This is a genomic window from Leptolyngbya sp. AS-A5 (genome assembly GCF_039962495.1).
GTDB lineage: Bacteria > Cyanobacteriota > Cyanobacteriia > Leptolyngbyales > Leptolyngbyaceae > Leptolyngbya.
In genome coordinates, this window is sequence record NZ_JAMPLL010000009.1 from 57672 (window position 1) to 115342 (window position 57671).

54 protein-coding genes and 1 pseudogene (2 of these 55 cut by a window edge) are annotated in these 57671 nt (G+C 48.2%); 34 read left to right on the top strand and 21 right to left on the bottom strand.

Annotated features, from left to right (window positions below):
- From NC980_RS12845 to NC980_RS12870, 6 genes are all read right to left on the bottom strand, one after another.
- Positions 1-488: the 5' portion of a decaprenyl-phosphate phosphoribosyltransferase gene (locus tag NC980_RS12845; protein WP_190376942.1), read on the bottom strand. It extends 466 nt beyond the left edge of the window; only the first 488 of its 954 coding nucleotides appear in the window; its start codon is at positions 486-488; its stop codon lies off the left edge, out of view.
- A 315-nt stretch (positions 489-803) separates the two neighbouring features.
- Complete coding sequence (locus NC980_RS12850; protein WP_190376943.1) at positions 804-2942, bottom strand: GDSL-type esterase/lipase family protein; 2139 nt, start codon at positions 2940-2942, stop codon at positions 804-806.
- Between the two features lie 220 nt (positions 2943-3162).
- Entirely contained in the window at positions 3163-3993 is an 831-nt protein-coding gene (locus tag NC980_RS12855) for a hypothetical protein (RefSeq protein ID WP_190376944.1), read from the bottom strand.
- Between the two features lie 46 nt (positions 3994-4039).
- Positions 4040-5332 (bottom strand): ABC transporter ATP-binding protein, encoded by a 1293-nt coding sequence (locus NC980_RS12860; protein ID WP_190376945.1) that lies wholly within the window; start codon positions 5330-5332, stop codon positions 4040-4042.
- Positions 5333-5337: 5 nt separating this feature from the next.
- Positions 5338-6147 carry an ABC transporter permease gene (locus tag NC980_RS12865; RefSeq protein ID WP_347272608.1) on the bottom strand — a complete coding sequence of 270 codons (810 nt, stop codon included), beginning with the start codon at positions 6145-6147 and terminating at the stop codon, positions 5338-5340.
- A gap of 234 nt (positions 6148-6381) precedes the next feature.
- On the bottom strand, positions 6382-6810 hold the full coding sequence (locus NC980_RS12870; RefSeq protein WP_190376946.1) for a hypothetical protein: 429 nt from the start codon (positions 6808-6810) through the stop codon (positions 6382-6384).
- A 613-nt stretch (positions 6811-7423) separates the two neighbouring features.
- Between NC980_RS12870 and NC980_RS12875 the strand changes: the two genes are divergently transcribed.
- A complete protein-coding gene (locus tag NC980_RS12875; RefSeq protein WP_190376947.1) occupies positions 7424-8062 on the top strand; it encodes a response regulator transcription factor in 639 nt (212 codons plus the stop codon).
- A 40-nt stretch (positions 8063-8102) separates the two neighbouring features.
- On the opposite strand, the gene NC980_RS12880 is transcribed toward NC980_RS12875, so the two are convergent.
- Positions 8103-9275: a polysialyltransferase family glycosyltransferase gene (locus tag NC980_RS12880; RefSeq protein WP_190376948.1), complete on the bottom strand. Its 1173-nt coding sequence runs from the start codon at positions 9273-9275 to the stop codon at positions 8103-8105.
- A gap of 98 nt (positions 9276-9373) precedes the next feature.
- Here NC980_RS12880 and NC980_RS12885 point away from each other — a divergent pair, with 98 nt between their 5' ends.
- From NC980_RS12885 to NC980_RS13000, 24 genes and pseudogenes are all read left to right on the top strand, one after another.
- Positions 9374-11200, top strand: coding sequence for an ABC transporter ATP-binding protein (locus tag NC980_RS12885; protein WP_190376949.1), 1827 nt, complete (start codon positions 9374-9376; stop codon positions 11198-11200).
- Positions 11201-11217: 17 nt separating this feature from the next.
- Positions 11218-11372 (top strand): annotated as a pseudogene (locus NC980_RS12890) (disulfide bond formation protein DsbA); the annotation flags it as partial.
- A 179-nt stretch (positions 11373-11551) separates the two neighbouring features.
- A complete protein-coding gene (locus NC980_RS12895; RefSeq protein ID WP_190376950.1) occupies positions 11552-12133 on the top strand; it encodes a DUF4255 domain-containing protein in 582 nt (193 codons plus the stop codon).
- A 139-nt stretch (positions 12134-12272) separates the two neighbouring features.
- Entirely contained in the window at positions 12273-12941 is a 669-nt protein-coding gene (locus NC980_RS12900) for a carboxypeptidase regulatory-like domain-containing protein (RefSeq protein ID WP_190376951.1), read from the top strand.
- A gap of 24 nt (positions 12942-12965) precedes the next feature.
- Positions 12966-14444 (top strand): phage tail sheath subtilisin-like domain-containing protein, encoded by a 1479-nt coding sequence (locus tag NC980_RS12905; protein WP_190376952.1) that lies wholly within the window; start codon positions 12966-12968, stop codon positions 14442-14444.
- Positions 14441-15544, top strand: coding sequence for a phage tail sheath subtilisin-like domain-containing protein (locus NC980_RS12910; protein WP_199298529.1), 1104 nt, complete (start codon positions 14441-14443; stop codon positions 15542-15544). The genes NC980_RS12905 and NC980_RS12910 overlap by 4 nt, the downstream gene beginning before the upstream one ends.
- A gap of 25 nt (positions 15545-15569) precedes the next feature.
- On the top strand, positions 15570-16022 hold the full coding sequence (locus NC980_RS12915; protein WP_190376953.1) for a phage tail protein: 453 nt from the start codon (positions 15570-15572) through the stop codon (positions 16020-16022).
- A gap of 15 nt (positions 16023-16037) precedes the next feature.
- A complete protein-coding gene (locus NC980_RS12920) occupies positions 16038-16436 on the top strand; it encodes a phage tail assembly protein (RefSeq protein WP_190376954.1) in 399 nt (132 codons plus the stop codon).
- Between the two features lie 5 nt (positions 16437-16441).
- Positions 16442-16570 (top strand): DUF6760 family protein, encoded by a 129-nt coding sequence (locus NC980_RS12925; protein WP_347272609.1) that lies wholly within the window; start codon positions 16442-16444, stop codon positions 16568-16570.
- Between the two features lie 6 nt (positions 16571-16576).
- A complete protein-coding gene (locus tag NC980_RS12930; protein ID WP_190376955.1) occupies positions 16577-17146 on the top strand; it encodes a phage tail protein in 570 nt (189 codons plus the stop codon).
- A 10-nt stretch (positions 17147-17156) separates the two neighbouring features.
- Positions 17157-18260 carry a hypothetical protein gene (locus tag NC980_RS12935; protein ID WP_190376956.1) on the top strand — a complete coding sequence of 368 codons (1104 nt, stop codon included), beginning with the start codon at positions 17157-17159 and terminating at the stop codon, positions 18258-18260.
- Complete coding sequence (locus NC980_RS12940) at positions 18251-18934, top strand: LysM peptidoglycan-binding domain-containing protein (RefSeq protein WP_190376957.1); 684 nt, start codon at positions 18251-18253, stop codon at positions 18932-18934. Before NC980_RS12935 ends, NC980_RS12940 begins: the two co-directional genes overlap by 10 nt.
- Positions 18935-18957: 23 nt before the next feature.
- On the top strand, positions 18958-20019 hold the full coding sequence (locus NC980_RS12945; RefSeq protein WP_199298530.1) for a contractile injection system protein, VgrG/Pvc8 family: 1062 nt from the start codon (positions 18958-18960) through the stop codon (positions 20017-20019).
- The gene (locus NC980_RS12950) at positions 20016-20705 is read left to right on the top strand and encodes a phage baseplate assembly protein V (protein WP_190376958.1); all 690 of its coding nucleotides are present in this window, start codon (positions 20016-20018) and stop codon (positions 20703-20705) included. Before NC980_RS12945 ends, NC980_RS12950 begins: the two co-directional genes overlap by 4 nt.
- Positions 20705-21028, top strand: a complete 324-nt coding sequence (locus NC980_RS12955) for a hypothetical protein (protein WP_190376959.1) — start codon at positions 20705-20707, stop codon at positions 21026-21028. Before NC980_RS12950 ends, NC980_RS12955 begins: the two co-directional genes overlap by 1 nt.
- A 2-nt stretch (positions 21029-21030) precedes the next feature.
- A complete protein-coding gene (locus tag NC980_RS12960; protein ID WP_190376960.1) occupies positions 21031-21417 on the top strand; it encodes a GPW/gp25 family protein in 387 nt (128 codons plus the stop codon).
- Positions 21418-21422: 5 nt separating this feature from the next.
- The gene (locus NC980_RS12965) at positions 21423-25376 is read left to right on the top strand and encodes a putative baseplate assembly protein (RefSeq protein WP_190376961.1); all 3954 of its coding nucleotides are present in this window, start codon (positions 21423-21425) and stop codon (positions 25374-25376) included.
- A 9-nt stretch (positions 25377-25385) separates the two neighbouring features.
- Positions 25386-26273 (top strand): baseplate J/gp47 family protein, encoded by an 888-nt coding sequence (locus NC980_RS12970; RefSeq protein WP_190376962.1) that lies wholly within the window; start codon positions 25386-25388, stop codon positions 26271-26273.
- Positions 26274-26891, top strand: a complete 618-nt coding sequence (locus NC980_RS12975) for a phage tail protein I (protein ID WP_190376963.1) — start codon at positions 26274-26276, stop codon at positions 26889-26891.
- 15 nt (positions 26892-26906) lie between these two features.
- Positions 26907-28730: a tail fiber protein gene (locus tag NC980_RS12980; protein WP_190376964.1), complete on the top strand. Its 1824-nt coding sequence runs from the start codon at positions 26907-26909 to the stop codon at positions 28728-28730.
- A 12-nt stretch (positions 28731-28742) separates the two neighbouring features.
- Positions 28743-28961: a hypothetical protein gene (locus tag NC980_RS12985; RefSeq protein ID WP_190376965.1), complete on the top strand. Its 219-nt coding sequence runs from the start codon at positions 28743-28745 to the stop codon at positions 28959-28961.
- Between the two features lie 68 nt (positions 28962-29029).
- Positions 29030-31375: a DUF4157 domain-containing protein gene (locus NC980_RS12990; protein ID WP_190376966.1), complete on the top strand. Its 2346-nt coding sequence runs from the start codon at positions 29030-29032 to the stop codon at positions 31373-31375.
- 31 nt (positions 31376-31406) lie between these two features.
- The gene (locus NC980_RS12995) at positions 31407-33473 is read left to right on the top strand and encodes an ATP-binding protein (protein ID WP_347272607.1); all 2067 of its coding nucleotides are present in this window, start codon (positions 31407-31409) and stop codon (positions 33471-33473) included.
- 131 nt (positions 33474-33604) lie between these two features.
- On the top strand, positions 33605-35077 hold the full coding sequence (locus tag NC980_RS13000; protein WP_190376967.1) for a gluconokinase: 1473 nt from the start codon (positions 33605-33607) through the stop codon (positions 35075-35077).
- On the opposite strand, the gene bioF is transcribed toward NC980_RS13000, so the two are convergent.
- The 8 genes from bioF to NC980_RS13040 all read right to left on the bottom strand — a co-directional run bounded on the left by bioF (position 35044) and on the right by NC980_RS13040 (position 41087).
- Entirely contained in the window at positions 35044-36204 is a 1161-nt protein-coding gene (gene bioF / locus NC980_RS13005; protein WP_190376968.1) for an 8-amino-7-oxononanoate synthase, read from the bottom strand. The genes NC980_RS13000 and bioF overlap by 34 nt on opposite strands.
- Entirely contained in the window at positions 36194-36409 is a 216-nt protein-coding gene (locus NC980_RS13010; protein WP_190376969.1) for a hypothetical protein, read from the bottom strand. Before NC980_RS13010 ends, bioF begins: the two co-directional genes overlap by 11 nt.
- A 3-nt stretch (positions 36410-36412) precedes the next feature.
- A complete protein-coding gene (locus NC980_RS13015; protein WP_190376970.1) occupies positions 36413-36760 on the bottom strand; it encodes a DUF1823 family protein in 348 nt (115 codons plus the stop codon).
- Positions 36761-36795: 35 nt separating this feature from the next.
- Complete coding sequence (locus NC980_RS13020) at positions 36796-37644, bottom strand: alpha/beta fold hydrolase (protein ID WP_190376971.1); 849 nt, start codon at positions 37642-37644, stop codon at positions 36796-36798.
- Positions 37641-38069: a putative toxin-antitoxin system toxin component, PIN family gene (locus NC980_RS13025; RefSeq protein ID WP_190376972.1), complete on the bottom strand. Its 429-nt coding sequence runs from the start codon at positions 38067-38069 to the stop codon at positions 37641-37643. Before NC980_RS13025 ends, NC980_RS13020 begins: the two co-directional genes overlap by 4 nt.
- Complete coding sequence (locus NC980_RS13030) at positions 38069-38308, bottom strand: hypothetical protein (protein WP_190376973.1); 240 nt, start codon at positions 38306-38308, stop codon at positions 38069-38071. The genes NC980_RS13025 and NC980_RS13030 overlap by 1 nt, the downstream gene beginning before the upstream one ends.
- A gap of 15 nt (positions 38309-38323) precedes the next feature.
- The gene (locus NC980_RS13035; protein WP_190376974.1) at positions 38324-39496 is read right to left on the bottom strand and encodes a pyridoxal phosphate-dependent aminotransferase; all 1173 of its coding nucleotides are present in this window, start codon (positions 39494-39496) and stop codon (positions 38324-38326) included.
- A 508-nt stretch (positions 39497-40004) separates the two neighbouring features.
- A complete protein-coding gene (locus tag NC980_RS13040) occupies positions 40005-41087 on the bottom strand; it encodes a class I fructose-bisphosphate aldolase (protein ID WP_190376975.1) in 1083 nt (360 codons plus the stop codon).
- A 75-nt stretch (positions 41088-41162) separates the two neighbouring features.
- On the opposite strand from NC980_RS13040, the gene NC980_RS13045 reads away from it, so the two are divergent.
- From NC980_RS13045 to NC980_RS13055, 3 genes are all read left to right on the top strand, one after another.
- Entirely contained in the window at positions 41163-41528 is a 366-nt protein-coding gene (locus NC980_RS13045; RefSeq protein WP_190376976.1) for a VOC family protein, read from the top strand.
- The gene (locus NC980_RS13050; protein ID WP_190376977.1) at positions 41515-41730 is read left to right on the top strand and encodes a hypothetical protein; all 216 of its coding nucleotides are present in this window, start codon (positions 41515-41517) and stop codon (positions 41728-41730) included. Before NC980_RS13045 ends, NC980_RS13050 begins: the two co-directional genes overlap by 14 nt.
- A 426-nt stretch (positions 41731-42156) precedes the next feature.
- Positions 42157-42576 (top strand): hypothetical protein, encoded by a 420-nt coding sequence (locus tag NC980_RS13055; RefSeq protein WP_190376978.1) that lies wholly within the window; start codon positions 42157-42159, stop codon positions 42574-42576.
- A 471-nt stretch (positions 42577-43047) separates the two neighbouring features.
- Here NC980_RS13055 and NC980_RS13060 read toward each other — a convergent pair whose 3' ends face one another.
- The gene (locus tag NC980_RS13060; RefSeq protein ID WP_190376979.1) at positions 43048-43410 is read right to left on the bottom strand and encodes a DUF559 domain-containing protein; all 363 of its coding nucleotides are present in this window, start codon (positions 43408-43410) and stop codon (positions 43048-43050) included.
- Positions 43411-43649: 239 nt separating this feature from the next.
- Positions 43650-44876: an FGGY-family carbohydrate kinase gene (locus tag NC980_RS13065; RefSeq protein ID WP_190376980.1), complete on the bottom strand. Its 1227-nt coding sequence runs from the start codon at positions 44874-44876 to the stop codon at positions 43650-43652.
- Between the two features lie 632 nt (positions 44877-45508).
- On the opposite strand from NC980_RS13065, the gene NC980_RS13070 reads away from it, so the two are divergent.
- The 4 genes from NC980_RS13070 (at position 45509) to NC980_RS13085 (ending at position 51637) form a co-directional block, all read left to right on the top strand.
- A complete protein-coding gene (locus tag NC980_RS13070; protein ID WP_190376981.1) occupies positions 45509-49618 on the top strand; it encodes a chemotaxis protein CheB in 4110 nt (1369 codons plus the stop codon).
- Between the two features lie 405 nt (positions 49619-50023).
- Positions 50024-50359, top strand: a complete 336-nt coding sequence (locus NC980_RS13075; RefSeq protein WP_190376982.1) for a hypothetical protein — start codon at positions 50024-50026, stop codon at positions 50357-50359.
- Between the two features lie 122 nt (positions 50360-50481).
- Positions 50482-51360, top strand: a complete 879-nt coding sequence (locus NC980_RS13080) for an aldo/keto reductase (RefSeq protein ID WP_347272610.1) — start codon at positions 50482-50484, stop codon at positions 51358-51360.
- A gap of 67 nt (positions 51361-51427) precedes the next feature.
- Complete coding sequence (locus NC980_RS13085) at positions 51428-51637, top strand: chlorophyll a/b-binding protein (protein ID WP_190376984.1); 210 nt, start codon at positions 51428-51430, stop codon at positions 51635-51637.
- A gap of 73 nt (positions 51638-51710) precedes the next feature.
- Here NC980_RS13085 and NC980_RS13090 read toward each other — a convergent pair whose 3' ends face one another.
- From NC980_RS13090 to yqeK, 3 genes are all read right to left on the bottom strand, one after another.
- Positions 51711-52202, bottom strand: a complete 492-nt coding sequence (locus tag NC980_RS13090; RefSeq protein WP_190376985.1) for a CGLD27 family protein — start codon at positions 52200-52202, stop codon at positions 51711-51713.
- A 336-nt stretch (positions 52203-52538) separates the two neighbouring features.
- On the bottom strand, positions 52539-52943 hold the full coding sequence (gene rsfS / locus NC980_RS13095; RefSeq protein ID WP_190376986.1) for a ribosome silencing factor: 405 nt from the start codon (positions 52941-52943) through the stop codon (positions 52539-52541).
- A 44-nt stretch (positions 52944-52987) separates the two neighbouring features.
- The gene (yqeK, locus tag NC980_RS13100; RefSeq protein ID WP_190376987.1) at positions 52988-53668 is read right to left on the bottom strand and encodes a bis(5'-nucleosyl)-tetraphosphatase (symmetrical) YqeK; all 681 of its coding nucleotides are present in this window, start codon (positions 53666-53668) and stop codon (positions 52988-52990) included.
- Between the two features lie 223 nt (positions 53669-53891).
- Here yqeK and NC980_RS13105 point away from each other — a divergent pair, with 223 nt between their 5' ends.
- Positions 53892-54578, top strand: a complete 687-nt coding sequence (locus NC980_RS13105; protein ID WP_190376988.1) for a zinc metallopeptidase — start codon at positions 53892-53894, stop codon at positions 54576-54578.
- A gap of 124 nt (positions 54579-54702) precedes the next feature.
- Positions 54703-56097 carry a DUF2079 domain-containing protein gene (locus NC980_RS13110; protein WP_206753825.1) on the top strand — a complete coding sequence of 465 codons (1395 nt, stop codon included), beginning with the start codon at positions 54703-54705 and terminating at the stop codon, positions 56095-56097.
- Here NC980_RS13110 and NC980_RS13115 read toward each other — a convergent pair.
- Positions 56094-57671: the 3' portion of a hypothetical protein gene (locus NC980_RS13115; RefSeq protein WP_190376990.1), read on the bottom strand. 621 nt of this gene lie beyond the right edge of the window; 1578 of the gene's 2199 nt are visible here — the last part of the coding sequence; its start codon lies beyond the right edge, outside the window; it ends in the stop codon at positions 56094-56096. The genes NC980_RS13110 and NC980_RS13115 overlap by 4 nt on opposite strands.

A 57671-nucleotide genomic window follows, 5' to 3' on the forward strand; every position in this document is an offset into this window, starting at 1 on the left:
GCGTAAGCTCGCAGCACAAACCCCATTGCAATCGCGATGATGTCCAAAATCACCATGCGCTTGAGCCGAAGATTATACGCCGTCTGAAGAGCAGCATAGCTGATCATCGTAAAACCTAACGCTATTGAGTGCAGAAACGCAAAAACCAAAGCACTAGTCAAGAGCGTAACTGCCATCCCAACCGCGACGGGAATCTTGACGGCCCCAGACGCGATCGGGCGTTTACATTTAATGGGATGAGCGCGATCGTCTTTGACATCTGCAATGTCGTTAATTAAGTAAAAACTGCTAGAAACACAGCAAAAGAGCGCAAACGCAAATACACTCTCAAGAGCTGTCTCTAGGCCGATTGAAAAGGCAAACAGAGGAGCCGCAAAGACAACTAGGTTCTTTGTCCACTGGTGGGGGCGCAGAGCAATCACATAGGGAAAAAGACTAGCCTTGCGCTGCGTTTTTTCGGCTCTCGGATCGAGTAGAGGGGTTGTCATTGTGTGCCGGAAAAGGAAAGAGCCACAGTTCACGATGATCTAATCAATCTGAGATGTCGCCATGTCAGTTCGACAGAAAGAATTCGCTGCGATACTGAATCTAGGCTGCTGCCTAAATTGTCAGAATAGAGGACTTCGAGCCGACGCTCTCAAAGTTCCCACTAGTAAAGGATTTAGAGGGGCAGAAGTTGTCCAAAACGCAACGAAAGATTCTGTCGAACTGGCATTCTTACCAGTCTTACAGTTCTGAGTGCCGTAACCCGGAGAATTTTCGCGCTAGGTTGAAAGAGATTCAAATCCTGGCGCGACATCGCTCTATGCTACTTTCAGCGTATTTCCATTCACTCCAACTACGTTGGGATCAAGCAAAGCGTTGTACCACAGGGTGCCAATCTTGTCGTAGCTCGCCATTGAGGGATGTAACCCATTATCATCGCTGCGCGGTGCGAGATCAGAAAGCGTCAGCGATCGCATATCGACAAAGTAAACCTTCTTACCCGCTGCACGAGCATTGCTGATCAGTCCGGGGATGCCGTTATTGTAGTCTGTGATCATTTGCATCTGTTGTTGACTTCGTTCAGGAGTCGCGAATCGATCGATATCAGGATAAGCAGGTGGGATCGAACCAACCAGCAGCTTCGTATTCGGTGAGAATGCGGTAATCTTATTAATCAGAGTATTGAGTCTGCTGAGCATTTGCGCTCCCGAAGTATCTGTAAAGAGATTGTTCGTTCCAATCATCAGCGTAATGATGTCTGGCTTCTCTCGCTTGAGATAGTTCTCCACATTGGCAATGATTTTTTCGATTCTCCAACCTGACATGCCTTGATCGTTCTTATCTCCCCCGTTTGTCCATTGATATGCTGGATTTGTAGAAGTTCCATCGGTTTCGCTACCCACGAAATCAACCCTAAGACCTGCTTCGCTGAACTTATTCCACAAGACACGACGATAGCCGCCTGGAATTGCAGTGCGATTGCGATCGTCGGTTCTTGAGGTGACTCCCAGGGTAATCGAATCCCCTAGCGTCAGAAGCCGAGTCACTCCGGACTGAACGGCAGGTGGTGGGGGAGTTGAAGTCGAAAAACTCCAATTCAATACATCCTGAGTGCTAGTCGCTCCACCAGTTGCCCCAGTAAATCCTACAAAGGCTTGTGATCCAACGATATTTGAAAGCTGTATTCTGGCGCTGAATAAAGGATTGGTTGGCTTTGTAGAGGTGTTAGAAACGTACACCCGTAAGTTATCGGTGACTCCGTTGTAGTCAATCCAAGCATTGACGATCGTTCCACTGCCGTTTAAGTCGAAGGGCGATTGCGCTTGAGAAAAATAGGTGACTCTATTTTGATCTGCCCAGTCGTAGGTCTTTGTGGCATTGCCATTCGTTACGACTGCAACATAGTTATTGCTTAACTCACCTGTCCCTTGCCAAGTATCAAATTTAATCGCCAAGCTATCATTAATGCCGCCATACCCTAAGCTGCCGCCTGCAATTCCAACTGCGTTTGCACCTGCACTACTATTTTGCAGTAGGAAGGTCATTCCGTCGCTGCCATTGGTTCCCCGAAGGCCTGAAAATCGTAGTCTAAAGTTTGTGCTAAATGAAGTATCACCGTAGATATCGATCGGGGTTGTTGTAAATGCAGTTCCCGCTTGAAGCTGTTGGTCGGAGGTTAATCGCAGTACGTTCCCTGATTGAAAGGTACTCCCGTTTGTTTTGATTCCGGTGAGCGTAGAGAAATCGCTATAGTTAAACGAACCCGAAGTTCCAGGAGTCGGGTTGGGTACAGTGGGGAGCGAGGTATCTAACTGCCACTGTTTGATGAGATGTGCGTTGGTTGCCCCTCCAGTGCCTGCACTGAAGCCTGTGTAAGCTTGAGTACCGAGCAGACTAAGCAGATCGACTGTGTAGGTAAATAGCGGATTGGTGGGCTTACTAGTCGCTGTGTCGCCTGCAATAAAAACAGCAAGCTTATCAGTCTGCCCATCGTAATCAATCCAAACATTTACAGCTTTGCCACCATTGAGATCGACGGGCGCTTCGGTTCCCACCACTCCGCCAACCGAAGCCCCATTCAGAACAACTCCAACATAATTACGGCTCGTTTCGCCTGTGTTTGCCCAAGTATCAAATTTAATCGCTAAGCTTTTGTCGATCGTTCCGTAACCGAGTTGTCCACCCACCCCTCCGAGCGCAGCGATGCCTTGGCTGCTATTTTGCAGCATAAAGGTCATTCCGTCTGCACCATTTGTGCCCCGACTGCCCGTAATTTGCAATTGGAAATTTGTAGAGAACGATGCGTTTCCACTCAGTGATAAAGGCGTATTCCAAAAAGCGCTACCGCGTTGCAGTGAGGCATCGGGAGTTAATTGTAAAGCGCCACCATTTAAAGACGCATTGCCATTCAGGGCGAGTCCGGTCGCGCCTGAGAAGGTATTATAGTTGATTAACATGAAAGGCGTTTAGAAACAGAATAATGTTTGATACAAACGAACATTGGGTTTAAGGGTGCTAAGACGAAAGCACACCTTTAGTTTGATGCGAGGATGAACCACCCTGATGCTGTTTTCTTCAAATCTGAGCAATCCGTTCTAAGAATGAAAGCTGAACCACTGCTTTTACTCAAGCGACCAAGGCCACGCACAACAAATTACATTAATCTCGGTGCTTTTCCTAGGGTACTAATCCCCGCAGTTTCCGCGTAAACTGACGCACTAAGTTTGTCTGTTCTTCATAAAGGCGGTAGTTAAATAAAGGCTGCTTTACTTCTCCGATTAAGTTGACAAAACAGCGAGGAGAGTTCGTAATTGATCGAGCCGTTACACCGTGTAAAGAATGAATTGAGTTGAGAAAAAGAACTAAGACATTGCGATCGTATTTCACCGTCTTCACGAGTTCAACATAGCGATCGTCGATAAATTGTCCTTGAAAACCGTAGGGTTTGCCGGACTTGAAGCGGTAAATTTCGAGATCCCCGCCCGTTGAACGATCGTCTGGATGTCGCAAGTAGTAAAGCCCAGCAAATAAAACTTGAGGCCGATCAATGTGCGCTTGCTTAATCGGCTTCGGGACTTCAGTAACCGGCGCATTAATGCAAATTTGGGCATCCATCAACACATCAGCACTCGAAAAGTCATCGATTTTTCGCACACCTGCTTCAAGTGCGCGAATCTCACCGATTACCTGCTCAAACTCTGGATGATACTGGCGAATGTGATCCTCAAACAAAGTGCCGAACTGTTTGAGGAAGCGATCGGAGGTATGAAGCTGAATAAAAGACTTCCAAAGGTTGCTGATCTGCGGATTAGCAAACACATCGCGGGCTGGATAGCTATACCGCTCGTTGCTAACAAACTGAGGACTTTGAGTAATGGTGTTGATAGTAGGAAATTCAGCGATTAATTGAGTACAAAGTTCTTCGTCTAACGCATCACGAATCACTACATGCGGAAAAGGTTCAGTAAATACTTCATGCTTTTCTACGGCATCAAATAACGATCTCATCACATCCTCCAAACAACCATCAAGTTTCTCTCTGTCGATCGAACCTTCATTCCGCTTCGGTCTGAACGGCAGTCCAGCATCGAGGCTGATAAAATGAACATTCGCTCATGCTGCCTGTTCCTTCTACTGCAAAGCTAAATTCCTTGACCGAATCAAGCAAAATGTAGTTGCCCTGATAGAGATGTAGATCTAATAGATAAGAGCCAGGTTTTAGCCCAAGGTAAGGAAATTCAACTCGAATCTCATTCACTCCAGCAGTGACACGAATCGGAGTTTTATCATGTAGAGTACTCAGCACTAAAACTTTATCTCCTTCTCCTGCTCGCTCTCGAATGGAGACAACTATATTTGTTTCAGCAATCGAATGCCGTGCTTCAGATTGAATACAAAGATCTAGCTTTTCTCCGCTGATCGGCGTTGTAATTTTAGTGGCATTGCGATCGCGGAAAAAGACTCCGGTAATATCTAATCCAGAACTTTCGTGCGTGGCTCGCTGCGGGCGTTGAAGTTCTCCGGTTGCAGGCGGTGCACCCTCTAGAAATAGTTCATTTTCATACCGTCGCGTCACGACTGCCGCATCCCCCGACAGAATTAGCTGTCCTTTCGATAAATACAGGGCTGTATCGCACTTCGACAGAATTGTGTTGGAACTATGCGACACCAAAATAAACGCAACTCCGCGATCGCGCAGTTCTGCCAGTCGGCGGTAGCACTTGGCTCGAAATCTCAAATCGCCAACCGCTAAGACTTCATCGAGCAGCAGAATGTCCGGTTCAGTATGAATGGCACAGGCAAAGCCTAATCGCGCTGCCATACCCGAACTATAACTTTGTACCGGAGAATCGATCGCATCATTGATTTCAGCAAACTCTAGGACTTGATCAAACACGCGATCGATCTGCGGTTTGCTCAGGCCTAAAATCGACATATTGGCGTAGATATTTTCTCGCCCTGTAAGGATCGGATTAAACCCGGCTCCAAGCGCAATCAAAGGAGCAACGCGACCGCGAACTTCGACCTGTCCTTGATCGGGTCGGATCAAGCCTGAGATAATCCGCAGCAGCGTAGACTTGCCGCTGCCATTTTTGCCGACCAGTCCGAGTGCTTCTCCGCGCCGCAGTTCAAAGCTAATATCGTGTAATGCCCAGAATTCATGAGACCGCAACGAGGTACGGGAGCGTCTGCGACCGGCTAATTCTGAGCTAATGTCATGAATGCCATAAAAGAGCGATCGCTTCAAATCTCGACAGAACTTTTTAGAGACTCCATTTACCGAGAGAATCACCTCTTGCGAAGTCGACGGGATCGATTCAGGAACGATTGAATGGGTGACAGCCATAATTCTCAAGAACTAATTCTCTCAACAACAAACGGAAGCGCTAGCCGATAAAAAATCCAAGCAAACAGTAAGCCAAACAGCGCGATCGCGCTTGCAATCCAGAATCCGGTAGGATTCGACACAATCCCCGTGGTCGCTAACTCTCGAACTGTGACCAAGAGCGGAGTCACCGGATTGAGCGCCACAATCTGTGCAAAAGCGCCAGTCTGAGGAATGGGATACACCACTGGTGTGACAAACAGCCACAGTCCTGTCATCAGCGTGAGTGCCATCGAAACATCCTGGTACAGAGCGCTGATCGGAGCTAGTAGCAAGCCTAAAAATGTGCCAAAGGCGATGAGATGAATCAGCGCGACAGGAGCCAGAATTGCACTCCAGGTTACGGGAATGCGAAACCATAAGAACAATGCAACAATGAAAATTAGCTTAATGCCAAAGTTAAATCCAACTTCACCAAGCTTTGCGAGAATCAATGCCTCACGCGGAAAATTCACGCGACAAAGCATAGATTTCGCGCCTGCAACTGCTTGTACAGGTGCGTTTAATGCTTCAACAAAGGTCTGCCATAGCGTCATACTGAACATAATATAAGCGGGGTAAGGCAAATCCGTTTTGCCGATATTAATGACACCGCTTCCTCTTGCAAGGCTAAAGCCAGCCGCCATAATCAGGGCGGGCAAGAATGCCCAAAATAAACCGAGGACAGATTGGCGGTACTTGGCGCTAATATCACGCCGTATCAGTTGCCATGCAAGAGATCGTGACCCTAAGAGGTCGAACCACATGGCTCTAAATAGTCGGAGGGGATTAAGCATCTGGCTATCAGGGCGATAGACCACCACCTGCTGATCTGCATGGCTGGGGTGCAAGGGTCTGACGGATCTCGATCGTTGCCGTTTTTTTTGCATGACTTCTCAATTAATCTGCGCGACTCAACATGCTGGGTCTTATGGATGATGAAGCATAGAGAATGCGTTTCGCTTCCGCTGTTAAGTTGGCTCTAACGAGCGGAAGCGATCGCAAAGATCACATAAAGCTTCAGTCCAGCGTTATCCAATACAGCTAAAGTCTTTTACACCTTGATAGGTTGTCCTACGAGAACTTTTACGCGTAAATTCGCTGACGGAAGGGTTTCCTTGGGGCTGAATTACGCCTGTCGCTTGCTGCCATAGCTCCGGGGGCGCGATCGACACTTCATATTGATTGTTCTCTAAGCGCCGTACATGATACCACTCCCGCGTTTGGCACTCGTCGCACCAAAAAGCTTCTAGCCATTCACCTTGCAGCATGACTGTTGTTCGGGTCGCAACTGCGAGTAGTGCATGTCGACGAGTGAGTCCTCGCTGCTGTAACTGTTCTGCACGATCGGCATAGATTGGATGCTTCTGACTAACGCTGTGCAGATAACATCTATGCTTCGGGCAGTAAAGACTGCGCCGCTTAGAGCGTTTCCGATTTCGATCACACCGCTTCTGCAATTCGACCTCCTGTCTGAATGAAGGTTACGGGGGAGAGACTGAGATCAAATGACCATCGAAGCCCGCTCCATCAAGCCAAGGTTAAGTTTTAAGTCCGAACTATATAGAACTACGACCGTAATTACCGATATCAGGAAGAAACGATAATTACGTATGCAGCTTAATTTTCATGCTAGTTTTGTAAAATTCTGATGTGGAAGCTGATATCCGCTAGATTGAATGCGGCTTCAAGGTGCGATCGTCCTATCGTTTGCCAATATTGGAGAATCCGTCCTACGGATTTTTTCTGGCGCTGAGTCAGCATTATCCTGGTTTTTACGATTGAGAACAGAGAAGCGCTTGAAGGCGAGATCCCGGTGAACAAATGGCGCGAAGCCTAGCTGGAGTGGTACTTTGATCAGCAGTGAGCCGACAACGATCGAGAGAATCACTTTCTTCTGAAAAGAGAGATTGAGTAATAATACGGAGATTAGGGAAATGTACTTACGTAATTTTTGGGTCGTTAGGGAAATTTGAAGCAGACGTTTATGCGGATGACAATCGGGTCAGTCCTAAACAGGATGGAATACTGAACGCTCATCAAACTCGACTAAAGATACGAATAGCAGAGGGTATGGTTTTGCAAGTAGACAGAAAGAGTTCAATTCTATTGGTCGATGATGATCTAAACTTTGTCACGCTGATGACTGGATATTTAGCACACCACGGTTATGAGGTGACCACCGCCGGAACGGGGAAACAAGCGATCGAGCGGTTAAGCGATGTGAAGCCGGATCTGATTCTCTCAGATGTTGGAATGCCGGAAATGGATGGCTATGAGTTTGCAGAGACTCTCCGTACATCACCAGAAAGTAATTGGATTCCAATTATTTTTCTTTCTGCACGGGATCAAACTCACGATCGCGTGCGTGGATTAAGTGCGGGTGCAATGGCTTACATGACCAAGCCGCTTGATCTTGCAGAGTTGAACGCGCAAATTGAATCAGCGCTGCGATCGTCTCAGTTGATTCAGCAAAGTCGAGCCAAACGAGCAGAGTCTAGAATTGCAGTGCCTGATGGCGTGAGATTGACGAATACAGAATTAACTGTGGCGCGATTGGTAGCGCAGGGATTGTCGAATTTAGAGATTGCTCAGCGACTGAATGCGAGTAAGCGGACGATCGAAAGTCACATTAGTCATATGTTAAAAAAGACGCTGTTGAGCAATCGAACCGAACTATCGCGCTGGATTATCGAAAATAATATGGAATGAGGCGTAGGAGCTTACGAAGTGCTCTAATCATGGGAATATTCTAAAGCTGTGCGATCGCGTTTTGTAGAACTTGCTCATGTTCTAATCGGGCGGCAACAAATTCTGGAGCAAAGTAGCAAGTTGTTAGTGCTGTGCCAAAACCAATAAAGCTAGGAACATCAAATAGAAGTTTTAGAGATAGACAAGCTGAGCTAAATGCGAACACACGAATTTCAAAGGTTTGGAAAGCTTTTAGAAAAAAGACTTCAAACGGCAAAAAGAACAGGTTTGGTTCAGTAAGCACCACAATCTCGCGATATAAATCCGATAAGCTTTCTTTCAAACGGTAAATCTTATTCAGATCATCTCTGGGGTGCGGTTTAATGATTAAAACGCTATTCGGGAAGACTTCATATGAGGTTAAGAATTCTCGATAAGCAAGAATCTCATGTTCTTGAGGCAAGCGATCGCCTTCTGAAAAATTAGAGGTGAGCAGAACTGTAACAGGTGAGTTTTCGATCGCCGCTTGTACTTTCGCTACCTGAGCCGCATCGACAAAAGAGGTAAACCGCTCGAACCAGGTGAGTAAGTTGGAGGGTGCTAATTGAACGATCGGCATTGGCGGCGTTTCACCAAAGATTTTTGGCAGCACAAAATAGCCGACATCAAATGGCATCAAATACAGCTTGGTTTTCAGCTTTAAGCGTTCGCGAATTCGATGATAGAGCGATCGTAGTTTCCACCGCGTCCAAGCGATCACCTGATTCGGCGTGGGCGGGGGTGTGAAAGGACGACGCACTACAGCAGAATGTTCGGAAAAATACAATCCAATGCCATCGCCGTAGCAAATTCGACTTGCAGAAGGATAGGCATTGCTTAATAGTTGATTTGTGAACTGCCAATTGCGACAGAGATACAGTTCGTCTGCATCATCTAAGCCAATCCATTGATGAACTTTGTTGTAAATGCGGTGGGGTGGCGTGGAATCTAACTGATATCCGATCGCGTTTAGTTGTTTTGGGGTGAGATAAACAATCTTTTCCCAATCACACACAGATTCCGCCATGCGCTGAATGAATTCAGCGAACTGATAATGCTGCTGCTCTGGCGCATAAAGCTCGTAGATGACAAGATAGTTTTGAACATTTGCTGTGCCCGATCGATCCCGGTAGAACAGTGCGGATAGTGCCGCGATGAGTTGAATGCTTCCCTGACAAGTAACAATGCGCTTCATGCTTGATTCGGTAGAGTGTGGAACAACTTATCTTTACAAATTGGCGATCGCTGCATTCTCTCTTCCTCAACTGCACAATCAAACGCTATCGTAAAAGAATGCAGAGACGACTTCAACGCTTCTTCAGGAGCACTACTCAATTTCTATCGATTTTTCGCTATTGCGGACGGGCGATCGAGCTAGTTTGGACAACGAATCGACGCTTAACGATCGTTCTGGCACTGTTTACGCTCATTGGAGGGCTTGTGCCTGCAGTGGTTGCGTATGCAGGTAAGCTGATTGTCGATGCGGTGGTATTAGCATCAAGAACGGGACTGGAGAACGATCGCTGGACAGCATTAGGCTATCTGGGCTTTGAAGCGGTGATGGTCGCGATTCAATCAGGCAGTAAGCAAGGCTTAGTTTTGGTGCAATCGCTGCTGAGAGTGCTGCTCGGTCAGAAAGTGAATGAGTTGATTCTGGAAAAGGCGTTAACGCTGAATTTGACACACTTTGAGGATTCAGAGTTCTACGACAAAATGACGCGGGCAAGACGAGAAGCCTCAAGCCGTCCCCTCAGCTTAGTCGGTCGCACGTTTGGCATTGTGCAAGACTCGCTGACTTTGATTACGTATGGCGGTTTGTTAATCGGATTTTCGGTTTGGGCAGTGGTGATGCTGATGGTTGCCGCCGTTCCTGCCTTTATTGCAGAGACGCGATTTGCTGGGGAAGCCTTTCGGTTGTTTCGCTGGCGCACCCCTGAAACCCGCGAACAGAATTATCTTGAATGGCTGATCGCCAACGAGTCGCCTGCAATGGAAATTCGGCTGTATCAGTTGGGCGAATTATTGCTCGATCGCTATCGAACTATCTTCGGGCGATTGTACGCTGAAGACCGGGATTTGACAGTCCGCCGGGGCATCTGGAGCTATTTGCTGGGATTAGTAAGCTCTGCTGCATTTTACGGGGCGTATGTGTGGATTGTGTGGGAAACGATCGCAGGCAACATCTCACTCGGTGAACTCACGATGTACCTGATCGTCTTTCGTCAAGGACAGGGCGCGTTTGCATCAATTCTGACTTCAATTGGTGGAATGTACGAAGACTCGCTTTATCTATCGAATCTCTACGAATTTCTAGGTCAAGACATTCCTCGATCGCAAGGTAGTGCAACGCAGGGAACCTTACCCGGCGACGGTTTACGCTTTGAAGACGTGACTTTCTACTATCCCGAAGCCGATAAGCCTGCACTCGATCGCGTTTCATTTCATCTCAAGCCCGGAGAAAAATTAGCGATCGTTGGTGAAAACGGTTCGGGTAAAACAACGCTGATCAAACTGCTCACAAGACTCTATACGCCAACTTCGGGACGCATTCTGCTCGATGGATTAGATCTGCAAGCCTGGAAGCTCGAAGCATTGCAGCGCCGAATCGGTGTAATTTTCCAGAACTTTATGCGCTATCAATTTAGCGTCGGCGAGAATGTGGGTGTGGGCGATGTGTTGAACTTAGACGATCGCAATCGCTGGAAGATTGCATCCGACAAAGGCAACGCCCTTTCCTTTATCAAAGAACTGCCAGAAGCATTTGATACCCGTTTAGGGCGATGGTTCAAAACGGGACGAGAGCTATCGGGAGGACAATGGCAGCGAATTGCACTATCGCGTGCCTTTATGCGAACTAGCGCCGATATTTTGGTGTTAGATGAACCGACTTCTGCAATGGATGCAGAGTCAGAGGTACAAATCTTCGATCGTTTTCGCGAAATGACCCCGAATCAGATGGCAATTTTGATTTCACATCGATTCTCAACCGTCCGAATGGCGGATCGGATTCTTGTGATGTCAGCAGGTGCGGTTGTGGAACAAGGGAGCCACGAACAATTGGTGAGGTTAGGGGGACGATACGCGCATTTGTTTGCAATTCAAGCGGCAGGTTATCAGTGATACTAGAAAAAGCAATGTTCTGATTGATGAAAGAACACACGGTTTCTGTGAGTCCTATCTTGATTTTTAACGAAGGACGGCAAAGACTGAATGGAAATGTGGGCTACTGCGTGATCGAAGCCAATATCTGCGAATTGTTGCACAATCTCTCAATGAACAATCCTGGTGTTAGTTAAGTTTTTAGACTAATTTATTAATGAACCTTTCGGAGTGATCGCTTAAAGCAATACAAACGAGTCTCGTTCGTATATCACATCCTAACCTTGAAGAATTGTTATGACGAAGGGTGTGTTTTTAGAAACCTGGGCTACTAGTTGAGAGTTACTTTAACCGATTAGGATAGCTGCTGCAATGCTCAATGACTTAGACAGCACCCTAGAAGAACTGCTCAAACGAGAATTACCTCCTAGCCTGGTAGGTTCGGAAGCACGGACACCTGTGACGATTAGTTTTGCTACACCCGATCAAGAGTTCACAAAGAAAATCAGTCTACCTGCGATCGATCTTTTTCTTTACGATGTGCGAGAAAATTTGGAGCTGCGAAACACTGAGTGGACGGTGCAGCGCCAGGGCAATGGGAGCGCGACTCGGCAGCGTCCTCCCGTGCGGATCGATTGCTCTTATTTAGTAACAGTTTGGGCAAAAGACCCAGCAGATTTTCAGACCGAACACCGCTTATTGGGGGAAGTAATGAAAGCCCTGCTACGTCACCCTACAATTCCCAAAGCAGTGCTTCAGGGAAGTTTGAGCGATCAAGACCCCGTTCCTAGAGCGTTGACACTGCGCCCACCCCAATTACAAAGCTTAGGAGAATTCTGGCAGGCAATGGGTGGCAGACCCAAACCAGCCATGAACTATACCGTGACGATCGCGCTTCCGGTTGAGGATGAATCTGAACAATCCGTGCCTTTAGTCATGAGTACGCAAATTTGAATTGCAAGATTGCAACATCAAAGCTGAAGAAATCCTATTGGTTATGGCTAAAGCGAATTCGCTACTTCAGAATTGACCCTAGACCAAAAGAACAAAGGCTACATTGTCCCGAAAGCGAGGTTCTAAAGTGGCAACATGGATGAAGTTGCAACCAACCCAACATCAAGTTGCGATCGCGGGCATCGTCAGTGATGCTGAAACAGGCGAGCTGATTTCAGGTGCTGAGGTCAAACTTGGGCAAGTGTCAACTGCTTTCAACCATTGGCTTGCGCTCAAAGCCTTGCCATTTGAGCATGTGCTCAACCGAGACGGGCGGATTCAACTGAATCCAACTTTGACGTTAGTGCAGGAACAGGATGCTTTGCTTCTAGTGACCTACACCGCATTGGACGGTCACTACTATTTCATCGATCTGCCCGATGGAATCTACAGTTTGCAAGTCGCTTTGCCGCATCTGGGGACTCGCTATGGCACGCGTCAAGTCGAGAATCTCAACGTGACGAGCGAAGCTGCGATCGCCAATCTCAGCTTGCCACCCACGGGAATTAAAGGACGAATCCTAGATTCGGAGCAAAAACCGGTGGCGATGGCGAAAGTGCAAATTGAGGGCAATGCTGTAGCGGTGTTTAGCGATCGCAATGGCGATTATGGATTGACTGGACTAGAAGTGTGGCGGCGCGATCGCGCTTCTCAGTCCGCTAGACCATTGGTAACGGTTTCGGCTCAAGGGTATCAGAGCGCCACGTCAGGCGTTTGGTTGAGCGTGGGCGAAATGAAATCGTTGGATCTGACTTTGACGCGCAAGTAATCGACTAAAGACTAGGGAGTGACTATGGTTTCAGCCTACCAATCTCCGGGTGTGTATGTTAAGGAAGTGCCGTCTGGATCAGCGCCGATCGCAGGAGTCGGAACCAGTACGGCGGGATTTATTGGGGTATTTGGGGCTGCCAGTGCGCCCGCCTCGGCAGTGCCTACAGTAACGACTCGATCGATTGGATCACGAGAACAACCGACTGCCGTTGGAACGGGAACAGGCCGGAAAAAAAGCTTTGATTTGCCGCAGTCTGAAGGCGCAGAAGTAGTGACAACTGCGGGAACGTTTGGATTTTTTGTAGGTACTACTGAACGCCAAGATGTGCAACTGACCCTGCAAGATGGGAAGGCAACCCTTACATTTACTGGAGATGCTCCGGATAACAAGGCTGAAATTACGGGCTTTTTCCAACTCAAAGAAACCGCAACTCCTGCCCCTGCTGCAACGGTAGCGACACCTGTATCTTCAACGCTTGCAACGGCGAATCAAGTTAAGCTCTGTACAAACTTTTCAGAGTTCAAAAAATTCTTTGGTGATTTCTCGGACAATGCAGGGCAGAATTTGCTGGCTCATGGGGTGTTTGGATTTTTCCGAAATGGCGGCACCAGTTGTTATGTGGTGTGGATTAATCAAGAGGGCGAGATTGACAAAGCCCTAGAACAGTTTGAAGCGATCGATGACATTGCGATCGTGGCAGCCCCAGGAATCACCAGTAGAACAGTGCTGACGAGTATTGCGGCACATTGTGAGGGCTTGGGCGATCGAGTTGCAATTTTTGATGCGCCATTAGAAGTCGAAACCAATGGCAGCCTTGATCTCGGCTTACTCAAACCCGACAATCAACAGAAAGTAATCCCGGATAATTCGGACTATGCCGCGTTGTATTTTCCTTGGATTCAAGTGTTTGACCCCGCGAGTCGTCAGACGATTTACGCGCCGCCCAGTGGTCACATAGCGGGTGTGTACGCGCGGGTAGATGCCGAACGGGGTGTGTTTAAAGCGCCCGCCAACGAAACCGTGTTAGGTGCAGTGGGTTTGAAGTATGACATCAGCCGGAGTAAGCAGGACAAGCTCAATCCACATGGCATCAACTGCATTCGGAGTCTGAATGGTAATATCCGCATTTGGGGTGCCCGGACGCTCGGCGGCGACGGAAATACAGAATTTAAGTACATCAACATTCGTCGGCTATTTAACTACCTGCGGGAATCGATCGACGAAGGTACGCAATGGGCAGTCTTTGAACCGAATGCACCCGATCTCTGGGCTAAGATTCGTCGCAATATCAATGCGTTTTTGTTGATTGCTTGGCAAGAAGGGGCGCTGTTTGGCAATACGCCGGAACAGGCGTTTTATGTCAAATGCGATGAGGAAACGAATCCACCAGAAATTCGCGATGCAGGTCAAGTAGTGACAGAGATTGGCGTTGCCGTGGTCAAGCCTGCGGAATTTGTGATCTTCAAGCTGAGTCAATCGAGCGGGGAGCAAGGATCGTGACGAGCTATCTGATCCCAGGCATCTACCGCGAAGATCTATTTCCCAAACCAATTCCAGAGTTTTTAACGGGTGTCCCCGCATTCATTGGGTTTGCGAGCCAAGGAACAATCAATCAGCCAGAGCGCCTAACCTTGTGGACTCAATTTAGTGCACGGTTTGGTGAACCCGTGTCGGAGGGATATCTCTCAGATGCAGTGCAAGGCTTTTTTAGCAATGGCGGACACATTGCTTATGTCATTCGCTTGAACGACACTCTAGAGATCGAAGCTGCATTAGAACAGGCATTGGAAGCATTAGCCACTATCAATGCCCTCGATCTGATTTGTGTTCCCGATCTGGTTCGCTTCGATGTTGAGACGGTTCTCCGAATGCAGACTCAGCTTCTAGAGCATTGTCAGGCATTGAACGATCGCTTTGCAATTCTAGATGCCTTGCCGACTCAAGTTCTGGTTCAGCAGGCGCGGCTTTCTAGCTCCGAATGCGCTGCTTTTGGCGCGTTGTATTTTCCGTGGGTGCAGGTGGGCAGTCGAATGATTCCCCCTTGTGGTCATATTGCGGGTATCTATGCCCAGCGCGATCGCGACCTGGGAATTGGTCAAACGCCTGCTAATATTCGGCTTGAAGAAGTCGTCGATCTGAGTGTAGCGGTATCGGATGCCGACCAAGCGCGACTGAATCCATTGGGGATTAATTGCTTGCGATCGCTGCCTGGACGGGGCATTCGGATCTGGGGTGGGCGGACGCTGAGTCCGGATGCGAATTGGCGCTATATCAATATGCGGCGATTGTTTGTGACGTTAGCGCGATGGTGCGATCGCACGTTTGCAGATGTGGCGTTTGAGCCGAATGAATTCCGGCTTTGGGTCAGGATTGAGCGCGAGTTAACTGCCTTTTGTGAGGCGTTACTTCGTCAAGGGGCGCTTCAGGGCAGTACACCCGCAGAAGCGTTTTACGTCAAGTGTGACGCGGAAACGAATCCTCCTGAAGTGCGAGACGCAGGCACAGTGATTACCGAAATCGGACTAGCTCCGGCGAGTCCGGCGGAGTTTATTGTGGTTCGTTTGATTCACGGCAATGCAGGTGTTGCATTCGCATTTTAGTTTTCTATTCTATTGAGGTCTTTGTATGCCCAGTATTAAACCGCCCCATAAACCTGATCCTTATCAGAGTTATAACTTTTACGTGGAGTGGAACGGCATTCTACACGCTGGATTTCGCCAATGTACCGGACTCACGACATCGCAAAATATGGGGGAGTATCGCGAAGGCACCGATCCACCCACAACGCGCAAACTTCCCGGATTAAACACCTACGGCAACATTACGCTGCAACGTGGCATTACGAACAATGCGGAGCTATGGAGGTGGCGTGAAAATGTGATGAAAGGGAACGTCGATCGTCGCGAAGTGTCGATCGTTTTGCTCGACCAAACTGGAACCGAAAAGATTCGCTGGAATCTGAGCAACTGTTTGCCTGTCACTTGGACCGCTCCGGACATGGATGCAACAACGGATGGGGCTGCGATCGAAACCCTGGAACTCGCCCATGAAGGCATCAGTGTTGATAAATGGACTTAACTTTTAACGAAACCCATGACTTCTACCGAATTTCCCTTTACCCTTCCCCTTGGCTATGTCGATGCCGAGGGCAATACCCATCGCGACGGCATCATGCGGCTCTCTACTGCCTACGATGAAATCGCTCCTCTACGCGATCCGCGTGTCCAGGCAAACCCAGGCTATCTAGTTCTGATTCTGCTGTCGCGGGTGATCACTCAACTCGGCAGCCTCGAACAACTCAACCCCAAACTGATCGAAGGACTCTACTCCGCCGATCTCATCTATCTCCAGGACTTCTACCAACGGATTAACCAAAACGGTCACAGCCGTCTACACGTCACCTGTCCTCATTGTTCTGGAGAATTCGAGGTAGAACCGATTCCCGTGGGGGAGTCACCTGCTACCCCTCAGACCGACTACGCGAGGAGGTAGCTTACCTGTCCTACCATTTTCACTGGTCTTATGAACAGATCATGGGAATGGAGCATCGAGAACGCCAACAATGGGTGGCAGAACTTTCCCGTATCAATCAAACCTTGAATGATTCATCCTCCCGACTTGCATAAAACACCATGCCAATTCTGCCAATAAACGCTGTTTTTTCTGCGGGCGCAACCCTCCGGGGCAGTCGTCGTGAGCCTTACATGAACTATAACTTTCTAGTCGAAATTGAAGGGCTACTCACTGGAGGGTTCACGGAAGTTTCTGGACTAGAAAGCCAACTCCAAACCGAGGAATACCAAGAAGGTGGCGTGAATGAGTATACGCATCACTTTCCGACTCGAATTCAATATTCCAACTTGGTATTGAGTCGAGGCTTAAGTGATTCTAATGCGCTATGGAATTGGTATGACGATGCAGCGCACGGTCAAGTTCGTCGCAAAAATGGCACGATTATGTTGCTCGATCGACAGTTGCTGCCGGTAATGTGGTGGAACTTTAAGGATGCTTATCCAATTCGTTGGACAGGGCCGCAGTTAAGTGCGATCGATGGGTCTAGCTATGCGATCGAACGATTGGAATTAGTGCATCACGGGATCACGAAGCCTGCTGCCTCGAAAGCGCTCTCGGTGGCACGGACGATCGCGGGAGCTGCAGGCTTTACGGGAACGCAGCAAATTCTAGACAAACTGCCGTTCTAGGAGGTGCAGCATGACGGAACAGGCTTGGCAGTCGGCAGTAGATCTTAGTTTAGTGAGGCGATTGATGCGTCCCTTGGTGCAGCCAGGTGCGATCGGTTCCCAGTTGGGCGATTCGATTCTGGCTAGAACTGAGCGGATGACGAATCATTTACCGTTGTTAGTTCAGTTTGCAGAGCGACAAGCTGGCGTATTTCAGCCGGAGCAAATTCCGATTGTCTATGCTCAGCCGTCTAGTTCTGTTCAGGTTGTGCATTCGCATATAGAAACTGCTAGTGAACCTCTGACGATCGTTCAGGCAGCTCTGATTTCAAATTCGACCTTGAATGACTACACCTCTAATTCAATGAATCTAAGCATTGAAGGATCGAAGCAGGAACACTTGAATAACTACACCTCCAATGCAACAAATCTAAGCATTAGAGAATCGAGGCAAGAGCACTTGAATAACTACACCTCTAATGCAACGAATCTGAGCGTTGGGGAATTGAGGCGAGAACCAGGGTTCTTGCTGCGAACAGAATCTGCGGATACGATCGCATCTCCCAGTCCACCGCGATCGCCTAGCCTAAGTTCGCAGACTCCACCGATCGTCTATGCACAAAACATTTCCAAACCATTCCAGAGCGATCGCCTCAATCCAATGCTCACGGTTCACCCACAAATTTTAGGAAATCCCACACTTCAAAGCCCTCCAGAATTGCGAGATTTAGGGCAAAAACCCCTACCTCAAGTCACACCCACCAGCCCAAAAAAATTTGATCCTCCCGCTTCTACGTCCCCGCCTATCATTACAGTCCGCACCGGAACCGAAGCCGCTCCCCCTGCCGCAACTTGGCAAACCCGCACTCACCTCAACGAAACCGCAACTACACTCCCGATCGTCTTCGCCCAACCCAACCTAGCCACTCCTTCCCCTCAATCCTCTTCCAGAACTCCTCCAGAGCTTGCTCAATTCAGCGAATTCCCTTCCTCCCCCTCCTTGACCGACACCTTTTCCTCTCCCCCTCCCCCACCTCCCATTAACCTCGATACCCTCACCACCCAAGTCGAACGCAAAATTCTTCGTCGCCTCGTTGTAGAAAGTGAACGCAGAGGACAAACCCGATGGCGCTAGAAAAACTCACTATCTTAATCGAGGGCAAACCCAAGCCGATCAAAGCTCTGTTCAATCCCCAGCAAATTCAAGTGACTCGCAGCGGCTGGAGCCAATGGAATGGCAAGTTCTTCGGGCGCGATCAACCAACCAGCATCTCGCTGATGCTCTTTTTTGATACAACTTTGCTGCGATCGAACTCCTTTCTCAGCAACTTAGCCGCAGATAATTTGCCCTCTATCGTCTCGAACAAACTCATTTCAACACTGCGCCCAGAAGATGTCCGCATCTATACTCAGCCGATTTATGACCTAACGCGCAAAGCGGGCAAAGAAAAGCCCCCATTTTGCAAATTGCGCTGGGGCTATGGGAATGTCTTGCTAGAGCGCTGCTTTCTCAAATCTGTCACCAAAACGCTGACGCATTTCCTGGAAGATGGCACTCCGGTACGCGCCACGATGAATTGCAACTTCGAGGAAGTGCTGGATCAGTCGTTCCTGCTCAAAGTCCGCAATCCGATCGATGATCCAATTCGAGTGGTGAAGCGGGGAGAAACCTTGAGTAGCATTGCCGCAGAAGAATTTGGCGATCCGGCGCTTTGGCGGATTATTGCAACGGCAAATCAACTGGATAATCCCCGGCAGATTGTTCCGGGACAACGCTTGACTGTTCCGCCTCGACCGACCGATTTGTAAGTGATTAGCGGGAAAGATTTGCGATGTTTAGCACTGTACTGACAAGTCAAATTCCTAACTATGCGATTTCGATCAACAATGCTCCAATGCTTAAGTTGGCAGAAGATGTCGAAAGCATTACGGTCACGGAAGATTTGGAAGCGCCGAGTATGATTGCGATGACCTTAAATACTTACGATGAGATCAACGATAAATTGAATTGGGTAGATGATTCACGGTTAAGTCCGGGCAATGAGATCGCGATCTCGTTGGGCTACGGTAACACTCTGGAAACAGTCATAGTAGGAGAAATTACGGGGCTGGAGCCAGAGTTTTCGCAAGAACAGGGATCGACTGTTACTGTGCGGGGGCACGATCGCCGTCATCGGTTACTGCGGGGAACGCATACGAATACATTTATCAAGTTGAAAGATAGCCAAATTGCTCAACAGATTGCGAGCCAGAATGGATTACTGGCAAAGGTCACGGATACTAAGGTGAGCTTGGATTATGTGTTGCAGAATAATGTGAGCGATTTGGCATTTTTGCAGACGCGATCGCAGCGAATCGGCTATGAAGTTTGGATCGAAGATAAAACCCTGCATTTCCAGCCGCCGCAATATCGAACGCTGGCACTCACAACCCTAGAATTCGAGCAAGACGTGCTGGAATTTTCGCCCCGCTTGAGCCTTTTGAGTCAGGTGACACAAGTTGAGGTGCGCGGATGGAATTGGAAAACGAAACAAGCAATTGTCAGTCAATCGGGTGATAACAGCATTGCCTCAATGGGAGGTTCGCAAATCGGTGTCAGAGCTAGCCAAAGGGCATTTGGTGCTGCCAATCGGCAGATTGGGGATCAGCCTGTGCAAAGTAAAGCTGAAGCCGATGCGATGGCACAGGGACAACTTGAAGAGAGGGCGCTGCATTACATTACCGGAGAAGGCACCTGCATGGGCAATCCTAAAATCCGAGCGGGCAGCGTGATTGAGGTTAAAGGGGTGGGAAAACGGTTTAGTGGTCGCTATTACGTGGTCGCAGTGACGCACACCATGTCTGGTGAAGCAGGATATCGCACGGAATTTACCGTTAGGAGAACAGCAGCATGATGGGCATGGACGTTTTGCTTGGCAATGGAAACCCACAGAACGATCGCATCTATGGCGTGACGATCGCGGTGGTGACGAACAGCAAAGACCCCGACAACCTGGGGCGTGTTAAGGTCAAGTTTCCCTGGCTCTCAGATACCGATGAAAGTGATTGGGCGAGGGTTTTATCTCCAATGGCAGGTAAGCAACGGGGATTGTATCTGCTGCCCGAAGTTGGGGATGAAGTCTTAGTTGCATTTGAGCAGGGCGATCCTCAGTTTCCCTATGTTCTAGGTGCTTTGTGGAATGGTCAAGATAAACCGCCTGGCACGAATGAGGATGGCAAAAACAATCAACGCCTCTTCAAATCGCGCAGCGGACATACGATTCTGTTTGATGATACGCAAGGAGAAGAAAAGATTGTCATTCAAGATAAAACAAACAACAACGAAATTTCTATCGATTCTAAGAACAATGTGATTGTGATTAAAAGCGAAAAAGATGTCGCGATCGAAGCGAAAGGAAATATCAGCTTAAGCACCAATAGCGGCAATGTCGCAATTGAGTGCAGCAAATTTTCAGTGAATGCTCAACAAGGGATTGAAATCAAAGCAAACGCGACTTGTGATATCGCAGCTAACACCAGCATTGGCATCAAATGTTTGGCGGGCGTAAAGATCAACGATGGTGCGTTGGAGGTGACTTAATGCCAGGTTATTTGGTTCAACAAGGGGCAACCGTGATCTGCGCCCACGGTGGGCAAGCTCAACCAACGGTGCCGAATCCGCGGGTGAAATTGGGCAGACAACCAACCGTATTGCAGACGAGTCCTTATACGATCGCAGGTTGCTCGAATCCACCACCCACTGCCAATGTTGGCCCCTGCACAACTGCCAACTGGACAAGTGGATCAATGCGGGTCAAATCGATGGGACAGCCCGTAATCTTGCAAGATAGCCTCTCCGTCTGTGTGCCGACTGGAACGCCCTTAACGGTTGCCGTTGCTCAACTGCGAGTAAAAGGAATTTAGTCATGCCAGGTGATTTTTTAGGAGTTGGATGGACAACGCCAGTCCGTTTGAATGCGGAGGGACAGGTTGACCTCGCGCAGGAAGAAGCTGCGGTGCGCCAATCGATTTGGATGATTCTGAGTACGGCTCCGGGTGAGCGATTGATGCGTCCTGATTTTGGCTGTGGCATTCACGAATTCGTGTTTGCGTCGATGAGTGGTGAAACGATCGGCGAGGTGATGAGCGCGGTCAGCAATGCGCTGATTACTTGGGAACCTCGAATTGATTTAGAAGCAGTCGATGTGTTTCCAGATCCACAACAGTCGAGTCAATTACTGATTCAAATTCATTACCGAGTCCGTACCACCAACAATCGCTTTAATTTAGTTTATCCGTTCTATTTAGAGTAGCCCCCATGTCACTGTTGCCCCCGAAAATCGATTCTCGTTCCTATGACGAAATCGTTGCCCAGGTTGCAATGTTAGCGGAGTATTTCACGCACGATTTACAGAGTGAAATTGAACCCACGATCGCTAACTTACTGAATCGCACCCTGGACGAAGATATTAAGGGAATTGCTTCGCAGGGAACTGTTTTGGAGTTAGCGCTCGCGCAACAAATTAGTCAGCTTGCTCAACAGGAAAACCGCGATCACATCAAAGTCAGAGGCGGTTGGTACCCACCCGGCACCAGTCAAGTTCGCCCCACCCTTTCTGCACTGGTTGGACATATTCTGAATCAAGATGTGTCAGATGGAACGGAACTGATTGCCGCTCGCGGCACCTCGATCGATACAGCCTTAGCGGAACGAATCAGTCAAATTGAGGGATTGACTTGGGTGAAAGTGCGATCGTCACCGGGGGCGATCGACATCGAGCCGACGATCGAATCGCTATTTGGACAAGTGCTCAATCAAGATATTGCTAATCCTGCCAATCGGAATCAACCGATCGCGCTAAGGGGCACTCGGATCGATTTGCCCTTGGCGGAGCGAATTGTTCAACAAAACCTGAGCCGCATCAATGTAAAAGTTATACCGGATGCAGGCTGGGCAATGATTCGCCTGTTTAGCCGGATGGCGGTATTGGTGCGCGATCGCTTGAATCAGGTGCCTGAGAAAAACTTTCTCGCGTTTCTCGATTTGATTGGGGCGCAAGTTCTGCCACCCCAGGCGGCTCGGGTGCCATTAACGTTCTATTTAGCAGAGGGAACTACGACCGATGTTTTGGTGCCTGCCCAGACTCCTATAGCAGCACCCGCAGAACCAGAGGAAGTGGTGTTTGAGACCGAGCATAGTTTGTTAGCCACGATTGCGCAGCTAAAAGCAGTGTTTGTGCATGAGCCTAAGCCCAACCGATATAGCGATCGTACCGCTTCTGCTCTCGGAGAAATCAATGCAGCGTTTCCGGCGTTTGTGGGGGAACAAGCGATCGAACGCAGTTTATATGTTGCTTGCGATGAGCTATTGACGCTTCCGGGGACTAAAACCGCAACGCTGATCGTCGATTCTCCCACCGCAGAGCCACTCAAAAATCTAGCCATCACTTGGTCTTATTGGAATGGAACTGATTGGCAGATCACTCCCGCAACCTCTGAAGTCGTGAGGGGCAAATGGCAAGTGACGCTAACGAATTTGCCTGCCCTCAAGCCGCATTCGCTAGAAGGCACGATCGCCAGAGGCAACAGCGAAGTTCCCGCAGGTTGGTTACAAGGTCAACTGAATACACCATTTAATCCATTAGCGCCGGGACAACCATCACGCCTACACATCGAGCAAATCCAAGTGCAGGTGACAATGAGTCGCAGTGATATTCAGCCCGATCGTTGTTTTTTCAACACTGCACCGATTGATTTAAGCAAAGATTTCTATCCGTTTGGGGAACAGCCCCGCTTCAATGACACCTTCTATATTGCGAGTCAAGATGCCTTTGCAAAAGCAGGCACAGATACAGATATCAAGGTAACGATTGATCTGACTGAAGGTAAGACCGTTAAAAACGATGATATCGAGTTGTCTTGGGAAAGTTGGAACGGACAAACTTGGGAACGTATCATCACGGCTAGAAATAACATTCCTGCTGCTTTCGGTACTGATAATCCAAATGAATTTACTTTAGCGCTACGGCGAACGATCGCCCAAACAACTATCAACGGCGAACAAAACTATTGGGTTCGTGCTCGCATTATCAAGGGAGATTACGGTGTTGCTGCCTTCTCTAAAAGAATTGAGAATAGCAATCCTCCAGCCTATGAACTGATTAATGCAACCTTTAAGCCACCATCTCTAGCATCCTTAAAACTGAGATATCAATATAATGCTGCACCGATCGCTGCTTCTGCGGTTCGGGTTTACGATCGCCTGACCCTCACTGATCCTTTTGCTATCGATCGCACCACAAAACTGATTCAAGAACGCAAATCGGGCGAGAAAACCTTAAAGCTAGAAAGTGTTGAGGGTTGGATTGTCGGCGATCATATCCGCATCATCGATAGGAATCTTGAAGCGCATAGAATTACTAAGGTCGATCCCACAACTAAGATCGTAACCCTCGACTCTCCACTGACTCAGGCTCATGCGTTACACACCCCGGTAATCCGGGATTTCCAGCCTTTCCTACCTATTGAGGATACTCGCCCCACATTGTATTTAGGCTTCGATCGACCTTTGCCAAATCGCACGATCGCACTCTACTTCCAAGTCGATCCCCCAACGCCTGGAGAGATTACAAACAATCCGCGTCCCGAAACTCTGGTACAACTCGTTTGGGAGTGTACAACGCCCACAGGTTGGGCACGTTTGGACGTGCAAGACGAGACAGAACTGTTTAGCGATCGCGGCTTAATTCGCTTGATTGCACCGAATGATTTTGCCGCACGGCGGGAGTTTGGGCAATCGTTGTACTGGCTGCGATGTCGTTGGGAAACGGGAAGTTTTCGAGTACTGCCGCGTCTGCGTCGTCTGCTCACGAATACGATGTGGGCAAGCCAAACCACAACGCGAACCGATGAAATTCTCGGCTCCAGTACGGGCAATCCGAATCAAAGTTTTCGCCCGATCCAGACTCCAGTTCTAGAGGGACAAACGCTCGAAGTCATCGAAGAATCTGAGACAGTGCCATGGCAGGAAGTCTCCGATTTCTATGGCTCTAGCGCCTCCGATCGACACTACACCTTGGATCGGCTCACGGGCACAATCCGGTTTGGCGATGGGCAGCGGGGCAGAATTCCGCCTGCGGGGAGTAATAATCTGCGATTGCACTATCGCACAGGTGGAGGAACGCAAGGAAATCAAGCGGTAGAAACCATTACGCAACTCAAGACAACGATCCCTTCCGTCGATCGCGTCACTAACTTAGAGCCTGCGGGAGGCGGTGCAGAATCGGAAGCGATCGGGCGAGTCAAAGCGCGGGGTGCCAAATTTTTGCGCCACCGCGATCGCGCTGTGACTGCCGAAGACTTAGAAGATTTAGCATTGGTTGCTTCTCCTGCGGTGGCACGGGCAAAAGCAATCACACCCCGCTTTGATCCGATTACGCTGCAATGGTTTCCGTCCTACCCAATTCGCTTAGATCAAGCTGGAGAGATTCAAGTGAGCGTTGCTGTCGATGCGAGTCGCGCCGCCAATTTGGATTTAGAAGTGAAGCTCTACGGCCCAGCCCAATCGAATGCTTATGCTCAGCAAATCATTCGATCGAATCGAGACAGACTGACGTTCACTGTCACGCCGGAATTCTTCGAGCTAGGAACTGCTTGGAAAATCACTGTTGTGAATCGAAATGATAACAATATGCAAGGGACGCTAACCATTACAACGCCCAATGGTTCGCAAAACCACGGCCTGGAAGCACCTGCGAGTAGTGCAAATCGTGAGATTACAGATGCAGGCAAAGTCGAGTTAATGATTGTGCCTCAAAGTGCTGCCGCACAGCCAACGCCGAGCTTGATGTTGATCAATCAGGTTGAACAATACTTACGCGATCGCGCCTCTCCCACGCTCGATCTTCAAGTCACAGAGCCTGATTGGGTAGAAGTCACGGTTCGGGCAGCCGTCGTTCCGGTTTCCCTAGAAGTTGCGGATGCCGCTAGAACGGCTGCAACTGCGGCATTGACTCGGTTCCTCCATCCTCTAACGGGAGGTTCTAGCGGACAAGGTTGGTCTTTCGGTCGCCGTCCGTTTCCTTCTGACTTGTATGCTGTGCTCGAATCCATTCCAGAAGTTGACCACGTTACCAGTCTAAGTATCGTCAGCATTCCCTCTCTCGGAAGCATTCCCTCTCTCGGAGATGACCCAACCATTACGCCTTTACCTGCCGATCGGCTCGATCGCTTTCTCATCTATTCCGGCAATCACCAAATCATTCTTCCTTAATCTAATCCTATGCCTCTACCGCTTCCCAACCTAGACGATCGCACCTACGCTGACCTTGTCGCAGAGATGAGATCGTTCATCCCTAGCGAATTTCCAGAATGGACGGATCACAACCCCAGCGATACCGGAATCATTCTGATGGAATTGCTCGCTTGGCTAACCGAAATGGTGCTCTATCGCGTCAATCAAATTCCCAATAAAAATTACGAAACCTTTTTAAAACTCTTAAATGGCGCAGACTCCATTCCGCCAACCGAATTAGAAACCGCAATTCGAGAAACTATCTTATCGCTGCGGGAACGTCACCGAGCCGCCAGCGCAGACGACTTTGAACACTTAATTTTAGAAGACTGGCACACCACCCCAACCGCTCAGGCATTGGGCAAGCAGGGGATTGTGCGACGAGTGAAATGTTTACCAGAGCGCAATGTAGCCATTTCTAATGATGTTGCCCCCGGAAATATCACGATCGTGGTAATTCCCGATGCCCCCGAGACGGAGTTACAACCTCAGCCGACCCTAGCACTACGAGCCGCACTCTGGAAATGGCTCGACCCGCGCCGCCTACTCACCACTCGCCACCACATCATTGCGCCCGATTACGTTCCCGTACAAATCACGGCTCAACTACGCCTAGAACGTGGCATTCAGGCGGACACACTGCGTCAAAGAGCGATCGCAGCGCTGCAAGCGTTCTTTCATCCGTTGCGTTGGGAGTTTGGTCGTAGCGTTTATCTTTCGGAAGCCTATCAACTCTTTGATCAAATTCCGGGAGTCGATTATGTCCCTAACGTAACGCTTCAAAACGATCGCGCGCTGACCGAGGTTCCGCTCCAGCAGCATCAGCTTGTGGCGATCTCACTCACTCCCAATAGCTTGACAATTCAAGAGGCATAGATGATCGAGCGCACCAGTAGCTATGAGCAATACTTACCTGCGATCGTCCAAACCGATCCGTTTATTCAACGCTTTCTGCTAGCGTTTGAGCGGGTTTTGAGTGGACTGTTTCCGCCCGACCCGGAAGATCCGATCTCTCAACAACCTGGATTAGAAGAATGGATCGATCGCATTCATACCTATTTCGATCCCCAGCAAGCCCCAGAAGCCTTTCTCCCTTGGCTCGCGAATTGGGTCGCCCTAACGTTGCGAGAAGATTGGGAGGAAGAGGTCAAACGGCGCTTTATTAGCCAGATTGTGCCGCTCTATCGCCAACGGGGAACGAAAGCAGGCTTAGAAAAATTGCTCAAACTCTATACGAATGAAGAAGTCGAAATCGAAGAATTTGAGCACATAACACACTATTTTCAGGTCAAGATGACCCTGAGCGCGAACGATCGCGGGTTACTCCGCCGCAAACAGCAAATTGCTCGCAGCATCATCGACCAAGAGAAGCCTGCCCACACGTTTTATGCCTTACAAATTGTCATTCCTACTATGCAATTGAGAAATGACCCCCGCGTTGGCTTAATCGTGGGCGAAAACACAATTTTAGGCACCAGCCAGCTAGGGCAGTAACGCCAGGAGAACTTTATGGCAGCAGATTACAGGCAATACGATCCGATCGAAAAACGAGTCCGCTATTTTGATGGACAATTCTTAAAAGACCAAGATTTTGTCGATGAGCAAAAGTACCATCTCGATCGCCAACGTCGCCCCCTGCGGTTTCTGCACAGTCCTGGAATTGTCGAGGGTTTAACGGTCGATCCAGGCAGTCAGCAATCGCGAGATGATGTCGATCGCGCCATTGTCCGACCTGGAACTGCGATCGACCCCAAAGGGCAACAAATTGTCCTTGGCAGCATCAAAGATTTGCCGCTCAAAGAGTTTCGCAATCAAGCGATCGACGTGTTCATTGCCTATCGAGAAGTGGCATCCGATTTGGCTCAAGAAGGCGGAGAATCAAATCGGCGCTGGCACGAAGACCCGGCGATTACAGTGCAGAAAACAGATGAATCGCCGCCGGAAAACGCCATTCGACTGGCAAGGTTAAACCTCAATGGCGATGGTAATGTCACCCACGATGGCGATCAAACCGTGCGGCAATATGCAGGCATCAAGCTTCCCACTGCCGATGGCGCCAATTTGAACTTACGATCGCGCGGCATGGCAGGCAGAAGTTGGGCAACCCTGAGCGGCAGCTTAAACGTCACCGATCAAGTCGGTATCGGCACAACCAGCCCCAATGCCAAGCTAGAAGTCAAATTAGCGAGTGCTTCCACAGAATCTAGCCTCAAACTTGAGCACATTGGTTCCAATCTAGTGGTACGCCCTCTCAGTGCGGGTGGCAATAGTTCTGTGGTTGAGAATACGGGAGGTGGAGCATTGCTCATTAATCCTAGCGGCGCAAATGTTGGCATTGGCAGTAATGAAGCCACGAATCGATTGCATGTGAGCGGCACGACTGGAATTCGACAAAACTATTTGTACCTGAGCGGCAATGCGGGTGGTAGTAGTTTGTCCTACAATGCTCACCGCAATGCAAATAACAGTAATTGGGTGTTCCCCGATCGCGCTCGCACAGCCGTGACTTTAGAAATGGACGATACAGGAGAAAGACCCCGCTTTGAAGTGTATGCCACCGCCAGCACGAATACCGCAAATTGGACTCAAAGATTGGCGTTAGATTGCAGTACGGGGAATTTCGCGATCGCGCACAATGGCGGAACAGTCGGAATTGGAACCGGGGCATCGACTGCGAGGTTGACAGTTGCTGCAACGACTGAACATTTACGTCTAATCCGCAGCCGTACCGAAACCACGGGCGGAAAACACTTATTTCTGGAACTATTCCAAGAAGATCCGAGTGTGACGGTTCCAGAAGTCTTTCCCGCAATTCGATTCCACCACGGAGGACGCTTTTGGCATCGCATTGAAGCACAGACGAACGGCATTCACTTCAAAAATGGCAATCTCAACTCGGATGCCTACGTGAGAATCTTTGCCGAAAACATGATTGTAACGGGGATGATCGTCATGTGGTCAGGAGCCGCAAACGCAATTCCAGCAGGATGGTTACTGTGCAATGGTCAGCCCTACAATAATGGTCAGAGCAGAACCCCTGATTTGCAAGATCGATTCATTGTCGGAGCAGGTCTAAAATATACAACGGGCGATATAGGCGGAGCAAATACCGTTAACTTGGATATCGATCAGATGCCGATTCACGCGCATTCATTAGATTTTGATAGTGGAGGGGGAGGATTCGAAAGTGTGACCAGTCACAGCATGGCAAGGTCTGATCAACAGGTGAATGTCTTCGCAAACTATCAAGTTCAAACAAACGCTGCTGGCGGATATCGAGCCCACGAAAATAGACCTCCGTATTATGCTCTCTGCTTCATCATCAAAATTTAAGGAATGAACATCATGAGAGAGAAAGTGCAGCAACGCTTACAACAACTAAAAAATGAATATGAAACTGGACAAAGAATGCTGGCAGACTTAGAAACAAAGCAGTTGAATCTTCGGGAAACCTTGCTGCGAATTGATGGAGCGATTCAAGCTTTAGAAGAAGTTTTAGAAACAGACTCTACACTTGAATCTGATAACCACTCGCAGATTGAAACGCCTGTGATCGTCCCCTAATCTCTTACGCCCAACTTCAAACCTAGCTCATCGATCGTTGATGTCCCTTCGCTCCGAGTCAAACACAGATGATGAAGTCCTCCCTCCAGCCTCAACAACCTCAAGCTCAAGCAGCTCAAGCGACTGCCGCCTCCCAAAAACCGCTTGATCATCCGGTCATGCAGCTTCAAGCAAGTCGGGGCAATCAGGCGGCAAATCGCGCAATTAACGCTTTGAGCAACGCTGGAGGCACTGTGGCTTCAGCCGATTCTCTTCGTGCAACCCCCATTCAACGCAAATCGATGTTTCGGGGACTATCGCATGAGTTGATCCGGAGCAGCAGTGGACAACCTTTAGCAGAAGATGTTCGATGCTCAATGGAACAGGCATTAAATGTCGATCTCAAGGATGTGAGAGTGCATACCGATGAGAAAGCAAACCAATTGAATCAAGCTTTGAGCGCAGTTGCATTCACCAGCCAGCGAGATATCTTTTTCCGCCAAAATCGTTATGAGCCGTATCACCCACAGGGACGGCAACTGCTTGCCCATGAGCTTGCCCATGTGGTGCAACAAACGCAGGAGCAGATTCAACCCACCACACAAATTGACGGTCTGTCCATCAATGACAATCCCAGATTAGAACAAGCAGCGGATGCGATCGCTCACCAAGTCACCCATGCTGCTCCAAGATCGACCGCAGACTCAGATCAGGCAAAACCTGCGCCATCAATTAGCACAAGCCAACCTGTGATCCAGCGCATGGTGATTCCCAAAGATGAGGTGGGAGTGGAGCAAGATATTGATACAAATAGTATTAACTTCTATGACCAAATCGAAAAAATCAAAGACCCACAGATCTTAGACAAAATCATTGCCTACATTGAAGCTTACAAGAAGACACCGAAAGATAGGTGGAGTGTTGTTTTTCTAATCTGGCAAAAAGGAGAGATTGCCAGGTTAATCCAAGAGATTAACGAACTTGCAAACCCCTCTGTTCAAGAAAATCAAAAGACTTCGGATGCTGAAGAGCTAGAAGCAACCGTAATGAAAATTATTCAGCAAGGTGGTCATAAAGAAGCCGCCAATTGGTTGAAGCTATATATTGAAAGCTACAAGAATCTATCGAAAGGAATTGGAGCAGTTGATCAGCAAAATCATCGAGATGAGCTTATGGAACAATTGTTAATCACTGCAGGCAAGAGAGCAACCGACGAAGCTACAGAAGGCAAGGGTGGAAAAATTGCGATCGATCCTAAAGAAAGAAAGCTGCTCGAAAAGAGTTTGATCACTAAGAAAGTATTGGGTCAACCCGGAAACGCCGCTCCCTATACTTTTCTAAAAGACGAACGAGCCAAGCTGCTGAGGGACCAAAAGCAAGCTAAGAAGAATGTTAAGAATCCTGGTTTGAAGATTAACAAAAATATGACGATCGACGGACATAAGGTGCTGAAATGGTTTAACGAAGTCACCCGAGTTGAATTAAGCCAATTTTACGATTCTCGTAAAACCCCTGCAACGGCGATCGACAAAACTCGCAGGCCAGAAAATATTACGTTCAATGCTAACAATTGGCTAGATAAATGGGCACAGCTTGCTTGGAAAGACCAATGGGCACAAACTAATGTTCCCTCGTGGCAATATGGCAAGGCTAACAAGGCCAGCGGGTTTTATCCATTAATCGGTAAATTGAACCTGGGAAGCAAAGCCTACGATGTGGAAGATAAATTATGGGTCAAACCGCAGGGAGCAGCAAAAGCAACCCGATATAACGACATGGGAAACGAGCTCGCGAAGGGTAAAACGGCTGCAAACCGAGCCGAAAACATCCGAAAAGTCATCAAAGGCGACTTAACTGGGGTTGATGCCCATGAACAGGAAGCAGCACTAGCTATGTTGGGAGCCGAAACGGCTCGGAATCCCCGCTCCTATGGCGTTGGCTTGATGCTACTCGACTTAGTTGAAAATAACATTACCTACGGTAACAACAAGCAATATAGCTGGGACAAGATCCTGGGGTCACACTTGCATCCACGAGAAAACCGTGAGCAGTATAAGCAGAGAAAAACTAACGCTTCTGTGGACAAGAAAAACCGCTGGAGCAAAATGTTTAGCGCCATTTCAGCCTACGCCCCTCAATTTAAGGACAAACCATTTGTCAGTTTGTGGGCTGGAAAATGGTCGATGTCTCCTTCCGCGTCTCTGTCGCTTGGTTCTCCTACAGTCCCCATTCCGAGTCAGACGGAAGACTTGAATACTGTGCAGTACAAGGAACTCAAAACGATTATCAACTGGTACATCAATCTGATGCAGGGAGTGGAATTAGATGTGGATAACGAAGCCGATGCAGAAAAACTTTTGAAGAAGCTGTTCCAGAAGCGTCTGCAATCTAAAGATAAATTTACTAACGAAATGATGAAGCAGGAAGATGTTTAGCTAAACGATTGGAATAGGAAAAAGACTTAATGTGATTGCTCTTGAGAATCTACATGGATTGTTGCCGCTCTTGCAACGTTTAGACGCACGGCTAGCCCAAGCTGTCGCGATCGCTGAGTCTGAATTTAGCACTGAGGACGATCCTTACCGGGGATTGCATATCGATTCTACAGAAGCCGAACGGCTCCTCGCTCGGAAGTCCGGCACGCCCTTGTTTCCTCCAGATTTATCTTCAGACTTTCCACCTGATTTAGTAACACCTGGGTCGCGCTTGGCAACGTTACAGCACACCTTTGGGTTATCTGATTTTGATCTGGAATTAGTGGCGATCGCGATCGCGCCCGAATTAGATCGACGCTACGATCGGCTCTACGCCTACCTACAGGACGATATCCGTTGCAAACGTCCCAGTGTAGATTTAGCCCTCAACTTGCTGTGTGCTTCTGTGGTAGATAAGTTCAGGCAGCGGGTGCGCTTTGCAGCGGATGCACCACTAATTCAATCTGGATTGATGCACCTCATTCCCGATGCCAATCAGCCCAATTCAACATTGCTTGGACGCGAACTGCATCTTGATGATCAGGTGATCCGATTTCTGCTGCATCAACCTGGATTGGATCAGCAACTTACTCCCTTCTGTCAGTTGATTGAGCCGCGGGTCGCACTGGATGAGCCACCCTTACCTGTGAACATTCAATCGATTTTGAACCGCCTGAAGCAGCCATCCCCGTTGCGGCTTTATTTTCAGGGACGCGATCGCCCCAGTCAGCAGCAGGTCGCCGTTCGATTAGCGAGTGCGGTCGCGACTCCTTTGTTAATCGTTGACTTGCCTCACCTGATTCAGACCAAAGTAGGACTGGAGCCAACACTAAAACGGGTGTTGCGAGAAGCCCAATTTCAAGGTGCTCTGCTTTATCTAGATGGACTGGATGCTCTACAAACCGAAGAGTACAGGGTTTCTCACGCCTTCTTGTTACGGATACTGGCAGCGCATCAGGGAATCACCATTCTGGCTGGAGAACAGGCCTGGAAATCACAATCCCCCGAACCACTGGGCATCGTCACGCTTGCCTTCCCAATGCCCAACTTTGGGCAACGTCGGCAGAACTGGCAGCAGCACCTCAATGCCGCCGGAATTTCCCTCGACCCGCATGAACTTGATGCCTTGGCAGATCGGTTTCGCCTGACTTCGGTACAAATTGCCGATGCGGTTTCAACTGCGGTTCAAACGGCGATGCTCAACCCTCAACCTCTAGATCTGTTTATGGCTGCTCGCGCTCAGGCGGGACAAGGCTTGAGTACCTTGGCACGCAAAATTGAGCCAATCTATGGTTGGGACGACATTATTCTGCCCGCCGATCCATTAGCGCAGTTGAAGGAGTTGTGCAACCAAGCCACCTATCAGCATGTGGTGTATGGAGACTGGGGATTTGGCAACCGATTGTCCCTCGGAAAAGGCTTGAATGTACTGTTTTCAGGTTTACCAGGAACGGGGAAAACGATGGGAGCAGAAGTGATTGCTCGTGAGTTGCAACTTGACCTCTACAAGATTGACCTCTCGCAAATCATTAGTAAGTACATTGGCGAAACCGAAAAGAACCTCGATCGCATCTTTACCGCCGCCGCCAACTCCAATGCAATTTTGTTGTTTGACGAAGCCGATGCCCTGTTTGGCAAACGATCGGAGGTGCAGGATTCCCACGATCGCTATGCCAACATTGAAATTGGCTATCTGTTGCAAAAGATGGAAGAGTATGAAGGCATTGCTATCCTCACGACGAATTTACGCAGCAGTCTGGATGATGCCTTTGTGCGGCGATTGCGATTTATGATCGATTTTCCCCTGCCGAATGAGCACGATCGCTTGTGCATCTGGGAGCGAATTTTTCCAGCCGCGACCCCGCGTAGTCCCGATGTCGATCTATCTGCGATGGCACGGCGATTTGAAATTAGCGGTGCCAATATTCGCAATATTGCTCTAGCTGCCGCATTTCTAGCGGCGAGTGAGGGTGGTGTGATTACGATGACGCATTTAATTCGGGCGACTCAGCGCGAGTACCAAAAGATGGGGAAGTTATTGATAGATGACTGGCACTAAGATCATCAAGTCTGAGAACTTGCAACCACCGCCTATTCAGGGAACCAATGGTCAACCCTTAAAATGGATACGTATTCACCCTGCTTTGATTTATTCTCAAGGCAGGGTTTTTGGTGTTTTGGCAAAGCGATATGAAGCACTTTATTGGCATTGATATTGGGACAACCAGTACAAAAGCGATCGTCGTTTCGTCGACAGGTGAAGTTAAAAGTATTGCTAGTCAGGAATATCCCTTACTTTCTGCCCAGCCCCGATTTGCAGAGCAAGATCCAAACGTAATTTTTGAGGCTGTTTTGCGATCGGTACAAGTAGCCGTACAGCAGGCACAGTTATCAAGTCGAGATGTTGCTGCGGTTGGATGTGGTTCTGCAATGCACAGCTTGATTGTCATGGGTGCAGATCATTCTGCTTTGAGCCAGAGTATTACTTGGGCAGATAGTCGGAGTGTGAGGCAAGCAGAAGCCTTGAAGCAACAAGAAAACTGGATTTATCAAAACACCGGAACCCCTCTGCATCCGATGTCACCGCTCACAAAATTGCTTTGGATGCGGGAGTGCGATTTAGAGCGATTTAACAAGGCTGCAAAGTTCATCTCGATTAAAGAGTATGTTCTGTATCAGTGGTTCGATCGATATGTAGTAGATTACTCGATCGCCTCTGCAACCGGATTGTTTAACCTCAGAACTTTGACTTGGGATAAAGATGTTCTAGCACTTGCACAAATTCGCACTGATCAACTGAGTGAATTAGTTCCAACGACGCACATTCTGCAAGGCATGAAACCACACTATGCAGAACTAATGGGACTTGATCCGAATGTTCCAGTTGTAGTGGGTGCGAGTGATGGAGCGTTAGCCAATATTGGAGTTGGGGCAATTACATCGAATCAGTTAGCAATCACGATCGGCACCAGTAGCGCAGTCCGAAAAGTAGTGTCTGAGCCTTTAACCGATTCACAAGCCAGAACATTCTGCTATGCCATTACTGAGAAACAATGGTTGATTGGGGGTGCTTCTAACAATGGGGGTATTGTTTTAAGGTGGTTTCGAGATAACTTTGGACAACAAGATTCGTATGATTCCCTGATTCAACTGGCTAAGACTGTTTCGGCGGGTGCAGAGGGATTGTTATTTTTACCATTTCTTTCTGGTGAACGTGCGCCCTATTGGAATGCAGAGGCGCAAGGAGTGTTCTTTGGTATGTCTTTACAGCATCAGCGATCGCACTTTGTTCGCGCTGTCTTAGAAGGTGTTTTGTTTGCTGCTTATAGCATTAACACTGTGCTGAGTGAACTGACTGGAACGAGTCAAACGATTCTGGCATCCGGGGGATTTGCACGATCGTACCTTTGGCGGCAAATGATGGCTGATGTGTTTGGGATCGAAGTGCTTGTGCCCGAAGTCTATGAAGCGAGTGGATTTGGAGCAGTTGTTTTAGCGATGTATGCGATTAATCAGATTGATCAGCTAGAGGAAGGACGATCAATGATTCGGATTCGCGATCGACATTCTCCAAACTTACAGCTATCTGAGCAGTATCACAAGCAATTTGAACGCTATGGGAGGCTCTATCAACAGTTAGAATCAGAGTTTTCGAGACAATGAACTAAGCAATCTAAATGCTCTGTGGTATGAGTTGCCATGACCGTCATGCGAATTCGGCTCGTTGGAACAGTCGGCGGTCGAATCGCGGGTGCAAAGATGCTCTGATTTTGTAATGCTTGTGCGGTTTTTAGAGCCGTTTGAACATCGGGTAATTGCCAACAGAGAATCGGGGATTCCGAAGGCAACAGATCGAAGTTTGCTAGCTTTGATTTGAGATAAGTAACATTTTGCCAAAGCTGCGATCGCCGTTCTGGCTCTTGTTGAACGATCTGAATAGCGCACAAAGCCGCAGCACTATCAGCGGGTGATAATCCTGTTGTGTAAATCCAACTTGGCGCACGATTTCTAAGGAAATCAATCAGTAATGCAGAACCAGCTACATAACCACCTAAGCTACCTAATGCTTTGCTCAAGGTTCCCATCTGCACCAGTGCCCGTCCGGTACAACCAAAATGCTCGACACATCCTGCACCTGTTGCGCCCATCACTCCGGTCGCATGAGCTTCATCGACTAATACCATTGAGTCAAACTGATCTGCTAAGTCCAGAATTTCAGGCAACGGACACAGATCGCCATCCATGCTGAATACGGTATCTGTGAGAATCAGGCATTTTTGAAAGTGCGATCGCTGTTGTTCGAGCTTGGTGCGTAAGTCCTGCATTTCACAGTGCCGATACTCCAAAATCGTTGCACCGCTCACAATTGCACCATTTCGTAAGCTCGAATGATTGTATTGATCAGACAGAATTAAGTCACGTTTGCCGACTAAGGCTGCGATCGTTCCTAAATTTGCTAAGTAGCCAGAGCTAAACACGATCGCATCTTCGGTTTGTTTCAGTTGTGCGATCGCGGATTCTAGCTTTCGGTGTAAAGGTCGATGTCCCGTGAGCAATCTTGAGCCGGTGCTTCCTGTTCCGTATTGTTCAACAGCTTGAATTGCAGCATCAATTAAACGCTGATCGGTTGCGAGTCCAAGATAGTCATTACTTGCAAAGTTGAGATAAGCGCGGCGATCAATCTGAATGACTGCACTGGGACGATCAATCGTTTTAGTCGATCGATGCCAACTTGCGCGGTCGATCGACCTTAACGATTGTTCAATCCAAGCATACGGATCATTCTTCATTCGGTTGCTCTCGAATTTCTGCATTTTTACCGCGCACCGGGGGCAGTTTATCGACTAAACCCATTTCAAAGGCAACATCAGGAAGTTCGCCTGCAATGTATCGACCCGGTTGATAAACTTTTCCGGGTGTAAAGCAAGTTTGACGCAATTGAACTGTTTCAGCAGGGAGAAACATTGTTCTCGACATCCGGCGTTCGATTCCCATGATTTAAACCTCAATTTGATTCTGCTGCATATAACTTAGCAACCAGTTCGCCATTGTTGCACGTCGAGTTTTTCGCGGCACGAGTTGATCGACGGTATATCCCGAAAATCCAAGCTTTTCTTTCAATAGCTGCTTATTTTCTGGTGGAATCGATCGCGTTAATTTCACAACCGCTGGACGACTTTCAATAAAGTTCGGCGGTTCAGGATAGGTTTCTAACCATTCTGGAGCAACAGTTCCGTCATCGTAACCGAGATAGTGACAAACTAAGCGATTTGCGGTTGTATCGTCGATCGTATCGTTCAGAATCGCCCAAATCGTATCGGAGTTTAACGGAGGTAAATCAGGCATTGTTCTTGCTTCGAGAATTTATTCACGATCGACCATTATCGAACGATTTGCACAAATTTCCGAATCGCTTCTAAATCTTCGAGGCTAAATTCTGCATCGTTATGTTCTGCGCCTCGAATAAAGATTAATTGCTTTCGAGTCGGAGTTGCCTCGTATAAAGCCTGACTCATCGACGGTGGCACTAAGCTATCGGCATCGCCATGAAAATACAGCACAGGTACTTTTAGAGATCGTACTTTGTCGATCGAGTTAAATCGCTGTGTCAAGATTAGCTCCAACGGAAACAAGCGAAAATGCTTCTGTCTCAGCGCCATATCCTTCATTGAGGTGAATGAGCTTTGCACAATCAGCGCCCTAGCATCGGGATGTTTTGTCGCAAGATCGATCGCAACTGCACCGCCGATCGAATATCCGTAAATCGTGATTTGATTCGGTGGAATCTTGCGATCGTTTGTCAAATAGTTCCAAGCTGCTTCAGCATCTGCGTAAACTTGCGATTCTGAGGGAAATCCGCCTTCACTTTTTGCATATCCTCGATAGCTAATTACCAGCACCGAAAAACCCAAATCATGAAGTCGATCCATCTGATCGATGCCGCCTAATGTGCCGCCGTTGCCGTGAAAATAAAGCACCGTTCCTAAGCTTGGATCTTTACCCAGAAGCCACCAGCCATGAATCCGTTCGGTTTGACCTAACCAATTCTTCACCGGAATCCACACTTCTTCAGCCGATAAACCGAGCATTGCAGGTGTTTTGTAGATCGTGCGCGTTGGGATGAAGATAAATCGAGTCTGAATAAAAAATAGGACAAGACAGACGATCGCATAAATCAGTAATGCGCTTTTCAGCCCTCTCAAAAGCAAGTTGATACCTAATTTGATCATGGCTCGATAATCTCATTACTTTCAATCAATGCGATAAACTCTGCCGCCTTCACAATCGCAATACTCTGATAACTTCCTAGAGCCAAAAGATGTTTGTCACCCGTAACAATAGGAGTCGCCTTTCCAATCACTGCACACTCGACAACCATGTCATCGTCTGTGTCATCTGAAACGGCTCTCAACGCTCCAGAGATTTCGACTAGACGGGAGAATTGACGAACTTCTTCGATTGCGGTTCGTGCGACCTCTTCAGAAAATCTAAACTTTAAAGTCAGTTTTTCCGAGAATTCATCTAAAATCTCTTGACACATGACTGATTCAATCTGTCCGATTTTTGCCAGCGCTAAACATCGAAACGGGGTACCGTTTAAAGATAGTAAAGCAGAAATCAAAATATTCGTGTCGAAGACTGCAACGTATCGCATCAGTTCTCGTGAACGATTTCATCAATCAAGACTTCACGTTCTTGCTCGGTCATCGCATCCCAATCATACCCACGCTCTTTAGCAACGACTCTTACTTTCTCAGCACCATAGCGCGATAAAGATTCCCACTGTCCCCATTGTTGCAGCAGTAGAAAGCGAAGGACTTCAGCTTGCTGTTCGGCTGAGAGTTGCTTAACCAGTTGAATGACTTGTTCATTGGTGAGCGTGATCCTTAACATTGCTCGCCTCCAAGATTACAGCTTTGATTTCACGAACGTTGCAAGACGATCGATCCCCTTCTCAATCGTTGCCATATCTGTTGCGTAAGACAGTCGAATATGATCATCCGCATCAAAGGCAATTCCAGGAATCACCGCTACTTTCTGCTCAGTTAATAAGCCATCACAAAACTCTAGGGAACTCATGCCAAACTTGCTGATATCAATCATCAAATAGAATGCGCCATCGGGTTTGATATAGCTTAATCCTGGAATTGCAGCGACTAAATCGACGATCGCTTGTCTGCGTTCTGCAAATGCCTGCCGCATTAGTTCAACTGATTCATTTGATCGCGGATCTTCATAGGCTGCGATCGCGCCATATTGAGCAAAGGTACACACATTTGAGGTGCTATGTCCCTGAATTTTACTAGCCGCTTTGATTAAATCAACATTGCCTACAAGATAACCAACCCGCCAGCCGGTCATCGAATAAGCTTTGGCAAATCCATGACTAATGATGGCGCGATCGAATACCTCCGGACTCACTGCGGCAATACTTAAATGTTCTGCACCGTCATACAGCAGGCGTTCGTAAATTTCATCGGAAACAACATAGATATCTTTCTCAACGATCACTTGAGCGATCGCCCGAATTTCATTCGGTGTGTAAACCATTCCGGTTGGATTCGAGGGCGAATTGAGAATAAACAGCTTTGTTTTATCCGTGATTGCTTCTCGTAATTGATCCGGAGTGATTTTGAATTGAGTTTCTGCGGTGGTTTTAACCACGATCGGCGTTCCGCCCGCAAGCTTGACCATTTCGGGATAGCTCACCCAGTACGGAGCCGGAATGATCACTTCATCCCCCGGATCAATCATTGCCATCATTAAGTTGTAGAGCGAATGCTTTCCGCCATTCGTCACAATGATGTTTTCAGGCTTGTAGGTTAATTGATTTTCGCGCTGGAGTTTGCGGACGATCGCTTCTCGCAATAACGGTTCACCTGCTGCCGGACCGTAGCGCGTCTTTCCTTGTTTGAGCGCATCAGTTGCGGCTTGCTTGATGTGTTCTGGCGTGTCGAAGTCGGGTTCACCTGCGCTAAAGCTGCATACATCAATGCCCTCGCGCTTCATGGCTTTGGCTTTTGCGTCAATTGCGAGGGTGAGCGAAGGCGTTACCTGACTTACTCGTGCTGCCAGTTTCATATCAACGGTTTTGAATCAAGGTGGCTGATGAAGGGAAGCGTCTTAACCGGACGCAACTAAAGGATTCTAACGCGATCCTCGATCGTTGTGCCGCAAACTTTAACCTCAGTTTAATGACCGTTAATCACAGGTTGCTTCTAATGTTACGTGAGTTCGATACAAGTCTTGGCTGCGTTCGGATCTGCGGGTAGCCCCCTAAATCCCCCACAAGTGGGGGACTTTTAAGGTTAGAAAGCTTCTTAAATTTGGAGAATTGCCATTCTTTCTCTGAGTCCCCCACAAGTGGGGGATTTAGGGGGCAGAGCGCTCAAATCGAAGCAAAAATCTCATCGAACTGACATTAATGTTGTGCAGCTCGCGAGGACCTTTAAGCGCGATCGCAAATCAAAATAATTCGCCCTCCTAGCGCGACGCTTGAGAAACTGATTCTAGATTGGTTTTAGCTCTGAACGCAGGAGAGAGACTTGTCAAACTCAAGCCTCTCTCCTGCGTTCAGAATCAGTTGAGTTTATGCGATCGTAATTTCCGACGATAAATAAACGTCCTGAATCGCATGAAACAGCTTCACGCCTTCCTCAAAGGGTCGCTGGAACGTCTTGCGCCCTGAGATTAGCCCGGTTCCACCCGCCCGTTTATTAATCACGGCTGTCCGAATCGCTTCAGCAAAGTCATTTTTACCCGAAGCACCACCCGAATTGATTAACCCTGCACGTCCCGCATAGCAATTGAGAACCTGATAGCGCGTTAGATCGATCGGATGATCCGTGGTCAGTTCGCTGTACACTTTCGGATCGGTTTTGCCATAGCTTTGCCCGGTGGCTTTGGCGACTGCAGCATAGCCGTTATTGATTTCCGGCAGCTTTTGCTTGATGATATCGGCTTCGATCGTTACGCCAATATGATTAGCCTGTCCGGTCAAATCTGCCGCGAGATGATAGTCTTTGTCTTGCTTAAAGGCATTGTTTCGCAGATAGCACCAAAGAATCGTTGCCATGCCGTATTCATGTGCGAGAGCGAAAGCTTGACTCACTTCCTGAATCTGACGGGTCGAATTGTCTGATCCAAAGTAGATCGTTGCACCAACCGCAACGGCTCCAAGGTTCCAAGCTTGCTCCACCGAGGCAAACATCACCTGATCGTATTGATTAGGGCAGGTGAGGAGTTCATTGTGGTTGAGCTTGACGATAAACGGAATTTTGTGAGCGTATTTGCGCGAAACGCTGCCTAATACGCCTAATGTAGTCGCAACGCCATTACAACCCGCTTCGATCGCTAATTTAATAATATTTTCACTATCAAAATAGATCGGATTCGGAGCAAACGAAGCGCCTGCGGAATGTTCAATCCCTTGATCTACAGGCAAAATTGAAATATATCCAGTATTGCCTAACCGCCCGAATGAATAAAGCTGCTGCAAACTCCGCAAAACTTGGGGAGAACGATCGCTTTGTACAAAGATGCGATCGAGAAAATCCGCTCCGGGTAAATGCAGTAAGTCTTTAGAAACTTTCGCTTTGTGAGTGAGTAAGTCTTCGCCTTCATCCCCTAGCCAAGATGTGACTGACTGAGGCGCAGAGAGTGTAGCGGTCATCGCAGTTTCCTCAATACTGTTCTCATTCAATCTAACGTTTTGGCTCAAAATGGCTTATGTCTGTAAGGGTATTTTATGCGAATTCAGAAAGCCTGGGTGACGATCGCGGCGGTGGAGTTTGATCGATCGGTGCAGTTTTATCGCCATTTGTTCCAGCAAGAACCGTCACTGCTTACGCCTGCGAAGTATGCCGAGTTTGAGGCATTTGGGATTCGACTGGGAATTTATCGCCCAACTACGGAAGAATCTCCAGAGAAAGCGCCGATCACGTTATTTCCAGCGGTGAGTCTGTGTGTGCAGATTGAGAACTTGGAAAGTACGATCGCTCATCTCGATCAAGTGGACGCGTTTGTGGGTGAGGTTCGATCGGTTTCTCATGGGCGTGAGGCGTATGCTTACGATCCAGACGGTAATCGCATCATTTTGTATGAGCCATGTTGAAAAACTATCGGCGTTTGCTCGATCGAGCGGTGTAGTTTCAGTTGTTGGATGTCTGTTTATTGCTTCGGGATGCCCGTTTATTGTTTTGGGACATCTATTTTTAATTTCAGGATATCTATTTTTAATTTCAGGATATCTATTTTTAATTTCAGGATATCTATTTTTAATTTTTGGATGTCCGTTTGTTGTTCTGGAAGATTGAAATTCAGGTTTTGAACGTTCATTTTGAATTTTGTTAACGTCAGTTTGATGAAATTTCCGCTTCGTTATTGGTGGCTTGTGCCCCCTAAATCCCCCACGAGTGGGGGACTTTGAAAGTGAGAGAATTTCTTTTCTCTAAGTCCCCCACTCGTGGGGGATTTAGGGGGCGATCCGAATTCAGCACCGTAGCGATCGCGTTTCACGCGCAACAAAGCCTTTCGCTTCCTATCAAATTCGCATTGTACGATGTGCAGTTATTGATTTGAGTGTAGACTTCCGAGATTGCTGCAATGGTGGAAATAAACCTACTGAAAGAACACAAAAACTTTAAATTCGGACTGTAATAAATCAATAGAAATACGAATCTCATCAAGAAGGAAGCGGGATTAATTTAGAAAAAACTTAAATCATTCAGGTAGTATCTCTCATGGCATTGAAAACTCGCGGTTCTGCTGCGATCGATAAAGCACAGCGACGATTGGCTTTACTCAAATCGATCGACCACACTCTAGATCTTGGTTACGGATTAACGGTCACAAACTACAACGGATTACTCGAACAAACGCGCACCTCGCTGGAAGCGTATAACACGCTATTATCCAAAGTCGATGAAGCGCGGGCAAATTTGGAACAAGCTGAGAAAGCTTTGTCTCAAATGTCTGAACGAATGTTGAGCGGAGTTGCGACGAAATACGGCAAATCGAGTGTCGAATATGCGAAAGCAGGTGGCTCAACTCGGAAGCGATCGAAAGCTGCATCTCAACCTGCAACCGAAGCCTTACCGACACGCATTGCTGAGATGAATGGCTCGCAGTCAAGTCAAGACAAATCGCTTGCAGTCAATTAAACACATCAAAGATCTTCATACTTTGAGGGCATAGGGTAATCCTATGCCCGTTTTTATTTGATTTTGAGAAGAGCAAAGCACGTCGGGCATTCTCGGAAACGATTTGTTGATGGATTGGAACTGCGATCGTGATACCGAATTAAACATAGAACGCGACAGATCATACTCAAAGTCCCCCAGAATGGGGGATTTAGGGGGCGAGAATCTGTTGCATCCACAAATCAATTTGGTATGACTTGTCGATCGACGACGAATCAACGAAACCAAAAGCTCCCTTTGACCATCGAAACCCTCTCATCTCAAAGTCCCCCATTCATGGGGGATTTAGGGGGCAACGCGCAGACCTAAACGTAGCGAATCATTTCTGTCAAACTCACGTTGTTTCAGCATGAATTTTCTCAGTCTTTCGGCCTCGTTTTAGGCGGTTTCTGCCCCCTAAATCCCCCATTCTGGGGGACTTTGAAAGTGAAACTAACTCTCAATTTCGGTGATAATCTTTTGCAGGACTCGACTTAAATTGGACATTACTTCTTGATTCCGAAATCGAATCACTCGATATCCAAGCTGACTTAGCTTCTCTGTGCGGGCAGCATCATAATCCACTTGTCGATCGTGAATTGCACCATCCAGTTCAATCACTAACCGATGCTGCGGACAATAAAAATCGACAATAAAAGATTCGACTGGATGCTGACCGCGAAACTTTAATCCATTGAGTTGGCGCTTGTTGAGTGCTTGCCACAATATCTTTTCAGCAGGCGTAAGATTCTGTCGAAGCTGACGAGCCGCAGCGATAATATTTGGAGTTGTTCCACGAATACGCCGAGAATCCATCAATTCAATCACTCATGAACTCCCTAAGAGTGCCCCTGTAATCCAAATTGTTCTCCTTTCTCAAATCTCAAAGTCCCCCATTCATGGGGGATTTAGGGGGCTGAAGCCGCCTAAAACGAAGCGAGAAAGAAATGTGTGGTAGCCATTCATGGGGGATTTAGCGGGCAGAAACCGCCCGAAACGAAGCGAAGAAATCCATCGAACTCACGTCACATTAGATTCATTCCACAGAGAAACACTCAATTCTCCAATCCTCCCCGCATTGCCAATAGCGCTGTACCATAAGCCGCTTCAGTTTGATCCGCCTGCATCACCAAAACCCCAAGCTGTCTTTGGCGCATTGCTGTCCAAGCCATATTCTTTGCCCCTCCGCCTGCGGTCAAAACTCGCTTCAATGGTGTCGCTCCTAATGATTCGAGCAGGCGATATCCTTGCGCTTCAATTCTTGCCATACTTTCCAGCATTCCATGTAGAAATTCCACCGGATCATCGGGTCTTGGTTCGAGTCGAGGTGCAAGCGTCGGATCATTAATCGGAAAACGATCGCCCACTTGCAACAACGGATAATAATCAAGCGGACTTTCTTGAGCGGGAATACGATCGCTCAATTCCCTCAGTTCATTTGACGTAAAAAAGTGCTGCAACACGGCTCCACCCGTATTAGAAGCCCCGCCCACCAACCATCGATCACCAAATCGATGACTATAAATTCCAAAGTCAGCACGATCGACCCGAACATCACTCAATAGCTTTAGTACCAATGTTGATCCGAGTGAAGTGACTGCATCTCCACACTCATTCGCTTGACTAGCAATAAACGCCGCAATGCTATCCGTCGTTCCCGCGCAGATTTGACAAGTGGATGGAATGTTGAATCTTTGGGCGATCGCTGCTTGAATCGGTGCGATCGCGCTTCCAGGTTCAACGACGATCGGCAACAATTCCCGCAACGGCAACCAATCGGGATACTTCAATCGTTCCACATCGTAACCGAGCTTCAAAGCATTGTGATAGTCACTGATTCCAAGCTGTCCGTGAAGTTGAAACGCTAACCAATCTGCTTGATGTAAAAAGTATCGTGCATTAGAAAAACCTTTCTCGTTTGCTTTCCACCAAAGCAACTTTGCAAGACTAGAAGTTGCGCTCATTACCGTATGTTGAGCAGGCGCAATTGCTTTAATCTGCTCTAACACACTTGCACCACGAGCATCGTTGTACAGTAATGGCGCAGCGATCGCAACACCCGCACGATCGCACAATAACACCGTTGAAGATGTGCCATTGATCGCAATCCGACTTAAGCGCGATCGCACCTCGACCGGTAATGCGTAGAGCAATTGCCACAACATTTGAGTCCAATCTGAAGAAGCAGTCACGCTGGTTTGTGCCGCGATCGCGCCTGTTGGATTGATTGCGATCGCTCTTGCTCCAGAAGTCCCAAAATCAATACCCAAAAATAAGTTCATTTAGCACTAAGCATCATGAATTAAATAATACCGAATCAATTTGTTAATGCGACAGATCCTTCGCCCCCTAAATCTCCCATACTGGAGGACTTTGAGAATCCGAAACAGATTTGGCTTGAAGTCCCCCACTCGTGGGGGACTTAGGGGGCTTCCAAGATCTGTAGTACTCAAAAATCAATTTGGTATAACTTCGAGAATTGTAGGCTCTCGAATTGCCCTCGTTGCAAAGCGTGGCAGAATGCTTGCCCTAACCCTTCCCCTCGCCCCTAAATCCCCCACTCGTGGGGGATTTAGGGGGCCGAAGCCCTCCCCCAAACGCAGCGACTAAAACTTGTATGTACACAACTCCCACAGGAGAGGGCTAGGGTGAGGGCAGCCAGAGTTTATCTATTCACAAATTCATTAAGTTGAGCATAGGAAATCTTAAATTGAGTAATAGACTCCGAACCGGCAAAATATGATCGTCATAATCTACGCCTTAGGAGATAGATTACTAGGTGAAATCTGCCAAATAGTAATTGCTCCACAGAACTATTGTTTTATATATTATGTAGTGTGACAGCCTTATATTTTTCCATTATGTCTTCTCCCCCCCCGGAGAAAATTTAAATACATCAGCTTTAGGCCAACTTGTGAACCCAGCGCCCCCCAAGACCGATGCTTCCTTTCCTGTCATCGGAATTGCTGCTTCGGCAGGGGGGTTAGAGGCGTTCACAGAACTCATCAGTCACCTACCCGCCGATACGGGCATGGCATTTGTGCTGATTCAGCATTTATCACCCAACTACGAAAGCTTGCTGCCTGAAATTATCGGCAGAATCACTCCAATGCCCGTACATCAGGCGGAAGAGGGAATGCCGGTAGAACCCAACCAAGTGTATGTAATTCCGCCCGGCACTCAGATGACGATCGCCCACGGACGGCTACACCTATCTCCACGCCAGAAAACTGAAGGTAAATATCATCCCGCAGACCTGTTCTTCGAGTCACTCGCCGCTGATCGAGACAGCAAAGCGATCGCCGTTGTCTTATCAGGAATCGACGGAGATGGTTCACACGGATTAGGAGCCATCAAACTCGCAGGAGGGTTAACGTTTGCTCAGTGTGAAGGGACAGCAAAATTTGACGGGATGCCCAATACCGCTGTCGCAACTGGAAACGTCGATTTTGTGCTGCCGCCCCAAGCGATCGCCGAACAACTCGCAACTTTTAGCCGTAAACCCAGCTTGTTTAACTCAAAGCCACTGCAATTCGTTAAGCAAGTGACCGAACCCGGCGATGCCTTGACCCGGATTTTTGCGCTGCTGCGAACCACGACTGGCGTTGACTTTACCGCTTATAAACCCACCACGCTTAATCGCCGCATTCAGCGACGGATGCTGCTCTATAAGTTTGAAACCCTGGAAGACTATGCCCAATACCTACAAGATCATCCGAATGAAGTGCAGGCGTTGTATGAAGAAATCCTGATTCATGTCACCCACTTCTTTCGCGATCCGGAGATCTTTGAGCAATTAAAAACGCAGGTTTTTCCGACGATTAGCCAAAACAAAACCGCAGAAACTCCGATCCGGCTTTGGATCGCGGGCTGTTCAACCGGAGAAGAAGTTTATTCGATCGCCATTTGCCTTTTAGAGTATTTCAACGATCAAGCCACCCTTCCGCCGATTCAGATTTTTTCCACTGATATCAGTGAATCTGCGCTCAACAAAGCTAGAACAGGCATCTATTTAGACAACCAAATGGAAGGTGTTTCACCAGAACGCCGCATGCGCTTCTTTGTGCCTCTAGCCAGCGGCGGTTATCAAATTAGCAGCGCGATTCGCGAACTCTGCGTTTTTGCTCGTCATAACTTAGGCGGCGACCCGCCCTTCTCGAATCTTGATTTGATTAGCTGTCGCAACGTGCTGATTTATCTATCCGAACCGTTGCAGGAACGGATCATGTCTTTGTTCCACTACAGTCTCAACCTCACGGGCTTTCTTTTTCTTGGCACCTCCGAAAGCGTTAAAACTGCCTCAGACTTATTCACCCCGATCGATGAAGCCGCCAAGATTTATGCGCGAAAACTAAGCTTAAGCCGTTCTCTGTTTTCGTTTACGACTCCTCCGTTTCCGCTTTCCAACGTCAATCGTCAGCAGCGCATCACTGAAACGATCGCCAAGTCTTCTGATCTAGCACGAGAAGTTGATCAGCTGATTGCAAATCGATATGCGCCTGTGTCGGTCGTGGTCGATGAGCAAATGCAGATCCTGTCGATGCGCGGCGACACTAATCCTTATCTGCAATTGACTCCGGGCAGCACCGAGTTAAATTTGCTGCAAATGGCGCGAGAAGGATTGTCGATCACGCTTCGCACCGCCATTTATCAGGCGCAAACTCAAAATATTTCGATTCGACAAGAACACCTTCAAACCGAATCCGACCAACCGACGCTGCTGAATCTAGAAGTGATTCCCTTTCAGCCTGCGATCGCGAATACGCTCTATTTTTTGGTGATTTTTGAAGAGATTTCGTCTCCGGTTACTCCCCTAACTTCAATCCCGAGCGAGCGACGAGAGCCAGAAGAACTAGAGCGGGAAATCGTGCGACTCCGGCAAGCCCTCGCCGTTGCCACTCAGCGCGAACTTACGGTTCAAGCCCAACTTCAAGCAGTGATTCAAGAACAGAACTATCTCAACCAAAGCCTCAGAGTGGCAAACGAAGAAATTCTATCAAGCAACGAAGAACTGCAAAGCACCAACGAAGAACTGCAAACAGCAAAAGAAGAGATTCAAGCGACGAATGAAGAACTCTCGACGACAAATGATGAACTCCGCAGCCGCAATTTCAGACAAAACCGGGACAATAGCGACCTCAACAACTTCATCGACAGCATCAACGTTCCCATTCTGATGCTGACGAACGATTTAAGAATTCGCCGCTTTACCCCCGCCGCACAGCGTTTGTTTAATTTCATCGCCGCCGATGCCGGACGACCGTTTAACGATTTCCGCACCGATTTTGATGTGTCGAGCTTAGAAGCGATGGCTTTAGAGGTGTTAGACACGCTCAACACCAAAGAACAAGAGATTCAAACAGAGTCCGGCTACTGGTATATGCTCCGCATTCGTCCATATCGCACCACCGAAAACCAGATTGACGGCGTCACGATGGTTTTCCTCGATATTGATGCGCTCAAACGCCACGCAGAAATCTTAGAAGCCGAACGGAGCTATGCAGAATTGATTATTGAAACCGTGCAGATTCCGCTTGTGATACTCGATGCCGATCTGCGAGTCAGCAAAGTGAATCGATCGTTCTATGAAACGTTTCAGGTTTCTCCTTCAGAAACTGTCCCTGCTTCTTTCTCCGAGTTCACTAACGGACAGTGGGATTTTGCCGAACTGAGATCGATGCTCGAAGCAGTGCTGACTCAAGATCGTCCGATTCACAATTTTGAGGTGAGTCGTACTTTTGAGCGAATCGGGCAAAAAATCATGCTGCTGAATGCGTGTAAGCTGCAACGAGACGGAGGTGCAGACATGATTTTGCTGTCGATCGAAGATGTGACCGAGCGTGAACAGCTTGAGCGCGAACGCTTCGCCCGCCAGCAGGCAGAAGCCGACAACCGCATGAAAGATGACTTTCTTTCCAATCTCTCGCACGAACTGCGGAACCCGCTCAACACGATGCTCGGTTGGGCAACAATGCTTCGCAATCACACGCATAGCGAAACTGTGATCGATCGTGCTTCAGCAGCAATCGATCGCAGCGCCAGAATGCAATCTCAACTGATTGAAGATTTACTCGATATCTCACGCATCACGAGCGGTAAAATCAATCTCAGCCGCCGTTGGATTGATGTGAGGTTAGGGGTTGAAGCAGCGATCGAGTCGGTTCAACTTTCAGCTGCAGCCAAAAACATTCAAATTGTCTCAGACTTAGAACCTGCGATCGTGCTTGGCGATGTCGATCGTTTACAGCAAGTGATATGGAACTTGCTCTCGAATGCGATCAAATTCACAAGGGCAGGGGGACAGGTTAAAGTGACGCTGACCTCGACTGAAACCGAGGCGCAAATTCAAGTCAGCGACACCGGACGCGGAATTCGAGCAGACTTACTGCCGTACATTTTCGATCGATTCCGTCAAGGCGATTCCAGCACGACCAAAGCAGAAGCAGGGCTGGGATTGGGATTATCGATCGTCCGGCATTTGGTCGAACTTCATGGAGGCACCGTGCAGGCGGAAAGTCCGGGTGAGGGACAAGGCGCAATCTTCACGGTTCGGCTTCCATTGCAAAATGTGTCCTCGGAAATAGCACCCTCTAGGCTCACGCCGTCTTGGTCAACTTCTACGAACAATACAGTTGAGCCTGTTTTAGATGGATTGTGCATCTTAACCGTTGACGATGAACGAGATACCGGCGATCTCTGCAAACTGGCGCTAGAGATGTATGGGGCTAAAGTGCAAAACGTTTATTCTGCTAGAGAAGCCTTATCTGCTTTGCGGGCTAATGCTGATCGCTATGATGTGATGATTTGCGACATTGGAATGCCCGAATACGATGGGTATTGGCTGATTCGAGAGATTCGATCGCTAGATGCAGGTAGGCAAATTCCTGTGGTTGCCCTCACCGCTTATGCCAGTGAGAATGAGCGACAACGAGCGATCGAGGCGGGATTTCAGATGCACATTCCCAAACCCGTTGAGCCGATTCAATTAGCGGTGGCGATCGCAACTTTAGCTAGACCGAATTAGAAACTTATTAGGCTTAGTTCAAACGGTAAGTTCAAAGGATGAATGGAACTATAACAAACCTCCCAAGTATGAATTAAGTTGACGTAAGTGCGATGAATCTTCTGCGTCATTGGTGTTCGATCGTGCCTCCTAATACCCAATCAGTTTGTTAATGCTACAGATCTTGTAAGCCCCCTAAATCCCCCACAAGTGAAGAATTAGCGTAATTTTCCACATCTTAGAGAGTTCTCCAACCTGCAAAGTCCCCAGAATGGGGGATTTAGGGGGCTTTCCACCGCTCCAAACGCAGCCACAAACTTCTGTCGAACTTACGTTAAATTTGTTCAACAAATCTATTCAAATCAAATTGTTTCTCTTTAAAATAACGTTCAAAAATTAACGAAGTTCTGAGGAGAAACGGTATTAATGTATACCTTTGATATTGTTGGAGTCTCTCCAGTTTTGTCTTTCTTCAATCAACAACAAACTATTACTCAAAAAAATCTATCTACAGGAGTTGAATATCTCTCAACTTTTGAATGTACACTTGATGCTTTAATTCACTCAGTCGAAACCGTCAGCCCGCAGCACAACTGGCATCTAGACCAAGTTGTCGGAACCGTTGTGAACTTTTGGATGCAAAATTCTGATTTGATTCACCACTGGAAAGATCGACTCCAAGATGCAGGCAAAGAAAGCCTTCTTGTCAGCCGTGTTGCCGACATTGACTCACTCAAAACTGAGCTTGAATTGTTACTTTAACTCGATAAACTTAATTATCTCTGAACTCTTTCTTGGGCAGGACGTAGGAACAGAGCGAATACCGTTTTACTGAAAAACAGTTTAGAGGTGTTGCTATGGAAACTCAGGACAAAGTAATGTCAATGTCCCATTTAAGAGAACTCGGAATCACGCGAGAAATGGTCTTCCCGATCGGGCTTGGCGGAATGCCGATGTCAATCCGCGATCGTCCACCGGAAGACCAATCGATCGCCACCATTCATAAAGCTTTAGAACTTGGTGTTACTTTAATCGATACCGCCGATGCTTACTGTCGCGACGAATCCGACAAGCATCACAATGAGAAACTGATTTACAAAGCCCTGCAACAATACACGGGTGATAAAAGCCAAGTCATGATTGCCACCAAAGGCGGATTAATGCGCCCGAATGGAGCCTGGACACAGAACGGCAACCCGGATCATCTGCGTAAAACGATTCGCGAAAGTTTTGAAGCATTGGGCGGAGATAAGCCGATCGACATTTGGCAATATCACTCCCCTGATCCCAACTACTCGATCAAAGATGCACTCACTCCCGCTAAAGAAGCCCGAAATGCGGGAATCGTTCGTTATGTCGGCGTATCAAACTTCAGCATTGATCAGCTCAAACAAGCTCGCGATGTAGTCGAAATTGTTTCAGTGCAAAACCAATACAATCCCTGGCATCGCAACCCTGAATATGATGGCGTACTCGAATACTGTGAAGCCGAAGGCATCACTTTCTTACCCTGGAGTCCACTCGGTGGCATAAGTCGCGTCAAGCAATTACAGCAGTTCACGGGAATGACCGATCTCGCGGCTGAAAAAGGCTTATCAATTTACAGCCTGCTTCTGGCGTGGATGCTCTCGAAATCTCCCTGCATTGTTCCAATTCCCGGAGCCAGCCGCCCAGAAACGATCGCAGACTCGATCAAAGCCGCGCAAGTCCGACTCGAACCACCAGAAATCGCGATCGTCGAAGATGCGATTGCAACCGTTTAATCTCAGTTTCTTTACAAAACTCAACAATGCCTGTTAAGCTTTGTAAAGAAATCAAGGAAAAAACAAAATGAGAAGCGGTTCAATTGTTGACGACCAAGGCAAGTTAAATAATTTTGCGATCGAACCCCAGATGTATGTCACTGACCAGCCTCAGTTCGGTTTCAACACCAACGCAGAACGCTTGAACGGTCGGCTTGCAATGATCGGCTTCGTTTCGCTCCTGCTTTTAGAAGCCTTTACCGGACATGGCATCATCGGATTTTTAACCAGCCTATAAAATTCGCAATATTTTATAAAAAAGGGTGACGCTACTAGAATGCGTCACCCTTTTCTGTTTTATAAGTTCTGTTTTACAAAAAGAACCAAACTGCAACCCCGATCGTAATTCCAACTGCGATCGCCCCAAACGTCTTCTTTAACCGCTCTAAAATTGGCTGAACTTGGTAACTCACCACCAACCGATCTTGCGCCAATACTTCCGGCGGCTTTTCCCACATTTGCCCATCATACCAGCCCGACTCTTCATAAAACACGGCTGGATTGAGCAATCGTCGCTGCACATACGCCCATCCCAAATAAAGCCGCAGCAAAGCTAGACCCGGAATCACCAGCGCCCCAGCCGATGCAAATAGGAGAAATTGCGGCAAATGTTTCGCAGGTGGAAAACTGACGGCAGCAACGGGAGCAGAAATGAGCCAGGTGATCGCCCAAAGAACCGCAATCGGCTTCAGGTAGCCAATGCGATCGAGCGTTGCCCACCGAAAAAACCAAGATTCCTTCAGGTCTTGATATTCGTTGATTGGTCGCTGTTCTTCAGGAACGGGACAACTAACTGAGTTCATGATCAAGCCGAGGAAAGGAAAACATATCGTTTAGTATAAAAGACTTAGCTAGAGGATGAAAGGAGACGTAAAACAATGCCACCCTAAAGTTTTGAGAGCGGCAGCGTTTGTTCTGATTCCGCTTTGCGAAGGGACTCTTTCAAATCGGCTAAAATCTGCTCTTTTGAGTTGCTCTCTAGATCAAAATCATCCTCTAGAAGTGCGATGCGATTTCTTGCACAGTACAATCTATCACCGAAGTTCACGTCATTTCAGCAAGCTCGAAATTTAATAGAATCGCAGTCAAAAAAATCGGGAGGTCAAGCTGTGACCTCCCGATCGATTCAATTTACAACTCTAGAACTCAACAAAAGGCACTCGTGCCGCGTGACCCCAAAACGACTCTAAGCCGTAATATTCGCGCTCTTGCGGCATCATGATGTGTACAATCACATCGCCGTAATCTTCCACAATCCAACTGCCCTCCGCAAAGCCCTCGGAGCGAATCGGTCTCCGGTTCATCGTTTCCTCGACTTTCTCTTCAATTGATCGAGCAATCGCCCGTACTTGCACTTTTGAATAGCCCGTCACCATGACAAAATAATCTGCCAGAACCGTCACATCGCCCACCTTCAGCAGCACAATCTCACTCCCTTTCCGCTCATCGGCAGCCTCTGCCGCCAAACGTGCCAGTGTAGCGCTGCGATCGTCGAGATTTGCAATCGGTGTGGAAAGGGTTTGTTGGTTAGAAAGTTCTGTCATTCAGGTTTGAATTCCTTTTACGAAGTGGTTTAGTAAACTGTGATTCAGCGCGATCGTGCCCCAGTTTTATACTGCTGCAAGAACGCATTGCGCGTCTGAACGGTACGCGGATGGATCAAATGACCCGCTTGAATCAGGTGCTTGAGCGAGGCATCCGCCGATCGCCAAGTTGCCTGAATCAAATCTCGCCGGCTCAAATCACGCAATTCTTCTAGCTCTGGGGTGTCTCCGCGTCCCGGCTCTAGCCCGTCTGCCAGATACACCACACAACTGAGTAAGCTCATGTTCGGACTGCCCAACGTGTGATGACGAATGGCATCCAATACTGATTGATCCTGCACTCCAAACTCATCCCGCGCTACGATCGCCCCCACATCGGCATGGAGAAGATGTGGATTCGACTCGTCGATCGGATCAAGCGCTAAACCTTCGGCGATCGCCATATTTAACAATCGCTTGGGCTTAAAGAACTTAGCGAGATCGTGCATCAATGCCGCTTGAGCCGCTTTTTCGACATTGAGACCATGCAACTCGGCAAGCTCGATCGCAAACTGCTCCACCCGCAGAATGTGTCGAATTCGAGTTTCAGGCACGTTTCCTTTTAGCCAGGATAAGACTCTAGCGCGAGTTCGATCCGGTGGAGGCAGTAAACCTGAGAGCGCGATCGATTGATTCACCTGCGGCGAAGTCCCTTCAGTCTGTAGTGCTTTGGGCAATTCACGCATATATGTGGCTAACTCCAGTCAGCGACACACAGCAAGTAATCCTCGACATTTAGCGCTTGCATCCTCTCAGTTCTGTCCTCATTTTAACGTAACTCTCTATTCTCGACAGCTCCGGTCGTAAGTTCGGTTTTTGCGGCAGACACTTGGAATTTCAGGTGATAGCATACGGGATAAAAGCAGTCAATTAAGTCTTGTACAGAACTTAAGCAAAGGTAAAAGGGCGATGTTTTTTCACTGGTCATATCTCCTGCTGATTCCCGGCATGATTCTGGTATTTTGGGCACAGCAGCGCGTTCAAAACACCTATCGCAAATACTCAGAGATTCCCTCGCGTGGGGGAATGACTGGAGCGCAGGTAGCAAAGATGATTCTCGATCGTATGGGCATCTACAACGTGACGGTTGAACCCGTTGCGGGCGAACTGACTGATCATTATGATCCAAGCGCGAAAGCAGTCCGGCTCTCTGAAGTGGTTTACAATTCGACTTCGCTGGCTGCCGCAGCCGTTGCCGCTCATGAATGTGGGCACGTTCTGCAAGATGTGAAGGGTTATAAACCCATGAATATGCGGGCGGCGCTGGTTCCAGCGGTGAACTTGGGTGCGAATTTTGGCCCGATCTTAATCATGGCGGGTCTGTTTATCGGCGCACTGGGTAAGGTATTTATCCCGCTTGGAATTGCGCTGTTTGCCGCAGTGATTATTTTCCACATTGTGACTTTGCCGGTTGAGTTTGATGCGTCGAATCGGGCATTGCGGCTGATCGATGAGTTGGGCATTTTGCAGGGTGAGGAAAATCAGGGAGCGCGGAAAGTCTTGAATGCAGCAGCGTTTACCTACGTAGCGACCGCGCTGTATGCGGTGCTTCAATTGGTGCAATACATTCTGATCGCAATGGGTCAGCGCGATTAGTCGATTAATTTGAGTCAAATTTAGCAAACCGATCGAGTCGGCTCGATCGGTTTTTTCATGCAGATTTGATGGGATACTGTTGCGAATTCCAGAACTTCGCGATCGTATGGTCGTAGATTCCACCATGTTCAAATCCAACCCCATTGAAGCGAAAAACGATCCAGCCGCAAGCATACCTTGGCGAATTTTGGCGATCGCATGCATCATCGGGTTTGGATTCAGCGGAATGCGGCATTTTATGATGCAGTCTGAAGCTTGGGATCTCGGAATTTTTGATCAGGCAGTTTATCTGATTAGCCAGGGTCAAACACCGTTTTCGACGCTGTTAAGATTTCATATTCTGGGCGATCATGCTGCCGTAATTTTTTACCCGATCGCCCTGCTCTACAAGATTTACCCCAGTGTGTACTGGTTATTGTTCATTCAAACGATCGCGCTTGTGATTGGCGGTTGGATTGTGCGAGAACTGGCACTTCAGGCAAAGATCACACCGAAATGGGCAACGCTGCTGATGGGGGTGTATTTGCTGTATCCCTTAACGTTTAATGCGAATATTGCCGATTTTCATCCTGAAACGATCGCCGTTCCCGCATTCTTAGGTGCAGTATGGTTTGCCCGCGCTCAGCGATTGTGGCAATTCTGTATTTGTGTGGCGATTATTCTGAGTTGCCGGGATGCACTCGGATTGAGTGTGGCAGCGATGGGAATTTGGCTCTGGTTGTGTGAAGATCGGCGGGTTTATGGTGCGATCGCGCTTCTTGCCGGGATTAGTTGGTTTGTGATTGCAACTCAGGTGATCATACCGAGCGCTGAGGGCGGCGTTTCTATCGATCGGTTTCTATTCCGTTATGCCCATTTGGGAAGTTCTTACAGCGAAATCGCCAAAAATCTCATCTTCAATCCGCTGCTTTTTCTGAAGACCCTGTTCACCTTTCGGAACTTTGAGTACATCGTTTTGATTTTTGCGCCGATCGTCTGGGCGAGTCATCCACGCAATTGGCTTCCTTTAGTTGCAGCCGTTCCCACACTGGCGATGAATATGCTGTCTCAGGAAGACGGACAGCGCACCCTCACCGATCAATATGCGCTGCCATTGTTGCCGTTTTTGATGCTAATTGCGATCGCAACCGTTGCCAATCCGCCGAAATGGTTGCCGAGCCGCCGAGCGATTTTAGCGTGGTCGATCGTGGGATTATTCATTCTCGGCAAGTATGGCTACTTCACGTTTTACATTCGGCGGATGGACACTTGGGCAGCGAGCCGAGCCGCGATCGCCCTGATTCGTGAAGACGATCGGGTACTGGCAGATGCGCGTTTGGTTCCCCACCTAAGTCATCGAAAAGTCATCGAGCAATTGGGACGACAGCAATTAGAGCCATATGATGCGGTGTTAATCAACGCCAAACGAGTCTGGGCAGTGCGGCGATCGATGTCTGAAGCAGAAATTCAGCAGCTTCAGCAAACCTATGGATTGAAGCAGGTCTTTGCTCAAGACGGAATTGTATTGCTGCACCGTTAAGGACTCGGTGAGGGAGACACTTCAGGCGTAGGCGCGGGCGATACACTCGGTTGAGGTGAGGGAGACACTTCAGGAGTCGGAGTCACTTCAGGAGTCGGAGTCACTTCAGGTGAAGGCGTAGAAATCGTGCTCGGTGAAGGCTGCGGAATCGATCGACGTGGCATCCGCCGAGGAGAACGGGGAACATCGGCAACGACAGCTTGAATATCCACCGACTGTGTAACCTGTTGCCCGTTGCGATTTCGAGCCGTGAGCGTAATCGTTTTTAAGTTACCCGGCATAATCGGATAGGTGATTGAGCCTCGCGGCTTGACCGCTCCCGAAAACGGCAAAAGCTCCACCTCTAAGCCATTTTCGTCTGCAACTTGCCAAGAAACCTCCACATTCGCAACATCTCCACTTGCAACAGGAAAGGTGTGTGTCAGTTGGCTTGTGGCATCTTGTCCGTTGAGGGTAAACGAAAGAATTTGAGGTCGTCGATCGGTTTCCGACGATCGCTCAATAAATAAAGGAGATTGCTCAGACGACTGAGAGGAACCGGTTGATTTTACGGTGACTGTTTCAGTGGTTTGCTGAACGATCGGAACGCGGGTGTCCGATTTCGAGAACAATTTCAGGCGATATTTAAACGTGCCGGATTGCGACGAGACAAAGGGAATCCCCTGACATTCAATTTTCGTATAGTTTGCGGGCTGCTGAAGCGAGGAAAACCAGGGCAGGTCAGGAAGCGGGAGTTCCCAAAGAACAAGTGCAGACTGAGCGGGTATCTCTGGGCGGACACGACGGCAGCCATTGTCCTGATCGGACTTCGCTTGCAGTTCTTGAGGAATTGAGGTGGAAAAATTGTAGGCTTTGCTTTGAATTTCTGCGCCTTCATCTAACTGAACCAGCACCAGCCGGTTCAGAGTTTCAGGATTTCGCACTACCCAATTTAGGCGCACCGCATTGCTTGCGCCTTCAAGATAGGTTCGCTTGGTCGGACTAAACGTGAGCACATCAGCCGTTGTGATCGGTTGACGGTTGAATCGATAAACCAAACCCAACAGACTGAGAACGGTACTGGCTCCAAGCAGCAGCAAAGCGGCTAAAACCCATTTCGGTTGCGGAAACCAGAGGAGTTTTGCTTGCGGCGGATAAGGCGGAGTCGCTGAGACGAGATCGGTGGGAATCAGATACAAGCTGACCAATGAGCGTATTGGCTTGCCCCATAACGGGCGCTGCCACTGCTGCCGGGGTGTGGCGTTGAGGACGATCGCCATTTCCTGATTTGGTGGAACTGTGACCGTACTGTTCTCGATCGTGAACTGGAAGCGCTTTTCTGAATCTCTGGCATCAAGGCGTAGCGTCTGTTCAACGTTGCCGCGATTACGAATGGTTAGCGTAAAGCTGGCATCTTCTTGGGGCACCGATCGCACTTTGGGGCTGAGTTCAGCTTCGAGATGCGCTTCGGCTAACACTTGAATATGAAGCGCATCGAGCGTCAACAGTTCTGAAGCGTTCATCGAGATCAGTTGCAAGGTCGGCGAATAGTTTCCGGCAGGCGTAGATTTGGGCGGGTGAACCGTAAAGCGAAT

What these genes read in the sequence shown, in the direction of transcription:
- NC980_RS12965 (WP_190376961.1), top strand. Translation starts at nt 21,423, where the DNA reads ATGTCACTGTTGCCCCCGAAAATCGATTCTCGTTCCTATGACGAAATC.
- NC980_RS13010 (WP_190376969.1), bottom strand. Translation starts at nt 36,409, where the DNA reads ATGGGAATCGAACGCCGGATGTCGAGAACAATGTTTCTCCCTGCTGAA.
- NC980_RS12960 (WP_190376960.1), top strand. Translation starts at nt 21,031, where the DNA reads ATGCCAGGTGATTTTTTAGGAGTTGGATGGACAACGCCAGTCCGTTTG.
- NC980_RS13105 (WP_190376988.1), top strand. Translation starts at nt 53,892, where the DNA reads ATGTTTTTTCACTGGTCATATCTCCTGCTGATTCCCGGCATGATTCTG.
- NC980_RS12905 (WP_190376952.1), top strand. Translation starts at nt 12,966, where the DNA reads ATGGTTTCAGCCTACCAATCTCCGGGTGTGTATGTTAAGGAAGTGCCG.
- bioF (WP_190376968.1), bottom strand. Translation starts at nt 36,204, where the DNA reads ATGAAGAATGATCCGTATGCTTGGATTGAACAATCGTTAAGGTCGATC.
- NC980_RS13055 (WP_190376978.1), top strand. Translation starts at nt 42,157, where the DNA reads ATGGCATTGAAAACTCGCGGTTCTGCTGCGATCGATAAAGCACAGCGA.
- NC980_RS13000 (WP_190376967.1), top strand. Translation starts at nt 33,605, where the DNA reads ATGAAGCACTTTATTGGCATTGATATTGGGACAACCAGTACAAAAGCG.
- NC980_RS12920 (WP_190376954.1), top strand. Translation starts at nt 16,038, where the DNA reads ATGACTTCTACCGAATTTCCCTTTACCCTTCCCCTTGGCTATGTCGAT.
- NC980_RS13035 (WP_190376974.1), bottom strand. Translation starts at nt 39,496, where the DNA reads ATGAAACTGGCAGCACGAGTAAGTCAGGTAACGCCTTCGCTCACCCTC.
- NC980_RS13090 (WP_190376985.1), bottom strand. Translation starts at nt 52,202, where the DNA reads ATGAACTCAGTTAGTTGTCCCGTTCCTGAAGAACAGCGACCAATCAAC.
- NC980_RS12900 (WP_190376951.1), top strand. Translation starts at nt 12,273, where the DNA reads ATGAAGTTGCAACCAACCCAACATCAAGTTGCGATCGCGGGCATCGTC.
- NC980_RS12955 (WP_190376959.1), top strand. Translation starts at nt 20,705, where the DNA reads ATGCCAGGTTATTTGGTTCAACAAGGGGCAACCGTGATCTGCGCCCAC.
- NC980_RS12945 (WP_199298530.1), top strand. Translation starts at nt 18,958, where the DNA reads ATGTTTAGCACTGTACTGACAAGTCAAATTCCTAACTATGCGATTTCG.
- NC980_RS13065 (WP_190376980.1), bottom strand. Translation starts at nt 44,876, where the DNA reads ATGAACTTATTTTTGGGTATTGATTTTGGGACTTCTGGAGCAAGAGCG.
- NC980_RS12975 (WP_190376963.1), top strand. Translation starts at nt 26,274, where the DNA reads ATGATCGAGCGCACCAGTAGCTATGAGCAATACTTACCTGCGATCGTC.
- NC980_RS13030 (WP_190376973.1), bottom strand. Translation starts at nt 38,308, where the DNA reads ATGTTAAGGATCACGCTCACCAATGAACAAGTCATTCAACTGGTTAAG.
- NC980_RS12880 (WP_190376948.1), bottom strand. Translation starts at nt 9,275, where the DNA reads ATGAAGCGCATTGTTACTTGTCAGGGAAGCATTCAACTCATCGCGGCA.
- yqeK (WP_190376987.1), bottom strand. Translation starts at nt 53,668, where the DNA reads ATGCGTGAATTGCCCAAAGCACTACAGACTGAAGGGACTTCGCCGCAG.
- NC980_RS13020 (WP_190376971.1), bottom strand. Translation starts at nt 37,644, where the DNA reads ATGATCAAATTAGGTATCAACTTGCTTTTGAGAGGGCTGAAAAGCGCA.
- NC980_RS13050 (WP_190376977.1), top strand. Translation starts at nt 41,515, where the DNA reads ATGAGCCATGTTGAAAAACTATCGGCGTTTGCTCGATCGAGCGGTGTA.
- NC980_RS12915 (WP_190376953.1), top strand. Translation starts at nt 15,570, where the DNA reads ATGCCCAGTATTAAACCGCCCCATAAACCTGATCCTTATCAGAGTTAT.
- NC980_RS13015 (WP_190376970.1), bottom strand. Translation starts at nt 36,760, where the DNA reads ATGCCTGATTTACCTCCGTTAAACTCCGATACGATTTGGGCGATTCTG.
- NC980_RS12885 (WP_190376949.1), top strand. Translation starts at nt 9,374, where the DNA reads ATGCAGAGACGACTTCAACGCTTCTTCAGGAGCACTACTCAATTTCTA.
- NC980_RS12895 (WP_190376950.1), top strand. Translation starts at nt 11,552, where the DNA reads ATGCTCAATGACTTAGACAGCACCCTAGAAGAACTGCTCAAACGAGAA.
- NC980_RS13045 (WP_190376976.1), top strand. Translation starts at nt 41,163, where the DNA reads ATGCGAATTCAGAAAGCCTGGGTGACGATCGCGGCGGTGGAGTTTGAT.
- NC980_RS12950 (WP_190376958.1), top strand. Translation starts at nt 20,016, where the DNA reads ATGATGGGCATGGACGTTTTGCTTGGCAATGGAAACCCACAGAACGAT.
- NC980_RS12970 (WP_190376962.1), top strand. Translation starts at nt 25,386, where the DNA reads ATGCCTCTACCGCTTCCCAACCTAGACGATCGCACCTACGCTGACCTT.
- NC980_RS13060 (WP_190376979.1), bottom strand. Translation starts at nt 43,410, where the DNA reads ATGGATTCTCGGCGTATTCGTGGAACAACTCCAAATATTATCGCTGCG.
- rsfS (WP_190376986.1), bottom strand. Translation starts at nt 52,943, where the DNA reads ATGACAGAACTTTCTAACCAACAAACCCTTTCCACACCGATTGCAAAT.
- NC980_RS12860 (WP_190376945.1), bottom strand. Translation starts at nt 5,332, where the DNA reads ATGGCTGTCACCCATTCAATCGTTCCTGAATCGATCCCGTCGACTTCG.
- NC980_RS12875 (WP_190376947.1), top strand. Translation starts at nt 7,424, where the DNA reads ATGGTTTTGCAAGTAGACAGAAAGAGTTCAATTCTATTGGTCGATGAT.
- NC980_RS12940 (WP_190376957.1), top strand. Translation starts at nt 18,251, where the DNA reads ATGGCGCTAGAAAAACTCACTATCTTAATCGAGGGCAAACCCAAGCCG.
- NC980_RS13040 (WP_190376975.1), bottom strand. Translation starts at nt 41,087, where the DNA reads ATGACCGCTACACTCTCTGCGCCTCAGTCAGTCACATCTTGGCTAGGG.
- NC980_RS12930 (WP_190376955.1), top strand. Translation starts at nt 16,577, where the DNA reads ATGCCAATTCTGCCAATAAACGCTGTTTTTTCTGCGGGCGCAACCCTC.
- NC980_RS12850 (WP_190376943.1), bottom strand. Translation starts at nt 2,942, where the DNA reads ATGTTAATCAACTATAATACCTTCTCAGGCGCGACCGGACTCGCCCTG.
- NC980_RS13110 (WP_206753825.1), top strand. Translation starts at nt 54,703, where the DNA reads ATGTTCAAATCCAACCCCATTGAAGCGAAAAACGATCCAGCCGCAAGC.
- NC980_RS12935 (WP_190376956.1), top strand. Translation starts at nt 17,157, where the DNA reads ATGACGGAACAGGCTTGGCAGTCGGCAGTAGATCTTAGTTTAGTGAGG.
- NC980_RS13085 (WP_190376984.1), top strand. Translation starts at nt 51,428, where the DNA reads ATGAGAAGCGGTTCAATTGTTGACGACCAAGGCAAGTTAAATAATTTT.
- NC980_RS12865 (WP_347272608.1), bottom strand. Translation starts at nt 6,147, where the DNA reads ATGCTTAATCCCCTCCGACTATTTAGAGCCATGTGGTTCGACCTCTTA.
- NC980_RS13075 (WP_190376982.1), top strand. Translation starts at nt 50,024, where the DNA reads ATGTATACCTTTGATATTGTTGGAGTCTCTCCAGTTTTGTCTTTCTTC.
- NC980_RS13080 (WP_347272610.1), top strand. Translation starts at nt 50,482, where the DNA reads ATGTCCCATTTAAGAGAACTCGGAATCACGCGAGAAATGGTCTTCCCG.
- NC980_RS12990 (WP_190376966.1), top strand. Translation starts at nt 29,030, where the DNA reads ATGATGAAGTCCTCCCTCCAGCCTCAACAACCTCAAGCTCAAGCAGCT.
- NC980_RS12985 (WP_190376965.1), top strand. Translation starts at nt 28,743, where the DNA reads ATGAGAGAGAAAGTGCAGCAACGCTTACAACAACTAAAAAATGAATAT.
- NC980_RS12855 (WP_190376944.1), bottom strand. Translation starts at nt 3,993, where the DNA reads ATGAGATCGTTATTTGATGCCGTAGAAAAGCATGAAGTATTTACTGAA.
- NC980_RS13025 (WP_190376972.1), bottom strand. Translation starts at nt 38,069, where the DNA reads ATGCGATACGTTGCAGTCTTCGACACGAATATTTTGATTTCTGCTTTA.
- NC980_RS12980 (WP_190376964.1), top strand. Translation starts at nt 26,907, where the DNA reads ATGGCAGCAGATTACAGGCAATACGATCCGATCGAAAAACGAGTCCGC.